General features: G+C 35.9%; 50 protein-coding genes and 1 pseudogene (1 of these 51 running past the window's edge). 19 read left to right on the top strand and 32 right to left on the bottom strand.

The genetic code is table 11. The features are described 5' to 3' along the window. Positions 1-870 carry the 5' portion of a LysR family transcriptional regulator gene (locus V6255_RS05150; protein WP_341627177.1) on the bottom strand. 9 nt of this gene lie to the left of the window's left edge, so the window shows 870 of its 879 coding nt (coding positions 1-870); it begins with the start codon at positions 868-870; its stop codon lies off the left edge, out of view. A gap of 176 nt (positions 871-1046) precedes the next feature. On the opposite strand from V6255_RS05150, the gene V6255_RS05145 reads away from it, so the two are divergent. Then, the gene (locus tag V6255_RS05145; RefSeq protein ID WP_341627176.1) at positions 1047-2249 is read left to right on the top strand and encodes an MFS transporter; all 1203 of its coding nucleotides are present in this window, start codon (positions 1047-1049) and stop codon (positions 2247-2249) included. Between the two features lie 174 nt (positions 2250-2423). Here the strand turns inward: V6255_RS05145 and V6255_RS05140 are convergent, their stop codons facing one another. Next, positions 2424-2852, bottom strand: coding sequence for an organic hydroperoxide resistance protein (locus tag V6255_RS05140; protein ID WP_341627175.1), 429 nt, complete (start codon positions 2850-2852; stop codon positions 2424-2426). A 168-nt stretch (positions 2853-3020) separates the two neighbouring features. On the opposite strand from V6255_RS05140, the gene V6255_RS05135 reads away from it, so the two are divergent. Then, entirely contained in the window at positions 3021-3467 is a 447-nt protein-coding gene (locus V6255_RS05135) for a MarR family winged helix-turn-helix transcriptional regulator (protein ID WP_341627174.1), read from the top strand. A 61-nt stretch (positions 3468-3528) separates the two neighbouring features. Here V6255_RS05135 and V6255_RS05130 read toward each other — a convergent pair whose 3' ends face one another. From V6255_RS05130 to V6255_RS05110, 5 genes are all read right to left on the bottom strand, one after another. Beyond that, complete coding sequence (locus V6255_RS05130) at positions 3529-3864, bottom strand: antibiotic biosynthesis monooxygenase (protein WP_341627173.1); 336 nt, start codon at positions 3862-3864, stop codon at positions 3529-3531. Positions 3865-3908: 44 nt separating this feature from the next. Beyond that, positions 3909-4187, bottom strand: coding sequence for a SelT/SelW/SelH family protein (locus V6255_RS05125; protein ID WP_425355907.1), 279 nt, complete (start codon positions 4185-4187; stop codon positions 3909-3911). 91 nt (positions 4188-4278) lie between these two features. Then, positions 4279-4743: a GNAT family N-acetyltransferase gene (locus V6255_RS05120; protein WP_341627172.1), complete on the bottom strand. Its 465-nt coding sequence runs from the start codon at positions 4741-4743 to the stop codon at positions 4279-4281. Positions 4744-4773: 30 nt separating this feature from the next. Beyond that, complete coding sequence (locus V6255_RS05115; RefSeq protein ID WP_341627171.1) at positions 4774-5418, bottom strand: cold shock and DUF1294 domain-containing protein; 645 nt, start codon at positions 5416-5418, stop codon at positions 4774-4776. A 719-nt stretch (positions 5419-6137) separates the two neighbouring features. Continuing rightward, positions 6138-7706, bottom strand: a complete 1569-nt coding sequence (locus V6255_RS05110; RefSeq protein WP_341627170.1) for a putative bifunctional diguanylate cyclase/phosphodiesterase — start codon at positions 7704-7706, stop codon at positions 6138-6140. Positions 7707-8633: 927 nt separating this feature from the next. On the opposite strand from V6255_RS05110, the gene V6255_RS05105 reads away from it, so the two are divergent. From V6255_RS05105 to V6255_RS05090, 4 genes are all read left to right on the top strand, one after another. Next, on the top strand, positions 8634-10256 hold the full coding sequence (locus V6255_RS05105; RefSeq protein WP_341627169.1) for a methyl-accepting chemotaxis protein: 1623 nt from the start codon (positions 8634-8636) through the stop codon (positions 10254-10256). Between the two features lie 702 nt (positions 10257-10958). Beyond that, on the top strand, positions 10959-12734 hold the full coding sequence (locus tag V6255_RS05100; RefSeq protein ID WP_341627168.1) for a CHASE domain-containing protein: 1776 nt from the start codon (positions 10959-10961) through the stop codon (positions 12732-12734). A gap of 45 nt (positions 12735-12779) precedes the next feature. Then, positions 12780-13202, top strand: coding sequence for a response regulator (locus V6255_RS05095; RefSeq protein ID WP_341627167.1), 423 nt, complete (start codon positions 12780-12782; stop codon positions 13200-13202). Positions 13203-13247: 45 nt separating this feature from the next. Beyond that, on the top strand, positions 13248-14939 hold the full coding sequence (locus tag V6255_RS05090) for a putative bifunctional diguanylate cyclase/phosphodiesterase (protein ID WP_341627166.1): 1692 nt from the start codon (positions 13248-13250) through the stop codon (positions 14937-14939). 327 nt (positions 14940-15266) lie between these two features. On the opposite strand, the gene V6255_RS05085 is transcribed toward V6255_RS05090, so the two are convergent. The 4 genes from V6255_RS05085 to V6255_RS05070 form a co-directional block, all read right to left on the bottom strand. Further along, positions 15267-16214, bottom strand: coding sequence for a metal-dependent hydrolase (locus V6255_RS05085; RefSeq protein ID WP_341627165.1), 948 nt, complete (start codon positions 16212-16214; stop codon positions 15267-15269). 566 nt (positions 16215-16780) lie between these two features. Next, on the bottom strand, positions 16781-17464 hold the full coding sequence (locus V6255_RS05080; protein WP_341627164.1) for an SDR family NAD(P)-dependent oxidoreductase: 684 nt from the start codon (positions 17462-17464) through the stop codon (positions 16781-16783). Between the two features lie 222 nt (positions 17465-17686). Next, complete coding sequence (locus tag V6255_RS05075; RefSeq protein ID WP_341627163.1) at positions 17687-18097, bottom strand: GFA family protein; 411 nt, start codon at positions 18095-18097, stop codon at positions 17687-17689. 99 nt (positions 18098-18196) lie between these two features. Further along, complete coding sequence (locus V6255_RS05070) at positions 18197-19597, bottom strand: SLC13 family permease (protein WP_341627162.1); 1401 nt, start codon at positions 19595-19597, stop codon at positions 18197-18199. A 164-nt stretch (positions 19598-19761) separates the two neighbouring features. Here V6255_RS05070 and V6255_RS05065 point away from each other — a divergent pair, with 164 nt between their 5' ends. Further along, complete coding sequence (locus V6255_RS05065; RefSeq protein WP_341627161.1) at positions 19762-20562, top strand: helix-turn-helix transcriptional regulator; 801 nt, start codon at positions 19762-19764, stop codon at positions 20560-20562. 256 nt (positions 20563-20818) lie between these two features. Here the strand turns inward: V6255_RS05065 and V6255_RS05060 are convergent, their stop codons facing one another. The 4 genes from V6255_RS05060 to V6255_RS05045 all read right to left on the bottom strand — a co-directional run bounded on the left by V6255_RS05060 (position 20819) and on the right by V6255_RS05045 (position 23662). Next, complete coding sequence (locus V6255_RS05060; RefSeq protein WP_341627160.1) at positions 20819-21160, bottom strand: rhodanese-like domain-containing protein; 342 nt, start codon at positions 21158-21160, stop codon at positions 20819-20821. A gap of 241 nt (positions 21161-21401) precedes the next feature. Then, complete coding sequence (locus V6255_RS05055; RefSeq protein ID WP_341627159.1) at positions 21402-21809, bottom strand: ATP-binding protein; 408 nt, start codon at positions 21807-21809, stop codon at positions 21402-21404. A 286-nt stretch (positions 21810-22095) separates the two neighbouring features. Continuing rightward, positions 22096-22818, bottom strand: a complete 723-nt coding sequence (gene nfsA, locus V6255_RS05050) for an oxygen-insensitive NADPH nitroreductase (protein ID WP_341627158.1) — start codon at positions 22816-22818, stop codon at positions 22096-22098. Between the two features lie 301 nt (positions 22819-23119). Continuing rightward, positions 23120-23662, bottom strand: coding sequence for a carboxymuconolactone decarboxylase family protein (locus tag V6255_RS05045; RefSeq protein ID WP_341627157.1), 543 nt, complete (start codon positions 23660-23662; stop codon positions 23120-23122). 634 nt (positions 23663-24296) lie between these two features. Between V6255_RS05045 and mrcB the strand changes: the two genes are divergently transcribed. Continuing rightward, positions 24297-26567: a penicillin-binding protein 1B gene (gene mrcB / locus V6255_RS05040; RefSeq protein ID WP_341627156.1), complete on the top strand. Its 2271-nt coding sequence runs from the start codon at positions 24297-24299 to the stop codon at positions 26565-26567. A 31-nt stretch (positions 26568-26598) separates the two neighbouring features. After that, positions 26599-27027 carry a tetratricopeptide repeat protein gene (locus tag V6255_RS05035; protein WP_341627155.1) on the top strand — a complete coding sequence of 143 codons (429 nt, stop codon included), beginning with the start codon at positions 26599-26601 and terminating at the stop codon, positions 27025-27027. Positions 27028-27729: 702 nt separating this feature from the next. Here the strand turns inward: V6255_RS05035 and dmpI are convergent. The 3 genes from dmpI to V6255_RS05020 form a co-directional block, all read right to left on the bottom strand. Next, entirely contained in the window at positions 27730-27927 is a 198-nt protein-coding gene (gene dmpI, locus V6255_RS05030) for a 4-oxalocrotonate tautomerase DmpI (RefSeq protein WP_341627154.1), read from the bottom strand. Positions 27928-28041: 114 nt separating this feature from the next. Then, positions 28042-28614, bottom strand: a complete 573-nt coding sequence (locus V6255_RS05025; protein ID WP_341627153.1) for an NAD(P)H-dependent oxidoreductase — start codon at positions 28612-28614, stop codon at positions 28042-28044. 46 nt (positions 28615-28660) lie between these two features. Then, positions 28661-29020, bottom strand: coding sequence for a MerR family transcriptional regulator (locus tag V6255_RS05020; RefSeq protein WP_341627152.1), 360 nt, complete (start codon positions 29018-29020; stop codon positions 28661-28663). A 376-nt stretch (positions 29021-29396) separates the two neighbouring features. Between V6255_RS05020 and V6255_RS05015 the strand changes: the two genes are divergently transcribed. The 3 genes from V6255_RS05015 to V6255_RS05005 all read left to right on the top strand — a co-directional run bounded on the left by V6255_RS05015 (position 29397) and on the right by V6255_RS05005 (position 33226). After that, entirely contained in the window at positions 29397-30779 is a 1383-nt protein-coding gene (locus V6255_RS05015) for an NAD-dependent succinate-semialdehyde dehydrogenase (RefSeq protein ID WP_341627151.1), read from the top strand. Positions 30780-32184: 1405 nt separating this feature from the next. Next, positions 32185-32874 carry a DUF2982 domain-containing protein gene (locus V6255_RS05010; protein WP_341627150.1) on the top strand — a complete coding sequence of 230 codons (690 nt, stop codon included), beginning with the start codon at positions 32185-32187 and terminating at the stop codon, positions 32872-32874. Between the two features lie 154 nt (positions 32875-33028). Continuing rightward, entirely contained in the window at positions 33029-33226 is a 198-nt protein-coding gene (locus V6255_RS05005) for a hypothetical protein (protein ID WP_341627149.1), read from the top strand. A 575-nt stretch (positions 33227-33801) separates the two neighbouring features. Here the strand turns inward: V6255_RS05005 and V6255_RS05000 are convergent. Together V6255_RS05000 and V6255_RS19280 are read right to left on the bottom strand one after the other, a co-directional pair. Beyond that, positions 33802-34314, bottom strand: coding sequence for a YbjQ family protein (locus V6255_RS05000; RefSeq protein ID WP_341627148.1), 513 nt, complete (start codon positions 34312-34314; stop codon positions 33802-33804). A 265-nt stretch (positions 34315-34579) separates the two neighbouring features. Beyond that, positions 34580-34950: pseudogene (locus tag V6255_RS19280) on the bottom strand (hypothetical protein); the annotation flags it as partial. 121 nt (positions 34951-35071) lie between these two features. Between V6255_RS19280 and V6255_RS04995 the strand changes: the two are divergent. The 3 genes from V6255_RS04995 to V6255_RS04985 all read left to right on the top strand — a co-directional run bounded on the left by V6255_RS04995 (position 35072) and on the right by V6255_RS04985 (position 37727). Then, on the top strand, positions 35072-36202 hold the full coding sequence (locus tag V6255_RS04995) for a hypothetical protein (protein WP_341627147.1): 1131 nt from the start codon (positions 35072-35074) through the stop codon (positions 36200-36202). 1 nt (position 36203) lies between these two features. Next, positions 36204-36758 carry a hypothetical protein gene (locus V6255_RS04990; RefSeq protein ID WP_341627146.1) on the top strand — a complete coding sequence of 185 codons (555 nt, stop codon included), beginning with the start codon at positions 36204-36206 and terminating at the stop codon, positions 36756-36758. A 600-nt stretch (positions 36759-37358) separates the two neighbouring features. Further along, positions 37359-37727, top strand: coding sequence for a ribosome recycling factor family protein (locus V6255_RS04985; protein WP_341627145.1), 369 nt, complete (start codon positions 37359-37361; stop codon positions 37725-37727). A 144-nt stretch (positions 37728-37871) separates the two neighbouring features. Here the strand turns inward: V6255_RS04985 and V6255_RS04980 are convergent, their stop codons facing one another. The 7 genes from V6255_RS04980 to pnp form a co-directional block, all read right to left on the bottom strand. Then, complete coding sequence (locus tag V6255_RS04980; protein ID WP_341627144.1) at positions 37872-38306, bottom strand: nuclear transport factor 2 family protein; 435 nt, start codon at positions 38304-38306, stop codon at positions 37872-37874. Between the two features lie 266 nt (positions 38307-38572). Continuing rightward, complete coding sequence (locus V6255_RS04975) at positions 38573-38995, bottom strand: hypothetical protein (protein WP_341627143.1); 423 nt, start codon at positions 38993-38995, stop codon at positions 38573-38575. A 344-nt stretch (positions 38996-39339) separates the two neighbouring features. After that, a complete protein-coding gene (locus V6255_RS04970; protein WP_341627142.1) occupies positions 39340-39858 on the bottom strand; it encodes a PEP-CTERM sorting domain-containing protein in 519 nt (172 codons plus the stop codon). Positions 39859-40110: 252 nt separating this feature from the next. Continuing rightward, positions 40111-40500, bottom strand: coding sequence for a TM2 domain-containing protein (locus tag V6255_RS04965; RefSeq protein ID WP_341627141.1), 390 nt, complete (start codon positions 40498-40500; stop codon positions 40111-40113). Next, positions 40500-40817 (bottom strand): membrane protein insertion efficiency factor YidD, encoded by a 318-nt coding sequence (gene yidD / locus V6255_RS04960; protein ID WP_341627140.1) that lies wholly within the window; start codon positions 40815-40817, stop codon positions 40500-40502. The genes V6255_RS04965 and yidD overlap by 1 nt, the downstream gene beginning before the upstream one ends. Next, positions 40717-40932 (bottom strand): DUF4177 domain-containing protein, encoded by a 216-nt coding sequence (locus tag V6255_RS04955; protein ID WP_341627139.1) that lies wholly within the window; start codon positions 40930-40932, stop codon positions 40717-40719. Before V6255_RS04955 ends, yidD begins: the two co-directional genes overlap by 101 nt. Before the next feature lie 1286 nt (positions 40933-42218). Continuing rightward, positions 42219-44327, bottom strand: a complete 2109-nt coding sequence (gene pnp / locus V6255_RS04950) for a polyribonucleotide nucleotidyltransferase (RefSeq protein WP_341627138.1) — start codon at positions 44325-44327, stop codon at positions 42219-42221. 292 nt (positions 44328-44619) lie between these two features. On the opposite strand from pnp, the gene V6255_RS04945 reads away from it, so the two are divergent. Beyond that, the gene (locus V6255_RS04945) at positions 44620-45327 is read left to right on the top strand and encodes a glutathione S-transferase (RefSeq protein WP_341627137.1); all 708 of its coding nucleotides are present in this window, start codon (positions 44620-44622) and stop codon (positions 45325-45327) included. Between the two features lie 132 nt (positions 45328-45459). Here the strand turns inward: V6255_RS04945 and V6255_RS04940 are convergent, their stop codons facing one another. Further along, on the bottom strand, positions 45460-46116 hold the full coding sequence (locus tag V6255_RS04940) for a TenA family protein (RefSeq protein ID WP_341627136.1): 657 nt from the start codon (positions 46114-46116) through the stop codon (positions 45460-45462). Positions 46117-46432: 316 nt separating this feature from the next. Here V6255_RS04940 and V6255_RS04935 point away from each other — a divergent pair, with 316 nt between their 5' ends. The 3 genes from V6255_RS04935 (at position 46433) to secF (ending at position 50108) form a co-directional block, all read left to right on the top strand. Continuing rightward, the gene (locus V6255_RS04935; protein ID WP_341627135.1) at positions 46433-46915 is read left to right on the top strand and encodes a hypothetical protein; all 483 of its coding nucleotides are present in this window, start codon (positions 46433-46435) and stop codon (positions 46913-46915) included. Between the two features lie 272 nt (positions 46916-47187). Continuing rightward, positions 47188-49050 (top strand): protein translocase subunit SecD, encoded by a 1863-nt coding sequence (gene secD, locus V6255_RS04930; RefSeq protein ID WP_341627134.1) that lies wholly within the window; start codon positions 47188-47190, stop codon positions 49048-49050. After that, positions 49047-50108 carry a protein translocase subunit SecF gene (gene secF / locus V6255_RS04925; protein WP_341627133.1) on the top strand — a complete coding sequence of 354 codons (1062 nt, stop codon included), beginning with the start codon at positions 49047-49049 and terminating at the stop codon, positions 50106-50108. Before secD ends, secF begins: the two co-directional genes overlap by 4 nt. Positions 50109-50329: 221 nt before the next feature. On the opposite strand, the gene V6255_RS04920 is transcribed toward secF, so the two are convergent. The 4 genes from V6255_RS04920 to amt form a co-directional block, all read right to left on the bottom strand. Next, complete coding sequence (locus tag V6255_RS04920; protein WP_341627132.1) at positions 50330-51133, bottom strand: ABC transporter ATP-binding protein; 804 nt, start codon at positions 51131-51133, stop codon at positions 50330-50332. Beyond that, complete coding sequence (locus V6255_RS04915; protein WP_160060842.1) at positions 51130-52035, bottom strand: ABC transporter permease; 906 nt, start codon at positions 52033-52035, stop codon at positions 51130-51132. Before V6255_RS04915 ends, V6255_RS04920 begins: the two co-directional genes overlap by 4 nt. Positions 52036-52047: 12 nt before the next feature. After that, complete coding sequence (locus V6255_RS04910) at positions 52048-53007, bottom strand: ABC transporter substrate-binding protein (protein ID WP_341627131.1); 960 nt, start codon at positions 53005-53007, stop codon at positions 52048-52050. 343 nt (positions 53008-53350) lie between these two features. Next, a complete protein-coding gene (gene amt, locus V6255_RS04905; protein WP_341627130.1) occupies positions 53351-56398 on the bottom strand; it encodes an ammonium transporter in 3048 nt (1015 codons plus the stop codon). Positions 56399-57671 lie beyond the last annotated feature (1273 nt).

Here is a 57671-nt window from a genome sequence, read left to right as displayed (position 1 = left end):
TTTAACTTCTTCAAGAACAAAATCTCGAAATACTTGATTAGCACGAGACATATAACTATCTCTGCGCCAAGCTAAACTAAGATCGATACAAAAAGGTTCAACAAAAGGACGTGTAATAATTTCATCGTCGTCTTGAATACTAACTTTCCACATAGGTGAAATAGCATAACCTTTACGAATAATAGATTTAATTAATGGCAATAAATTACTGGTGAAGGCAATCTTTGGACGTTCTTTTTCTTTTTGGCTGATTTTTTCAATCAATGAATGATGGTAATAACCTTTACCAAACAATATCAGTTCATATTTTAAAAAGTCCGCATACTCAATCTGCTCAAACTCAGCAAGAGGATGGTCAGCTGCCATACAAACAACCATCTCTTCTCGGATTAATTTTCCACTATCAAATTCAGGTGGTAAATCATGATCTGCAACGACCCCTAGCTCTAAGTCACCATCCAGTAACTTCTTTCTAATACGTCGAGTACCTGTATCTATAATATTCATCCCCAACGCTGGATATTGATGTTTAAAAGCCATAATCAAAGGGGGAAAGAAGTATGAACCAAGCATAGGAGGAACACCAATCTCAACCTCTCCTTGATCAAGCCCTTCGATAGCCTGCATGGACAGCTTTGCATCCTTAGCTTGTTGCAGTATCTGCTTAGCATGCAGTAAAAATAGATGTCCCGCTTCGGTCAAACTTACCCCTCTTTCACGACGGTGTAATAGCGGCATATTTAATTCACTTTCAAGTTTTTTAATACTGGCACTGATCGCTGGCTGTGCTAAAAACAAATGCCGAGCAGCTGCAGATATACTGCCTGTTTCAACAATCGTCACAAAATGTTGTAGTTGTCTAAATTCCATTTACGTCCCCAAAATTCACTGATACCACTATATAAATTCACTGATACCAATATATAAATTCACTGCAAGCCAACCCATAAATTATATTTATAGGTTGTATAAAAACAACATAATATATTTATTGATGATAGGTGGTTATCATCGCCATATCCAGTACCTTTTATACATCAGAAGAAATGAAAAAATTAACACATTACAACCGTTTAGTACTTTCAGTTTGCCTTTGCTCAGTGGTCACTTTCTCTAACATCTATTGGTTACAACCACTATTACCAACGCTTCAACATGAATTTAATATCAGCTTATTAGCCGCTAATCTGACGATGTCAGCCCCTTTACTAGGTATGGGATTAGGATTGTTAATTTTTGCTAGTCTGTCTGACTCAATAGGTCGACGCCCTATTCTCTTAAAAGGCATGATTGCAGGTTTGTGTGTCTCTTTGTTATTGCCATTAGTTGAGAATTATTCTTTATTCTTATCATTACGCTTTATACAAGGTGCTTTATTATCTGTATGCCCTGCTGTAGCTATTCCTTTATTGGGCGAAGAGTTGAGAAAGAGTTGGTTACCTGCTGCTGTAGGCTTTTATATTGCTTCAAATACCATAGGTGGCATCAGTAGCAGATTAGTTGGTGGTGCTTCTGTTGACCTATTAGGAAGTTGGCAAGCAACTGGATATGCTATTGCAGCATTTACTGCTATTTTATTTATGGCAGTCTACTTTATTATTCCTAAACAACGTCACTTCACAGCACAACAATTTAAACTAAAACCGAGCTTAAATATGTTTTCTAAGCATTTACAACGCCCTCAATTATTATTGTTATATATCGTAATTGGATTAGCATTCGGATGCTTTGTAAACTTATTTAGTTACTTAATGAGTGTACTCGAAGAAGCGCCATACCAATTACCAAGTGCACTGCGTAGTTTAGTTTTCATCACCTTTTTAGGGGGGACCATGAGTGCTTCATTAGCAGGTAAATTCTCTAAAAAGCATGGTCAATTAGCAGGTGTTGCGACAGGTGTATGCATTATGTTGTTAGCTAATTTCCTATTAAGTAATCACCACCTATCAGTAATGATCATTGGCATGATCATGATGGCCTTTGGTTTCTTCTTTTGTCACGCCCAAGCCAGCACCTTAGTCAGCCGTACAGCCAAAAAAGGCAAAGGCAGCGCTCAAGCACTTTATAGTTTATTTTATTATACAGGGGCAAGCTTAGGTGTTTTCTTCATTGCTCCATTCTATGAACGTTGGGGATGGCAAGGTGTACTCACAAGTACCAGTATCGCGTTAATTATTTGTCTAGCATTACTGGCTCTGTACCAAGTTAAATATACCGTACAGCAAAAACAAGTATCTTCTTCTATTTAACCAAATAAATTAGCTTATATTCACTGAATTATCATATTTATTTCAAATAAAAAAAGCCTGTAATAGAGAGCTATTACAGGCCTTAAATTTTGTAACTTTAGTTATTTTAAATGCTAGTAATACTTAGTATTTAACCAGTATATTAAAAACAACCTAGTAATTAGAAACACGTAATTAAAGAATAATAAGTTCTTTAGCAATATTGCCACGTGTTGCATTTGAGTATGGACAAACTAAATCAGCTTTTTCTACTAACGCTTCTGCTTCCGCTTTATCCATATCACCTAGTGAGATAGAAAGCTTAACTTCGATCCCAAAACCACCTTCGATTGGACCAATAGAAACTTCAGAGTTAATGAACAGATCACTTGGAAGTGCGATTTTCTCAACACCTGCAACATGTTTAAGTGCACCAATGAAACATGCAGCATAACCAGCACCAAATAATTGCTCAGGATTTGTGCCCTGTCCATCATCACCACCTAAGTTTTTGGGTGTAGATAGTTTAACATCTAAACGTCCATCATCAGATTTAGCGATACCTTCACGGCCACCAGTTGCTGTTGCTTTAGCTGTGTAAGCGACTTCTTGTAATACATTCATAGTGAACTCCAAAATTTGTATTGAATAACGAATTTATTTTGCATGCAAAATAATAATAACGAAGATAAATAACAATTGCAAATACTTTGCATGCAAATTAAATTTATAGTTATAATAGTTATTGAAATAATAAATATAATAAAAAAGAAACAATTGAAGGAAATTGCTATGTCATTTGAACAGCTAAAACTAAAGCATCAGCTGTGTCATCGTTTATACATGGCATCAAATAGTATTGCCCGCGCCTATCGGGAACCATTAACAGAAATTAACTTAACTTACCCACAATATGTAGTGATGATGGCATTATGGGATCAAGATAAAATAACCATTGCAGAGCTTATTGAAACAACCGCAATTGATGGTAGTGCAATGACTCAAATTTTAAAAAAGATGGCAGACAAAGCACTACTCGCAGTAATTAAAGATGAAAAAGATCAACGAAAACGTCTTATTCAATTAACAACAGCAGGTCAAGATCTGAAATTAAAAGCAGTAGATATACCCGGTAAAATACGCTGTAAATTTAATAGTATCGATTCAAATCAAGCCTTACAATTAATGCAATCTTTAGATTTAGTCATTCATGATTTAAACAAAAAAGAAGATGAGTAAACGAGCAACTCATTAAATAAACATACTTAATGGTATTTCCAACAAAAAGCGTTAACTACCATTAATGAGGCTCATCAATTAACTGGCCGTAATCCCGCTCTACCTTTGAAATACGTATTTTAAAAGTATCATACCAAGATTGTCGTCCCATTTTTTGAGCCTCTATATGCTCAGTATTGGCTTTCCATTGTTTTATTGAATCTAAATCAGCCCAATAAGAAACCGTTATACCAATACTTTCTCTCGCTGATTCAATTCCTAAAAAGCCTGTTTGTTGCTGAGCAAGTTCCACCATTCTATCGGCTGCTTCATTGTAACCATCATCCTCCTCTGTACGAGTAGAAGTAAAAATAACAGCATAATAAGGTGGTTTAGGTGTATTAGCGATAACTGACATAATGACTCCAATAAATTCTATAACTTGATTGTTGAGCTAAGCTTTTATTGAATCAGACTTTTAGCTGTTTTACGATCGATACATCCAAGATCTTTCTCTGGCGCAATAATATTTCTAACTAATTGCTTTAACTCTGTAATTTCTGGAAAGCCGCCCGTCTCTTTACGCGACCAAATAAGCGTACCATTTGCAAACATTTCAAATATTCCTCCTTCACCTGGTAATAATGAAACTTCATCTAATTCATCTTCAAAAGTACTTAATAACTCCTGAGCCATCCATGAAGAACACATTAACCAACGGCATTTTTTGCAATATTTAATTTCTATTTTATTTTATTCATAACATGAATCTCTCTAAGCATTTTTTACGCATTAATAGTCGTTAAGATTGGAAGTAGGAATAGCGATGAGGTTACACCTTAACTAAATCTAATAACATAAATTTACTATTGGGATCTTCTTCATAGTCAGAAAAAGGGGCACAAAAACTAAATCCATGTTTTAAATACAAGCTATGTGCAGGTAAAAAATAATCCATTGATCCTGTTTCAAGGCTTAATCGAGTGATCCCACATAGTTTTGCTTGCTCAATAATATGAATTAACAACTTAGAAGCAACACCTTGTTTTTTGTAAAGGCTTGAGGTTCTCATCGACTTTATTTCAGCATGTTGTTGATCAAGCTTTTTGAAAGCACCACACCCTGCCAATATTTGCCCATCCCAAATGCTCCAAAAATAAACAGAAGGATCTTTTAACGCCTCTAAATTGAGTGCATGTACACTTTCAGGCGGAGAAGTTGCTTTCATATCATCAAGATGCTCTTGAAGAAGAGAGAAGATCTCCTTACTTGTTAAATCATCTAATTTAATTTTCAATACAGTTACTCCAGCTTAATTGAACTCGTCCTAAAACTTTAACAACGGTAGTACAACAATATGTAAGAAATGAGACCCACTTTCAGTGTGTAACCAAAAGAACCCCAATAAATTCAAAAATACAGTTGTTCTAAACCCCATTTGAAATTCTTTCTTTATCGATTTATGGCGTAATCGTTGTTGGGCCCAAAAAGCACCTGGCCATCCCCCCGCTAAAGCAAAAAGATGTAATGTGCTTTCTTTCGTTCTCCAGTTTCCACTTTGAGCAGAAGACTTATCAATAGCATAAGCAATATAAGTGATGATACTCATTACAACATAAAGACCAATAATAATACTAGACAGTTTTCCCATTGCTACAGAGGCTAATAATGCAAAACAAAAAATAATAGTAAATATATGGCGAACAACATTGTTACTGCTAGCTTTGTTATAGTTCTTTTTACGTTTATTTGCTTCTCTCGCATCACTAGCAAATTGAACCTTAACCGCTTTGAACCGATTGTTAGCTTCTTTTACTAATTCATAAATAATCACATCGCCATTAATAGGTCTTTTCGAACCATACTTAAATGATTTAATATGCACAAAAGCTCGCTGTCCACCACCATTAGGCTCAACAAAACCAAAACCTTTATCATCATTCCAATTTAATATTTTACCTTGTAACTTCATATTTCCTCTAATACCAATGGAATTAAATAAGTGATCAGAGATTGCGCAAGAAAAATTAACACTAATAAGGCGTGAGTTGTAGGAGATAGTTGTTCTCACTTCAAAACTCACAACGCAGTTAGGGAGGATTTTAACCAGCAAGAATGCTCACCTTATTAATTCTTTTGGTATAAATAGCTCATGACTAAAAACTTACCAACTTAAATCGTCCAATAAACAATAATTTAAGGCGATAAATCAAACACGCTGATTTGAAATTTTAATTAATTAATTAATGAAATATATGTTATATATATTTCATAGAAAAAGTACTTAATCTCGAGGGTGACGTGACATATTTTAGACAAGATTTTCAAAAAAACCATCATAGTTCACATTTATGTGATATTAAATAAATATCCATATAAATTGTTATAAATTTACTCAATGAAACAGTTAATTAAATAGGTAATATCAATAAAGTTAACCTCTCAATCCAATAACCAATACAACATATTAATGTTGCTATGGAGTGCATTTTTAAGATATTTTTTAGTTGGAATTTGTTAATAGAAATTAATTTAGTAGGAATAATTATAAAAGTATTATAATGAAAGATGGAATAGGTAAGTAACTTACCCATTCAATAAAAATGGCGATGAAAAATATTATTTAAATTGACCATTATGTGTAGTAAGCCATTAATAATATTAAATAGTATTTCGTTTTTAACTTGCTTTCTAGTTTAAATATTTACACTTAATGTCTTCTAACGAGATCGGTTTACTGTAATAATATCCTTGTAAATAATCACAGTCTAAATTTATTAGCTCTTGTTCAGTTTCTCTGTTTTCTATTCCTTCAGCAATAACCTCACACTCTAATTGTTTAGCCAAAAAAATGATTGATTTTACAATCGCATAATCAGCTTTTTGTTTTAGCATACCGTCAACAAAAGAACGGTCAATTTTAATTTGTTTAATAGAAAGCTCTCTTAATAGAGACAGTGAAGAAAATCCGGTACCAAAATCATCTATACTAAATTGAAATCCCATTGCATTTAATGCCATGATCATCTCCTTAGCTCCTTGAATATTCGTCATCATAGCGCTTTCTGTTATCTCAAAAACAATCACATCGCTGATTGACTCGTCTTCTTTAAACAATTCTGCTACATAGTCATAAAACTCATGACTGTTTAAATCTTGTGCAGACAAATTGATATGTAACGCACCTGTAAAACCTGCGGCTTGTAATACTTTTAAATTGTTAACCGCTTCAATCACAACCCATTTAGTCACAGATAGAATCAAACTACTTCGTTCCGCTATCATGATAAAATAATCCGGAGAAAGAAAGCTGCCATCAGGCTGAGGCCAACGAATCAAGACTTCTAAACCATGCTGTTTATTCGTCTTAGTACAGATCATTGGTTGATAAAATAATAAAAATTCATCTTGCTCAATCGCCCCTTTTATTTTATTTGTCATTAACAAAATTTCACCTTCTCTCTGGCTTAATTCTGCATCGTAATAAACTAAGTTTTTATTGGTTCTTTTAGCTTCATACATTGCTAAATCTGCATGTTTGACTAACTCATACATATCTAGACTATCTTGTGGATAATGACTGACTCCAATACTAAAATTTACATTAATCAGTTGTTTATCTATTTTTAGAGGAGCTTGTACCGACTTCCTAATGAGATTAATACACCGCTGTAACCCCTTTTCACTTTGATAAGTAGAAAGTATGGCAAACTCATCACCAGCAAGCCGAAACAACGAATAATGATCACTAAGATTAAATTTTAATGCATGTGCAGTGGCAATTAATAATTGATCTCCACAATAATGACCAAATGAATCGTTAACTTGTTTAAAGTCGTTTAAATCAATAAATAACACTGAACAAGGCGTTGATTCGCTAATTATATGAGAAAGGGATTTAAAGAACATTTTACGATTAGGTAAACCGGTCAAAATATCATGTTCCGCTTGATAACGCTGTACTTCCACTGCTTCTTCAAGACTTAATAGACTGCTATAACTCAGCTTAATTACTAAATAAACAAACCCTCCCCCTCCAAATAGAATACAAGCAACGGTTGAAACAAGGATTGGATCTAATTGAAAATAAAGAAAATAATAAAGAATTCCTAAATAACCAATAATAAATAGAATAATAAAATAAAAAAGAAGGTACCAAGCTGAGCTATCATTCTTTTGGCAGATTTTTAACGTAGTCATTAGACTGGCCAGTAATAGCACAGTACCAACAATAATAATCGCAATAAAAAACTCGTTCACATAGTCCCCTTAAGGTACCACTGCTTAAATTTAAAAAAGGGTAGAGATTCTTTTATCAACACTAAAATATAACTTACTTTGAACTTTAATTTAAATAATCAAAGCTAACTCGGAAATAAAGAGGTTACTGGTAAAATACACTTTCACAAACAAATCATCAATATACACCCTACTATTGGTTACAAATAAAAAATGTGATGCAGATAAGGTTGAGGAAAAAACGTTAACAAGTAATCGCTATGTGACGAATATATTTAGAATAAAGTATTAGTTATAAATGAAAAAAGTGTTAATTCTGTTTCATTTAAATACAAGTAGCATCATAAAAGGTAGGAATATATTTTTCTTCGCCTCGTCATTAAACAATGATAAAAATAAACAACAGTATAATAAAAAGGAAAAAATAAAAATAAAGAATTAAATATCAACCACTTACAGTGCATTAAGTTTCTCTATTATATATACCTATTACGAGTCAAAATGTGCAAAATTCACAAGTAATCAAGTGGGCAGGCTCTAGCCACAAAAAGAAATACCTAACGGGTTAAATCAATACTTCTAACAACAAAGATATTTTTTCACTGCTTACCCTCTGGGTCGTTAGCTTGAAACCAACTCTATCTACAACCTTCGATAAGGACTATCTATTGTCATCATATTGTACGTTGATTTGAAGTTCAAGCTAACAACTGAACAAAGTACCTTGAACAGTAATGGGTATATAAAAGCCCTCTAAAAGATAGAATAACCGTTATTACAGAGTCTAATTATTTAGTAAGTCTTTGGTTATTCATAATATTTATATAAATACCAGGTGTCCCCTACTCACAAAGTAGTCAATATTAAGTATTATTTTCACCTTTAAATGGTAAAATAAGTACTAAACTTGTTTTTTATTACAATTGACTCACTTCAAAAGGATGCTTTATGCTTGATAACATGTCATTAAGGAAACGCTTAGCAGGTGCTTTTTCCATTCTTATAATTATTTTAATCATTATGAGTATTTTTGCAGTAAAACAAATGCATTCTCTGTCAAACTTTACCCAACTACTTTATAAACATCCATTTTCTGTCAGTGTTGCAATCGTTAAGATTGAGGGTGCAGTAACTAGTATGCATCGCTCAATGAAAGATGTTGCGTTAGCCAGTTCAATAGATCAAATTAATAAAGCAGCAGCTAACGTTGATGTAATTGAGAAACAAACATTTAAATATTTCGATGTATTAAATGAACGTTTTTTAGGTAATAAATCTGAAATAAAAATTATTCGAGAAAATTTTATTAACTGGAGGCCCATTCGTAACGAAGTAATTGCCTTAATGAAAGAAGGTAAACGCATTGAAGCAGCTAAAATAACGAAAGAAAAAGGCGCAAATCATATTCAAGATTTAAACCAACGTCTTTTAAAACTTGAAAATTTTGCAGCCAACAAAGCGAGTGAGTTTACTAAAAACTCATTAGCGCAAGGTGAGTCAGCGGTTTTAAACCTTATCATACTGGTATCTATCGGTATTATTTTAGCCATCTTATTAAGTTGGAGAATTACACTTTCTATTTTACGTCCTATTGGTGGCGAACCGAAAGATATCGAAGTATTAACTCATCAAATTGCTGAAGGTGATTTAAGTATAAAATTTAAAAATACAGGTAAAGAAACAGGGATTTATTTAGCCATGCGATTAATGGTTGAAAAACTGAAAGTGATGATGAAACAAATATCGGATTCCGCCGTTTCTCAAACAGCTGCTTCAGAAGGACTCGCATTAATCTCAGTTCAAACTAAAAACAATATTGCAGAACAAAATCATGCAACAGAACAAGTTGCGACAGCAATTAATCAAATGCATGCAACTTCTGAGGAAGTTGCGAGGAATACAAGTGTCGCCGCAGATGCAACTGAAGCAGCTCGTTTACTTGTTGATCAAGGAACATTAAAAGCGGAACAATCTTCTAATGATGTACAAGGCTTAGCCAAAGATCTAGACAAAACGACTATTATCATTACCGAACTTGCAGAAAGTACAGAAGATATTGCAGGTATCCTTGCTGTTATTAAAGGTATTTCAGATCAAACCAATCTACTGGCATTAAACGCAGCTATCGAAGCAGCTCGAGCTGGAGAATTTGGTAGAGGGTTCTCGGTGGTAGCAGATGAAGTAAGAGCGTTAGCTTTAAATACTCAAAAGTCGACTGCTGAAATTGAAGCCAAAATAAGCAAAGTGCAAGGAAGTGCCAAAGCCTCTGTTGAATCGATGAAAATTGGACGTGAACAAGCCGATACTATCGTAACCCAAACCGTAGATGTTCAGCAGGCACTAGCGGATATTAAAAATGTGGTATATCAAATTATTGATATGAATTCACAAATCGCTAGTGCAGCTGAAGAACAAAGCTCTGTTGCTGCCGAGGTTGGAAAACAAGTTATTGAAATAAAAGAATTGTCCTATAAAACAGGAGTGGGTGCGGAGGAGGTTAGAATAGCAACTGAAGAACTAGCTCAATTTGCAGCACAACTTAACGAACACGTTACACTGTTCAAAATGTAAGGTTTAAGCTTCAAATTTATAATGTAATTACTTTTTAGTCTCGATGAAGACTAAAAAGTAATCTTCACTCAACAACACTAACAATAGGACCTCTAATCAAACCAGTCTTCACAGAACAGACAAAACTTTTTTGAAAAGGAAACCGCACCATTACAACTAAAATAGAAGTTAATAATTAAAAAGTAATAAATACTCACTGCTTTCTATGGAAGCTTCTTATTTCAGCTCTCGTCTATGCCTGTTATAAACGGTTATCAAGATAAAAACTTAACTCTCATATAAATTCAATTAATTAGGTCTAACAAAGTAAATTTTAATGAAAAACCAACCGAAGCCACAAAAAGATCAAATCAAAAAATAATTAATCAATAAATAGTGTTAAATAGATCATTATAGGTGGTTATTTTTAATACCTTAAGCTAACATTATTTGTAATGCTCTATACATAGCAAAAGACGGTAATATTTTCATTCTCATTAATAGTATATAAAAAGTAAAATAAAATATAAAAAATAAAATAATTTATACTCAAGGTACGATAAAGAACAATGATAAAAACGTTGATTTTTTAAATTTTTATGTTGTCTTTTTATTAAAAAACACAACATAAAAACCATCAGAAACCTATTTTATTTCATCAAATTAACTAGCATCACGCACTTACATCAATAGCTATTAACAAAATAACTCTAGGGACCCCTTATGGATGATGGGTTACAAAATAACGAAAAAAGAGAAAAGTTAGTTCGTGCAGGGAAAATGCATTCAATTCATTGGCTAATCGTATTGCTTTCTGTGGTATTAACTTTCAGTGCTTGGTACTACTCTCAATTTCAACAATCACAAAAGCTTGAGATTCAATTTGAGCGCGAAGCTGAAAAAGTAGTTAACTTAATCAAACAACGAATGACACTTTATGAAAATATCCTCTGGGGAGGCGTTGCTTATATTGATGCTGTCGATTCAGATATCACTTCTCAACAATGGTCAACCTACTCAAAAAGTTTACAAATAGATATCAACTACCCAGGCATTAACGGCTTTGGGGTTATTCATAATGTGCAACCTGATGAGTTCGATAACTATTTACAAAAACAATATCAACAAAGACCTGATTATAAAGTACACCCAACTCATACCAATCCTGAATATTGGCCAATCACCTTTGTTGAACCACTTGCTTCAAACAAACAAGCCATTGGCCTTGATATTGCTTTTGAAAGCAATCGCTACTCATCAATTAAAAAAGCAAGAGACTCAGGGAAGGCATTGTTAACAGCGCCCATTATTCTGGTACAAGATAATAAACAAACGCCTGGCTTCCTTTTTTACACTCCATTTTATAAAGATGGGCTCAAACCTGACAACATAGCGGAACGTCGTAGATTAATTAAAGGTGTTACTTATGCCCCTTTTATTATGGAAAAATTAATGAAAGGTACTCAGGCTGAAACAAATAGATATGTAAGCATTAAAATATGGGATGGGGCAGATTTACTGTTTGACGATCATTTAAATGATAATGCCATAGAGGTGGATGAGAGCCCACTTTTTTCCAAGAAAATGGAAACCGTATTATATGGACGTACTTGGACATTCTCAATTCAATCAAATATAAGTTTTAGAGAAGATACAACGTTAAATCAGTCTTCAATCATCCTCATTGGTGGTTTGATAATTGACGCATTTTTACTCGTGTTGTTTTTGTTTTTATCAAAAGCAAATAGACAAGCATTAAAATATGCTGATCAAATGACAATTGAATTAAAAAATAAAACTAAACACTTAGAAAAATCAAATATTGATTTAGAGAAATCTAATAACGATTTAGAACAGTTTTCCTACGTCGCTTCACACGATCTTAAATCACCACTGAATGCCATCGAACAATTAGGCAGTTGGATAGAAGAAGATTGCGAAGATATATTGCCCGAGGAATCTAAAGAACATTTAGCCTTATTACGCCAACGAAGCAAGCGCATGCTCAAATTGTTAGATGACCTATTAGATTACTCTCGTTTAAATCTAACGACGGTTGCTAATGATAAAGTCAATTTAGAAGAAAAAGCAAAAGACATACTCTCATTGTTGGAAAGTAACGATAACTTTAGTTGTACAGCTCCAAATATTGACATAAATATTCCACAACTCCCCTTTGAAATAGTGTTAAGAAATTTAATTTCTAATTCGATAAAACATCACGATAAACCAACGGGTCAAATCACTATCCACTATGCAATAAAAAACAATTTTCATGAAGTATCACTAGAAGATGATGGTCCAGGGATTCCAGAAGCATTTCATGATAAAGCCATGGAAATGTTTCAAACATTACAATCGCGGGACAAAGTAGAAGGAAGTGGCATGGGACTTGCTATGATTAAAAGAATCGTTGTTCATTATCATGGAAGTGTCAATATTATATCAGATGGAAAACGAGGCACGAAAATAAACATCTTATGGCCACTGAATCCATAGCAAAAAGAAAAACTGGGAAATCGTAACCAATAAAGGCTAATTAATGTGAAAAATGCAAATGAAATTACTTTGTTACTCGTTGAAGATGACGATATTGATGCAATGACAATCAAACGTAGCTTCAAAAAACAAAATATTACTAACCCTTTAGTGCGTGTTTACGATGGTCTTGAAGCATTAACCTTATTAAAAGAAAATAAAGTTATACAACCCTTAGTCATTATTCTCGATTTACAAATGCCAAGAATGGGTGGCATAGAATTTTTAAACGTATTACGGGCAGATCCAAAGTTATCAGACTTAGTGGTTTTCGTATTGACAACGTCAAAAGCAAAGACAGATATCGCGTTAAGTTACGGAAAACATATTGCTGGGTATTTTGTCAAAGGAGAGACCGGGGATAGATTCTCTGGTCTCGTTAACATGCTAGAAAGCTATTTTGAAATAGTACAATTAAATGAAGAATAAAATGATCAGTACTTCAACGTTAAGATTTAAGGATATGAGCGCTATATGAACATACTCATTGTTGATGACGATAAAATCGATAGAGAAATGATCGTAAGAGCATTAACCCGTAGTAATATTTTATGTAATATTACACAAGTTGATATGGTGGATCGGGCACTTGAAGTATTAGCGCACACAGCATTTGATATCGTATTACTCGATTATAACTTACCTCAACGTAACGGCATCGAACTCTTAATTGAGCTAAAGGACATGCCTGCTAAAGAGAATACCGTTGTTATCATGACAAGCACCTCAAAAGAAGATGACTTAGCCACTAGTAGTATTAACGCAGGAGCACAAGACTTCTTGGTTAAAACTGAGATCAATGCCTTTAGGCTACAAAGAGCAATAGCCAATGCACAAGTACGTGCTTCTTTAGAGCAAGAACTACTTCGTAGCCATCAACGTACTAAAGAGCTTGCAGAACGAGATAACCTAACCGGTTTAGCTAATCGTTATTATTTTGATGAGTCTTTATGTCATGAAATAAAAAAACAACAAAGAGACAAAAGTAAACTTGCTCTATTACTGATCGATTTAGACTATTTTAAATTTGTGAATGATAACTATGGCCATGATATAGGTGATCAATTATTAATTGCTGTCACCAAACGCATTACCAGTTGTTTACGCGGTAGCGAGTTATTTGCGCGTTTAGGCGGTGATGAGTTTGCCATCACACTGACTAATTTAGAATCAGCTTTTGGAGCGAGCACTGTTGCCAAACGCATCATAGAATCATTGCAAAAACCTTTTGAAATTGGACATCATGTCATCACTTCCGGTGCGAGTATTGGCATTTCACTGTGTCCAAGTGATAGCACTGACGTTAAAGAACTATTTAAGTACGCAGATATTGCGATGTATCGCTCTAAAAGTGATGGTCGTAACCAGTTTTGTTTTTTTGAAGCTAAAATGCAAGAAACGTTTTTAGAAAATTTCTTAATCGAAAATCAATTGCGAAGTGCCCTAACAAATAATGAATTTTACTTACTCTATCAACCTGTTATTGGCACATTAAACGGAAAAATAACAGGTGTTGAAGCATTAATACGTTTTGATGTAGAAGGTATTAGTCAACGGCCGGATATATTTATTCCTATTGCAGAAAAATCTAGGTTAATTATAGAAATTGGACGTTGGGTTATAACAGAGGCAGTTAAACAGTTGAGTTATTGGCAGAAAATACAAGGTTCAACATTGACCATGTCGATCAACTTATCCTCAATCCAATTAACCGACGAAGGGTTAATTGAGTCTATAGAATCAACCTTAATAAAACACGGGGTTGATGCCTCACAAATTGAGTTTGAGTTAACTGAAACGGCTTTATTGGTCGAACAAGAAAATACAACGAAGATGATTCAAAGTATTAGTGATTTAGGATGCAAACTTTCACTAGATGATTTTGGTACAGGATTCTCCTCTATTTCACATTTACATCGTTTTCCAATTAACACAGTTAAAGTTGATAAAAGCTTAATGCCAAGTGCCTTACCCAAAGAAAATACCAAACCTTTTTTAGCTGGATTAGTAGTAATGATTCAGTCATTAGAATTAGGCATTATTGCCGAAGGTATTGAAACCGAGATCGATCTCAACTTATGTATTGAATTAGGTGTTAATAAAATGCAAGGTTATTACTTTGATAAACCACTCACAGTACATGAACTAGAAAGTCGCTATTTATAAAAAGACTTAACGAATTTAACTTAATGAATAGAAATACTGCGGAGAGTAATATAATTTACCCTCGCTTTATTATCTTTTATAAATTGTTAAAATCACTTTTTGAGTATTGGTTGTTATACTAATCTGGATAAATAGTCTATTTAGGCGTTAGGGAAAATGGATGATAGCAAGGCGTTGATTGCAGTAACTAGTATTCTCATTACAAAATCAACAACGAAGCTAGGATTCATTTTAACAAGCATAAATGACTAGATAATTACTTAGATTGGTATTACTCAGTTCAAGTTTTATTAACGACTTTATTTATTCTTTTATTAACGAGAATATTCATAGCCGTATTGGCGATATTGCATCCCAACGTTCGCCATCTCTCTCCGCTAATACAAATTTAAAAGCATAATCTAACTGCCCTGTTTTCATTCTCAGGTCTGTTGCAACCAATTGCCCTTCTACCTCTTCTAAGCGAATGAATCCATGAGTAAACCAATCTAAAGACTTTAATGCAGGCGGATAAACATTAAGCTGGCCATAACCTAAATCTTGTTTTACCGATAACGTAGAATCACTTGTAAGTATATTGACCTTTACATTGTAATAAACCCCATTATCTATCACGATAGCACCCCACCAATTAAAATTCGGATAAAGCGGAGAAATGAATATTTTATCCTTCGCAATATTATTTTCTTGCAAGACGATCTCTACTTTTTTTTGTACTTGGTTTTGTAAAAACAACCCCAACAACAAATAACCACTACTCAATATTAGACCGATATGGTTAATGCGTCTCGCTTTACCTTTCTTTTCATTATCACCATTTCGCCATAGGTATACGCAGCCAATTAACAAAGGTAATGTATAAAGAGGGTCAACCGCAAAAATAGAGGCAATTGAAATTGGATGACTGGCTAACGGCCAAAATAACTGAGTACCGTAACTCGTAAATGCATCAAGCATCGGATGAGTCACTAAGGGTAAACAACACAACCAAAATAAACGTTGATTTGAAATAATCACTTTTGTAAATTTTCTTTTAAAGCTGAGTTTTAAAAAGGCAAAGCAAATGAATGCGAAAGGAAATAAAACAAATAAAGAATGAGAAAAACTACGATGCTCAGTAAAACGAGTAACGGCATCGGTTGCTGGTAATAAAATATCTAAGTCAGGTAACGTGGCAAGTACTGCGCCAATAACTAGTGTACTACGTCCCAGTTGTTTATGCCCAATAGCCGCAGCAATACTACTACCTAATACAATTTGACTGACTGAATCCATCAATATCCTTTAAGTACATATATAAATATAAAAGCGAATATAAAAGTAAATATAAAAATAAAGGTTAACTCTACTTTTATTCAAAGTGTCTATTGACCCTCTCTAAAATAGGAAAATACTTATTGTGTATTATTTGCTATTTAACCTCAATTCTGGTTAATGAAAGCGGAATTACATTTAAAATCATAAAGTTATATTTTTCACTAATCAGTGCTGTTAGTTTTGCGTAGTTCAAGGCTAATTATTGATGCAATAACGGATTATTGATAAATAATTTAACGCAGAAATCCTCGGAAATAGCCGTGTTGTATCGCTTTGCTTATCCAGAACTAAGGCTATTTATTCTAGGCAATGAAATAAATGCATAGACCTTTCTACAACAAACAAAAAAGACAAGCGTCCCATCGGCGATTAACTAGTTAGAAGACCGTCTATTAACGATAAAAATTTCAATATAACGATGACCTCTCCTCTTTTGCTTTGCTTTACACACAAAAAAGCAAACCGAAGTTTGCTTTATAAAATGGGCTAACTAACTTTAATTCACACTGCGATTAAGCCTTCTATCAAAAGCTTCCATCAAATGGACGTAAATCACATTCATGTGTCCATGTTGATCTAGGTTGCTCGCAAAGCCCAAAATACACAGCAGCAATATCTTCTGGCTTCATCATTTTATCGGGATCCATACTATGTAAAGAGCGGCTGTTATCGGTATCGATTATGCCATCCAATATACTATGAACAACATGTACACCTTGAGGTTGAAACTCACGCGCGAGTGATTGCGTTAAGCCCCTCAATGCAAACTTAGCTGAAGAGAAAGCAGAAAACTTAGCACTACCACGTAAACTCGCGGTCGCTCCTGAAACAATAAACGTACCACCACCATTATCTACCATTGGTTGCATTAATGACTTCGCTAATACGAAAGCAGATAAAGCCATGCTACGCCAACAAGCTTCAAAATCACCGGCAGTCGTCTCAGCTAAAGGCTTAATAACTAACTGTGCAGTATTATGAATCACCACTTTAGGCGCACCATATTCTTTTATTAGCGATGCAATTACCGCATTCGTTGCTTGCTCATCGGTTAAATCAACCACACGAATATCAAAATCTGTTTTTGAAGGTAACGAACGATTTAAGCCTACAACCTGATAACCACGATCTTTAAAGCGACTTAATAATGTATTCCCTAAACCAGGGCCTGCGCCAGCAACAATTGCAAGAGGAAGAGATTGAGTCATATAAAACCTTATAGATAAATTATGATTCATTCACTTTAACTATCTACTAAAAGATAGTCCAATAAATATTTATAAAATATTAGAAAAGGATATTTTGAATTTGACCACAGTTAAAGCAAGCCAAAGGAATAACCTCCAACCCTTTTCTTCTTTAATATATGCAGTTCAATAAAATAATTAATGCCAAAGCAGAGAAGCCAGAAAATGACTTATTAACTCTATTTACTCAGGAAAACCCGGCACTTTATTACTAACACCTAACCCATTTTTGTGCCATTCAGTTTGTTCTGCACAGAATATTTGAGCATCTAACGTTTTAACTGATTCTTCATTCAAACTGCCTGCAGGGACGATTAAAGACTCGCCTCCTTGCGTTATAAAAGGTAATCCAGAACCACAATTTTCACAGAATGCTTGCGTAAAGGTACGCTCTGGATGGTCGTAGCGCTTTATTTTTTCTATTCCACTCACCCAATTAATATTATCTGCAGATGTAAATAAATTAGCGGCATGCGCGCTGCCGGTTAATTTTCTACATTGTTCGCAATGACAAAAGAAAAAATCACTAAAGTTATCTTCAACAGTAAAAGTAACGTCGCCACAGCAGCAACCACCGGTAATAATTTTGGTCATAATAACCTCCATGTAAAATAAATATTGGTAAACATACCATCATCTCGAATTAATAAAAATGAATATCCCCGTTACCGTTCAAGGAGCTTTATTCAGTCGTTAATTTATCCAACCAAGTGCTAACCACCATAAATAATCTAATGGCATTAAGAACAAAATAGTGATAATCGCCAGCGACAACGTGACCTTCAATAAACTACCTAACGATTCTTTTGAAAGTTGCATCGCAAGAATAAGCGGCGCCACCTGATAAGGAAATATAACCGTAGAAAAACCAATAACCTGTGTCATTAAAACTGCGGGTACTGAAAAACCAGTTAATTGAGAAAAGTCTGTAGCCATCGGTGAAAGTACCGTAGGCACACCCGGTATAGTCGTGACTAGCCCAGTAAAAGTAGAGATAAGAGAAAGCGACATAAAGTTTAAAAAAGTATTATCCGATGATGTAGGTAACAAATGACTAAATACTTGTCCCATATATTCACCTATGCCAGATGTATTCACTAATGCACCCAAACCAAGTGCTGCCGCTACAAAAATGACCGTGCCAAAATCAACCGAGCTATTAAATGCTTTAGGTTCAAGCACTCCCCATTTCGGCAATAATAAAATAATAGCGGTGGTTAACCCAATCCAAGCGGAGTTAATCCCATGTATTGAATCCGTCACCCAAAATAATAAAGTAATCACGAGAAGCAAAGCGACTTTTCTTTGCTGTTTATTATCGAATGTAGGTATTGAACCCGAATAAGCCTCTTTAATATTAGTAGGGGAAACAACTTTATCTGGAAAAATAAACAGCACTAAACCTACCAGTAACATTGATTTAATCACACCAAGAATTGGAAAATGCAAAAGTAGATATTCAATGTAACTAAAGTGAATATTAAACAACGTTTCACTCGCCCCCGCTAAAATCATATTGGGAATATTAGCGGGTAACACTGCAAAACTAGGCATATTACAAGCAATTGCTAACGCTACCGCAATTCCTCGACGGCCATTACTGCCCGATGTGAAACCTACACGTTCAGCTAAAGCCATGCCAACAGGAATCAAAACAATCGCCCGTCCCACTGAAGAAGGCATAATAAAGCCAAGCAACATAGCCGTTAACACCAAACCAAAGATCAAACGAAAATAGCTCAAAGTTAAATGCGGTGCAATGATGGATGCTAATCGTTTATCTAAGCCAGATGATGAAATCGCTCCCCCTATCACAAACCCTGCAACAATTAACCACACCGCGGTAGAAGCAAACCCTGAAAATAAAATAGCGGGCTCAACCAAATGAAAAATCGTTGATAAAGCAAAAAAGATCAGCCCAGCTAGAAAAGGAGGAATAACAGAGGTGCTCCAACAAGCTAAGGTGATCAACACAACAGCAGCGCTATAAGAGAAAGACAGTGATTTGTTTTCAATAGGAAATAAAACAAGCATCAATGCAATACCTAACACACCAATAAAGGAAAATGACCGTACACTGAACTTGATTTGCATAAAACGGCCCTTCCGAAATAACGTTAATATGAATTATATTTAGAACAACAAATGATGCAGTTGCTTATAGTCACCAATATAGTCATTGATATATTGACTGGTATATTAGCTGGTGCATTGGCTGTTATAGTAACCGACATTTAGTGTCGTCTTAAGTAGCAAATATGACAAAACATACCTATAAAACGCCAAATATAGCACCCAGTGATAATGCATTTATTATTGACCATACTCGTCCTGTACTGACGCATAGTAGGAATATGCAAGCGGAAACAGGTATTACCGCTCACTCTCATGCGAGAGGGCAACTACTATGGGCTGCAACAGGTATTTTAAGTGTGACTAGCAATGAGACTATATGGGTTGTCCCTCCCACTCATGCAGTTTGGATTCCAAGTTATATTCCTCATCAAGTAAACAGTGAAACAGATACTCAATTACGCAATATCTACATTGACCCTTCATACCCAGTTAGACAAAATGAAAAGTCTATTTTGATGCTCACAATGAGCCCCCTTTTACGAGAAGTTATCTTAAAGTTAACCGACCATAAAATACCTTTAACTGCTCAAAAAATTAAACACTTAGGCTTGGTTGCTATTGATGAGTTGGGAGTGCTTGAGTCATTTCATAATAATATTCATTCAGGGCAAGATCCCCGCTTACAACGGTTAATTAATTACATTGTACAACACCCAAACCAAGCTCTTTCATTACCCGATTTATCGAAAATAGCAGGCGCGAGCGTCCGCACAATAGAACGCCTTTTTAAAGCAGAAACAGGGATGACATTTCGTCAATGGCGTAGTCAGTTTAAATTAATGAACTCACTTGCATTACTAACGCAGGGGAAAACATCGACCTTCGTCGCTCATGAATTAGGCTATAAAAATGTCAGCAGTTTTATAGCCACGTTTAAAGCACAATTTGGGTACACACCACAGGAATATATAACGCAGATCTAAAGCGTAGTTTAAAAAGAGAGTAATAAAAAGAGGGGCTTCCAATACAACAATATAAACTAAGATTAATTTATTTAACCCCAACTATGGTTAGTGAAAACAAAATTATATTTAAAATCATAAAGTTATAATTTTTGACTGGTCAGTGCTGTTAGTGTTGCGTCGTTCAAGCCGAATTATTGAAGCAATAACGGGTTATTGAGAGATAATTTAATAAGAAATAGAGGTGTTGTATCGCTTTGTTTATACAGAACTGAAGTTATTTAACAGGCTCATTGTTAAACCTTAATTCACGAGCATGCTCAATACTACCGACATTGATAACGTTATTGTATCCTGCTTTATGTAAAGCAGATAAGGCGTTTTCAGCCCTAATGCCACTACGGCAATACAAACGAATATCGGTATTTTTATCAGGGAACAATTCGCTAACTTCATCCACAATATCTGAGTGTGATATACGTTTATCACCTTCAATATTATCAACCTTATTTTCAATATAACTTCTCACATCAATCCAAATGGGATCAGCGAACAAGCTTGTATTGAATAACATGCCCAGTGTAAAAATAAGTGTATATTTAATCGATTTATTAACCATAACCACACTCCTTTGAATAGCTGTTTTAAAAATTTAATTTAAAATAATACCAACATCTCGTTAGCTCTTTTTGAGCCACTATAACCTGCTTTATAACTTCCGCTATAAGATACAACACTATATTAATGACATTTGTGACAAAATTGACATGCCAGTATTCTATCTTTTTACATGGTAGATTCGACCTTAAAGTGCATCACGGCTTCGTAGTGATAGCTAACAGTAAGTTTAAATTTAAACATTATGGCTGCCATTGCTGCCTCATTCTTTTCACTGTTTCGGCAGGTACTTCGTGAATATTCGCGTACTTTTCCTTACACACAATCACTTCAAGCTTGGCGTTATATTGCTTGGCTAACTGTTGATAAGCCTTCATTTCCCAATGCTTAATAAACGTATTTGACACAATGACATTTTGTTGTTGCTGGAGTAAATTTTCACAGGCTTGTTGGCACCACGCATGTGCTTTTTTAATAAATTCAGGCTGAAAACAATACACGCCAGCATCATCAATAAAATACATGTCCGCTTCTAAATGCACTATTGTTTGCCCCGTCGAGTTAGCCGCTTCTTCCACCCGCTTTTTAGCCAATGTACTTTTACCACTGCCGGGTAAACCACGTATTAAGGTAAGCGTTAATGCAGGCATGGTTTAGTGCTTAAGCTTGTATTCAATGCATTGGTTCCTAATGAATTTAATGACCTGTTATCTGATTTCAATATTAACGTAGCCTAACAAAAAATGGACTAACTATGTTTGAAAAGTAGTTAATTATAGACTTAACTGATTATACTCAAATTCATTATTTATACTCAACAAAGGCATCCATGCCTTACTTGATTGCAAATAATCATTGCTGCTCATCATTTCAGAGAATTATTGCTACAAGCAACTATTTTTAAAGATAAACAACGTGTAACAAATATTCTAAAATCTAACGCTTTGTTAACCCTTTTTTATTCAAATACGGCAGAATGTGCGGGCGAGACTCTTTTGATAATTGCCCCGTTACTTCTTCAGACCACGTACTTTGTTTTTGATTACTCGAGCGGCTTGCATAATAGTTATGTATTACTTCATCGTAACCTTTAATATCATCCATATTCAGTGGTTGATATTGGTTTTCATGCATAATCACATGAGCAGGTAAACGCGGTTTAACTTCAGGATCTTGCGCTGGATAACCTAAACACATGCCAAATAATACCGATGTATTTTGTGGAAGCTCAAGTAGCTCATCAACCAACTGTATCTTGTTACGTAGTCCGCCAATATAGACGCCACCTAACCCTAATGACTCAGCGGCTAACAAACAGTTTTGCGCCATAATGCCACAATCAACCGCACCAATAAGCGTGAGCTCTGTAAAGTCAGCTTGCACCTCAGGATTAATGGCAGCATGGCGTTGATAGTCAATACAAAATACCAAAAACTCAGTCGCATTTTCAACATAAGGTTGATTACCCGCATACTCAGCTAACAACTTACGTTTGCTTTTGTCCGTCACTCGAATGATAGAAACAACTTGCAACATACTCGATGAAGAAGCCGCTAACCCAGCTTGAATAATCGTATCAAGCTGGCTTTTCTCTATCGGTTGATCAGTATATTGGCGAATCGATCGGTGATTTAACATTGTCTCAATGGTTTTGTTCATAAATCAGTAACCCTGTGTTGTAGGGTATAACGTAACCCTAATAAGATTGATGAGAGTGGATAGGTGACTATGCCAAACCAAGGGAGACTTGGCAAATAGACACATTGATAGCGACCTGATAGAACTAACGGTAAACAACGTTGAGAAGTCGTTTTTGTGCTTATTATAAAGCAAGCTTGTCGACTATTAGCATCATAAGAAACCTTTTTATAAAGTGATATAAGGTTTCAGTACAGAACTTTATAAAAGAAAAAAGGCAACCTAAGTTACCTTTTTTATATCACACTTTAAAAACTCTAAATTATTTTATGAATTTTTTAAAGGGTGCATCAACTGGCGTATCTGCAAGGTGGTTTGTATAGTTACTCATGACTTTTTGAGATAAACCAACAATAATTTCAAGTAGTTGTTGCTTGCCGTAACCTGCAGCAAAAAATTTCTCAATTTGTTCATCACTAATCACACCACGTTCGCGCGTCATTAAAAGTGTCGTTTCACGTAATACTTCTAACTTAGGGTTAGCCAACGGTGTTTTGTTCACAAGTGCATCAACAACATCTTGGTCAACTTTCATTGAAGCCGCAATTGCACTATGTGCCGGTACACAGTAATGACATTCATGCTCAACGTTAATTGACTGCCATACAACAGTTAACTCTTCAGCGTTAAACGATGTTTTCTGGAAAAGATCATGCAGTACTTGGTAGCCCTTTAGTAATGTTGGTGCTTCAGCCATTACTGCGTGTAAGTTAGGTATCATACCAAATGCAGCTACTGAATCAGCCATTAACGGTTTTGATGCTTCAGGTGCGTTTTCTGCTGTGTATAACGTAAAATCTGTCATGTTTAACTCCAATAAATAATATGTTTTAAGTAACTCAGAGCACATACTATTTTAATTTGAGCGAACGTTCAACCTTATTTTGAACAATCGTTCAAAATAAATTTCACTTAACTAATAAAATAAAGGTTGAATGTAAGAGAGTTATCAAACTTACAAGCCAACTCTTTTGGGAAAAGCTTTCATTAAAACTCAGCACACGGCTCAAGAAGTCATCTGATGTAAACGAACAGCATTTACTTTGCACTTGCCTCTAAATAAAAGCGATGCAGATAATCATTAAAAGATGGCAGTTCTATTTCTAGTTCAATTTGTATGCGAGTGAAAGCAAACGATGAATGCGCCGAAAAGGATACTCATTTATATGCGTTAAGTTTAAATACAACTTAAATTTAACTACAACAGCGCAATGAACCCGACTAATGTTCGAGCACTGAACAGAGAAAACTGCACTTTTAAAAGGAACTTTGATGATAAATACTAGTCAACGTTATGGGTGGTCAGAACTGGCTTAATCAAGTTTTCTACATAAAAATGTTACCTCCCTTTTATGTCCCCCATAATTAACTGTTTCTAGAAGAAGATGATGACCTTGTTATTATCTTCTTTTTATTTTTTGTTCTCATAAGGTCTTACTGTGCTCCATAAATACACGACTATTCATAAATACATAAGTAAACGATGGGCTGCATTATTGATATTAATAATGGTCGCTGTCGGTACGCTCATTTACTTAGATTCCATTGTTAACTCAACGTTTAAAGATAAACAGTGGTCAGTTGCATCAACGGTTTATGCCCGTCCTTTAGAAATATACGAAGGATTACCACTCACGCTGGCTGATTTACGTGAAGAAATGACCCTACTTGGATATCATTTTGTGAGCAACGTTAATAAACCCGGAGAGGCATTAATCGAACGAAATAAAGTGACTATTTTCATCCCTCAATTTCAGTTCAGTGATGAATTGGCGGCAGCACAAAAAATAAAAATCACCTTAACTAATGGCTTTGTATCAGCATTAGAAAGTAAAGGCAATAAAGCCTTAGTACGTTTACAACCGCTTGTTATTGGAGGAATTTACCCTTCACATAACGAAGATCGAATACTCATTCAACTTGACGAGGTCCCTGTTTCTTTACAAGAAATATTGGTTGCCGTTGAAGATAAGGATTTTTATGATCATTATGGTATTTCACTGCGCGGCATTGGGCGAGCTGTGATCGCAAATATTAAACAGGGAGGGTTCTCACAAGGTGCATCAACCCTAACACAACAATTGATTAAAAATTATTACCTCACGCCAGAACAAACATTAATTCGTAAAGCGCAGGAAGCGTTGATGGCGATATTACTAGAGTTACATGCAAGCAAAGCTCAGATTTTAGAAGGATACATGAATGAAGTATACCTTGGACAAGATGGACCGCGCGCCATTCATGGCTTTGGTTTAGCCAGTCAATATTATTTCAAAAAAAATCTGATGGATTTATCCCTTTCACAACAAGCCCTGTTAGTTGCACTTGTACGCGGTGCCAGTTATTACAATCCATGGCGTAATCCTGAACGTGCATTAAAACGCCGTAATTTAGTGTTAGATATTGCAGTGAGAGAAAATCGCCTTGATGCAAATGTGGCTGAATCGGCGAAGCAAACTCCTTTAGGGATTGGCGATCGCAGCACCAGTAAGACTAAACGTTACCCCGCTTATTTAGATCTTGTCCGTAAGCAATTACAGAATGATTACAAGACGGAAGACTTGAGTTCGAATGGCTTGTCTATTTTCACTCATTTTAATCCCTTAATTCAAGAAACGGCTGAGGCTAGCTTGGTTAAAGTGATTGCTAAACAAAAAAAATCTGACGCAAGTGCCAACCTGCAAGGTGCGGTCATTGTTACGCAACCCAATACAGGCGCAGTCACCGCTATTGTTGGCGGTAGCGATACTCAATATGCAGGATTTAACCGCGCCATTGATGCCCGTCGACAAATCGGCTCATTAATGAAACCCGCCGTCTATTTAACCGCGTTGGAAAAAAGTGAACAATATACATTAGCGACCCCAATAAGCGATGCAGCCTACGAGCAAACATTAGAGAACGGTGATAGCTGGTCCCCTAAAAATTACGACTTAAAAGATCATGGCGATGTGCTTTTATATAAAGCATTGGCGCACTCATACAATCAGGCAACAGCGCGTTTAGGTAATGAGCTAGGCTTAGATAATATATTATCAACCATAAAACGACTTGGCGTTGATAGTGATATTCCAGCGGTCCCAGCAATTACATTAGGCGCTGCTGAATTGAGCCCGCTTGACGTTGCTCAAATGTACCAAACGATTTCATCTGGTGGCTTTTATACGCCGTTATTGGCAATCAGCTCCGTTGTTGATGCACGCGGAGAAGTGTTAACCAGCTACCCTATCGATATTCAAAAACGCTTTAATTCAAGTTCAATTTATACTTTACGCCATGCTTTACAAGCGGTGACGCACGAAGGCTCCGCTAAAGCATTACAATGGTTATTACCTGATTTTGCGGTGGCAGGAAAAACCGGGACAACCAATGATTTACGAGACAGTTGGTTTGCAGGTTTTTCAGATGACATGCAAGCGGTTGTTTGGCTTGGTCGTGACGATAATAAAACCACTGGATTAACGGGTTCAAGTGGTGCGCTTCGTGTCTGGACTGATATTTTTAAAGCACGTGCTCAACAACCTTTACAGAACTTTCCACCAAAAAACGTCACGCTAAGTTGGGTGGATGGAGAGTCAGGTGTAGGTAGCGAAGATCGCTGTGATAATGCAATACAATTACCTTTCGTGAGTGGCACTGAGCCAGAAGAAGTAATACGTTGCAGTACAACCGATAAAGTCATGGATTGGTTCCGTAACTTCACCGACTAAACCGACTAAACCAAATGAAGAGATCATCATCATGAATCATTATAAAATTGTTACTGTTGTTTGTTTATCTAGTTTTTTATGGGCCTGTAGTACTAAACCAGTCACTACAACACCAGCTACAGCACCCGTGACAGAGGCCACAACGCCAAGTTCAACCAGCAATTCAACGGGCGGTATTGATAATACGGTTAAAGGAAGAGCAGCATTAAACTCATTATTAACCCTTGCAGAGCAGCAAGAAAGCAATGGCAACTTACGAGGTGCGAGAGGAACGTTAGGACGTGCAATCAGGATTTCTCCACGTAACCCTGAAATCTATTTGCGCCTAGCAGAATTAAGCTACCGCGAAGCTAAAAATGCGCAAGCCCAATCATTCGCTGAAAAAGCACTTAGCTTAAACCCGAATAAAACATTAACCAGACAAGCTGAAATATTGTTAGAAAAGCTTGGTCTCGAATAGAGAGTTAACCTCCCTTATCTGTAATGTTACTGTTAAGGGAACCTTCCCTTTGGTGAAGTTAGGTAACCAATAAAGTTTATGGTGTCAGGATTCTTTTGATCCAGGTTCTTTTGTTCGCTCTTTACTTATTGTTTTATAATTCACCTGCACTCATCGTGACAGGTTAATTTTTCTTATCAGTTTTTGACCCTGTCGACGACTCTACTTTTTCTTGCCAGAAGATACTTTCACCCACAACACGCAAAAAGACTGAAAAGGATACGCAAAGCTTAATCCGTTCGTAAAACTATGCTGATACATAAATCACTCCTTAGCTTGCTAAAGGTAATTATACCAATCACACTAATTAAGTTATCTATTTTACTTGTTAAAACAACTTATTTCTTCGTTGTAAATTTCGTAAAGGGAACAACCATTTAGCTCAATTTTCGCCTTGAACTAACTCATTTTTCCTGCGCAAAATTTAGATCACTTATTTAATGTAATCGGTATTATTAATTCAGAAAACTCAACGGGATGATCAAAGTAACCATATTTAGCATCGACTTTAACGTTAACTAAATGATATTTATAAGATCAATGTTTCGGCGTCCACTACCTTTTCCACAGCTTTTTATTTCTCCACAAAACGCATTCCCATCGATTACCTATAATATTAGTAACTGATTGATAAGATTAATTTTAAAATTTATATCTAACTCTTTAACACAAACTTTGTTTTATTTTCTTTATCGATTTACCACCGATAGCAAGATTATCATCTGGCTGCTCTCGGATTGAAACTAAAAATAATTCTTTTGGTATACCTGTCACCTCAACAGAAACTTCTGTTAATCTATCTATTAATTGCTCTTTAACTTCTGATGACAATTGAGCTGATTCAAATGCAATAAATGGCAAAACTTACTCCTTAACATTAATTCTACAACCCTAATTCTGAGTTGAAAATGATACTAATATAATGCCAATATTAAGTAGGCGAAAATAATTAGTGACAAAAAACACCGTTAATAGCTATATATTACTCGCTAATTTTTGTACTTTTTTCATCCATTTCCCCCGCGTATTTTCAGTCGAATGTAATACTGGTCCAAAATACGTTGAAGATGTATTTTTTATACCCGTGAACCCTAAAATAGAGTTTTTTAGTTGTCTGTATATTAGGTTTCCTTGAATATATTTATACCAAAATGGAGGTGTATCTAGAGTAAAAATCAATTCTGAAGTACGCCCTGTTAATAGTTTTTTCAATCCTCTTTTTCCATCTACGTATTTAAATGCAAAGCCTGGTAAAAAAGTTCTATCGATAACCCCTTTAAATTTTGCAGGAATATTTCCCCACCACACAGGACTAACAATAACAATATGATCACACCATTGGATCATCTGTTGAAAACTCAATAGGTCTGGTTCTAAAGGAAGTACTTTCTCGTAACCCTCTGATAGATTTAATTCAAAATTCATATCCGATATTTCTATGCGCTTCAGTTCATGTTTAAGACCTGCAACATGTGCATAATATTCAGCGATAGATTTACACATGCTATGTGATTTTGGATTAGCATTAATAACAAGAATTTTTTTCATAATTTACACCGTACTAAGTAGTAATGGATACAGTATAAACTTTCACCTATGGGTTAGAGTCAAGCTCTTTTAAGCAAGTTATTATTGAACGCTGAGTCTTTTTGATATTCTTTTTTTGGTTTTCTAATTTCTGTATTTCATTTTCTATCATGCTATATTTCTGATTAAGAAAATCATGTATTAAGCCCCAATCAAATTCTTCTTGTTGACCCAAAATAGCGACTATCTCTGAAAGGTTGAGCCCCAAGCTTTGTGCGTCTTTAATTATCTTAATGAGCTCAATATTTTTATAAGTGTAAATACGATACTTGCCTTCTCTAGATATTTTCAACAACCCCATCGATTCATATAATCGTATCGCTCTTTGCGTGGCTCCTGATAATTTAGACGCTTCACCAATGAACATAAAAATAATCCTTATTTCGTTTAACTGTTAACTTACTAAAGTCTGACATTGATTCAGAAAAACTCAACTGGAGCGTTATCGCTGTCACTCTTAGTTTTGTATTATATTGTTAACTGTTTGATAATATTTAGTTTATAAAGTGACCCAATACTTTCTTTTTATTACAATACGGTTATTGAATGCTCAACTACCCTTTCTCTGTATGTAAATTTAACATTCTATATTGAAAATATTTCATCATTACCTAACCACATATCATCCATCTTTATTTGAAAAACAAAAAACAATTTACAATTCAAAGGCTTAAAGAAAATTAAAAAATGGCATCATCTTTGCTGCAATCTAATAACTAATGCAATAAAGAGGTAACAGTTTAATGAGTAATTCAATAGTAACAATCAATCCTTTTACTGAGAAAAAGCTAAAAGAATATACATTGATGACACATAAAGAAGCTAAAAATGCAGTAGTCAATTCAAATCGATGTTTCGATGAATGGAAACTTATCCCTATTTCAGAACGCGCAAAACTTGCCAAAGCACTCGCAAAGGTAATTGAAAAAAATAGCGATGAATTAGTCCAGTTGATGGTTGATGAAATGGGTAAAGTGCAATCCCAAGGCGAACAAGAGGTCGCCCTTTGCGCTAATATTTGTAACTACACGGCAGATATTGCAGAAAAAGAATTAGCGAATGAAAACCGTGATTATAACGGTGGTAAAGCAATAATAACGTATCAGCCAATAGGTGTAATACTAGGCATTCAACCTTGGAACTTTCCACTGTATCAAGTAATAAGATACAGCATCAGTAATTTAGTGGCTGGTAATACGACGGTAATGAAGCACGCTTCAAATGTATTCGGTATGGCAAAGAAAATACAATCATTATTCGAACAAGCAGGCTTTCCAAAATATGCTTACCAATCATTATTAATTGATGGTAAAACTGCCAGTAAACTAATTAGTCATGATGGCATCAAAGGCGTTACTTTTACAGGCAGTGATGCAATAGGTAAAAAAGTAGCAGAAAATGCGGCTAAACGTAGCAAAAAGACAGTATTGGAACTGGGCAGTAATGATGCTTATATTGTTTTAGATGACGCAGATATCCCACTAGCGATTGAAACATGTATCAAAGGTCGTATTGTTAATAACGGTCAAACCTGTGTTGCAGCAAAACGCTTTATCATCACCGAAAAAAATTATGATAAATTTAAAGATGGGTTTAAAAAAGCCATGATGCAGTTGAAAATGGGCGATCCGAACGCAAAAGACACTGACCTAGGCCCTATGGCAAGAAAAGACTTACAAGAAAAACTACACGAACAGGTCACTGAATCCATTGCAGCAGGTGCAACGGTTGTTTGTGGCTGTGAAATGCCTGATAGAGAAGGTTTCTTTTACCCAGCCTCTATTTTAGAGAATGTGACACCCAATATGCCAGCTTACGATGACGAATTGTTTGGCCCTGTCGCAGCGCTTATCAAAGCAAAAGATAATGATGATGCAATGCGTATTGCAAACGATTCACGCTATGGCTTAGGTGGCGGCATTTTCTCTAAGGATGAAGCTAGCGCAACAGAACTAGCGATGAAACACTTTGATACAGGGATGGTTAATATTAATGGCTTTGCTTCATCTCAACCAAACTTACCGTTTGGGGGAGTTAAAAGTAGTGGTTATGGGCGTGAACATGGCGGTTTTGGTTTAAAAGAATTCATGAATATAAAATCAGTGATGGTTGCTCAGACTAAGTAATCGTTAAATTGTACTGAGTAATATTAAATTGTAATCAATACTTAGTAATAGTTAAATTGTAAATTTGTGCTCAACATGCGTTGAGCACTTTTTAACAAGTTGAGCACTTAGTAAAAATCAATCTTCTAGGGAATACTCCCCTTTCTGCCCATGCTCAATTACCCTTAATTTATACCGATTACATTAAATAGGTTATCTACATTTTGCGCTGGAAAAACAGTTTAATTCAAGGCGTAAATTGAGACTTTCGAAGATTAACTTCGTTAATCGTCTATCGGAGAATTAACCAAAAGAGGTTAATTCTTTAATGGCTGCTCCCTTTACTAAATTTACAACGAGGAAGTGGGCTGTTTTAACCAATAAAATAGATAAGCTATTTATTGTGATTGGTATGACATGTCTACCCGACCTAAAATTTCAAGTACAACCAAGATAAAAATACGCAAACACAATCATGCTCTAAAAAGCACTCTGCTTAAATACAATAAAGTATTAATAGACAGGCTAAGTTATTATTAGAAGGTTGTTGTTAGAAAGTTATTGCTAAGAAGCTTGCATTAGAAAGCCGTTTATTAGAGACCTTGCTTCGGAGATGCAGGTTACCTTTATCAGGTGATGTGCTTATTGAGGAGTACTTAAAAAGTATTGAGGGCCTTGCAGTGCATTATCAATGAAATTTATAGGGACTACGCTCACTCATATTGATTAATAATGCTAATTAACATGAATTAACGCTCGACACTTTAAAAGGTCATCTGAAAATGGATGACCTTTCATTTAATATTTATTTAGCTAAAAATCCAACTTTTGATTTTTTTACTATTTTTGCTGCTCTTTTTTCTTTTGCTGTCAAAAGCGGTTTTTTCTTACCGTCTTTTTTACTGTCTTGGCCTTTACTCACGATGCTTTCCTTTATTAAGATAAACAACTAATAACCCTATAAAAAACGTTACACAGTGACATTAAGCGACCTGGTAACAGCGAGATTATGTGCCTAAGCATTAACAATAGATAGCGATATTTATCATAAAATCAAAAATAATTTAGCCTGCATTTAACGCATAAATTCAGGTGATAAAAACGAGGAAAAAAGGATGGGCAGCAAAGAATTAGCACCTAAATTACCTAGGTTAAGTCATAGTAATCCAACGCTTAACAGTACAAACAGCATTACTCAAAAGAGTTGAATGACCCGCTTTTTTTAATAAACTTAAACCAAGTAAGGTAACCTGTTTCGAAACAGAATTTACAATCGTTGGCAATGACTCAAACATCCACTTTGTTTATGATAGTTTTTTATATTTATGATTTAATTTGTAAAAGTTCATATTTACTCTCAAAATTTATTTATCGTTGCTAATGCAAAATATTTGTTCAACCGACAATGTTTTCAAGGAAGGTTAAATTGGATAATACAACCGATAGAGTAATTAACACTCATCCCAATTCAAAACGTCATACGCACACATTTATATGGCTTGGATGCATAGCATTATTTATTTTTTGGCTTATGAGCTTATTCCTTTGGCAAACTTTTAAAATTCAATTAATTTTCCTTATCTCAGCGACACTAGTGGTTATCTTAATAGGGATACTGAAATGTCTAGAGCCGAGAGTCAGCTTTTTTATCACTCCAAAAATGATTATATATTGTCATCGTAATGGTCAATGGACACTACCATGGCAAGATATTATCCGTTTTGGTGAACCTAAAGCATATGTCCAAGGAGAGCATATACAATTGCCTTATGTCGGCATCAAGCTCAATAATTTAGAGCATATAGCTAGCAACATATCACCAAGATTAGCGAACAAGTTAATTCACGAACAACAAGAATTGCTCATTTTAGCGATCGCTAATAAAGAGATTGATTTTGATGGTGATGATAGTGTAATTAATTTTGAACCCTATACGTTAAATGACATTATATACAAAGGCCCAATCGCAGCATGGTTACATCGTAGTGAACAACTCGCCAAGGCATATGGTTATCACCTCTATTTACCCGAGAGCAGTCTGGATCGAAATTTAAAGCACTTTTTAACATTATTAAAAAAATGCCATCATTACACCATTGTAAATGGGCCTTATTAGCCTAATGCCAGTCAGTTAATAACAACTGGCATTTTTATCGAGAGCCTTTATTAGTGCGAGTTTCTCCCGCCAAAAATCAATCCATTAACACGGCATTAGTACTGTAATACAGAAAAAATAACCATTGAAGCTGAATGGGTAAGGGTTAAAATGATTGAATGGAAAGTATATTGTCATTCTTACTCACTATAATTTATCCAATGAGGGCGCTGCATTGACTGCATCAATACTCGACTTTTTAGACAAAAAAATACCGTCTAAAAAGGTTTCTATTAAAGAAAATACCATAGTGTGCCGTTTGGGTGACCATTGCGATAATTTAGTGGTGTTAACGAAAGGCGATGGGCAATAACAACATGTAAAAGGCTGAATTAATTCGGCATCTTATTATTTATAAAGGTCAGATCTTGTTTTAGTACCTTAAAGATCAACACAAGATCTGCCATTGCGCATTGTCACCATATTGAGCATTGAACGGCATATTACTAATATCAACAATCGTGTTTTTATCCTTCCCCCCTAACACGTAAAGTTTAATTCACTCCTACAACGACATACATCATTGCTTGACTCAGAAAACTCAACGAACAGTTTAATGAAGCCACATTGAATATCGACATTGTTTATTAACTAATTGATATTTCTAAGTTCAGCGTTTGGATGTCCACAACTTAACTAGAAAAACTCAACGGGAGGTGCAAAGTAACCATATTTAATATCGATTTTAACGTTAATTAAATGATATTTATAAGATCAATGTTTGGGTGCCCACTACCTTATATGATAGCCGCATTGAGTATCGACTTAGCTCATTAAACAAGTGATATTTATAAGTTGATATTTTAAATCCACAACTTATTTGATTATAAAAAGGCAAGACTTACCCCCATTTTTCTTTGATGATTAATTTAGTTTTAGCACGAAATATTACACTTGAACTTTTACCGCAGTACCAGTCGCAGTGATCATCAACATCCCTTTGCCTTGGGCTGAAATTTCTTCTGTATCAATAGACACGCTAATAATTGCATTACAATCGAGTCTTATAGCTTTCTTTTTGAGTTCATTCATTGCTTGGTCTTTCAAGTCTTCAAGCTTATTCATGTATGTTTGGGAGTTCCCGCCCACAATATCTCGCACCCCAGCAAGCATGTCTCGAAAAATGTTTGTTCCACTAACGATCGTTGATGTGATGATGCCATAGTTAGCTACAACCTTTGTGTCATCAGTAAGAAATGATGAAGTTGACATCATCACACTACTTGAATTGCTATTAAAAAATAAATCCATAGCCTCTTTCTCTGACATCGCATTAATTGTCTGAACTCCTTCAAATCCTTGTTCAAGTAGCAGCATTGCTTCATCACTTGATTTTGTAACATTTACTGCGAACACATTCGATGCATTGCTCGTATCCTTCATAATTTGATAAACGTTCATTTATTTAATTTTCCTTATTTAGTTACCCATAAAAGGTACGTATAAACTATTAGCGGCAACTAATAATTTCAAATTTTACTCACTGCAATATGGAGCGAAATATAACGAGGCTGTAGAATTTCTCATTCTCAGCCCGAATTTTAATTATAAAAGCACAGTATTTTATATTTACTTGAGATTCAAATAGATTATTGAGTTTTCAATAAATGATTGATTAAATTGAGTTGTAAAGGAATTTATGAGGCTAAAGGGCTTTACCTTTGGCTTAATGTAAACTATTCCTTAACTTCTCGCAGCTCAGGAAGAAATAAACAAAACAGTACATTTAACATTGACGATTTATTAGGAATAGGCTTTATCTTGCCGCGCAGCGTGAATTTATTCATCCCTTTATTCACCGTAATATTATCGGTTTTTACTTTAAAGAAAGTAGGCTCAATCGTGTTTAGTCTTTTGCCCCCTTTACTGAATTAGTTCTCGTCTGCCAGGGCTGCTGTCTATTTTGACTCACATTTTATCGGTATATGAGATAATTTCACCTTTTATATTTGTTTCAAACTGAGCCTACGGACCTTGTTTTGTAGGTTTCTTTCTCATAAATTGAATTTGCAATGGGCAAACGCGACAACCTTTTAAACAAAGCTTATGCCTCACCAACGATTTTATGATCTAATTTTGAAATTTATTTGAGGTTTTTATTGCATCTATTAACTAGCTACTCCAAAATAAGTAACACTTAAAAATCTTAGGGATAATAATGGATAGCGGATTAGTAACTTTCTTTAATGTTAATAAATGTGGCTTTTATAAAATCACACAAACTAGCAAAGATAATGGCGAATCAAAAAAAGACGTAAAGGCTAAAGGCTCACTATCTGAAACCATTACCCTAGTTTCTGATTGGGTAGACGGTCGAGAGTTTTCACAAACCATTCCTTGGGATGTAAATGCCAACCCTCTCAAGAAAAAAATCTACTGTAAAGACATATATAAAGATGATAATTCGAATGAGATGCTATTTGTTTTTTGCCGGGCGGTAAACAATGACAAAGGATCTTTAAATGGCTTTATCGAAGACGCTAAAGTTGGTTCGGATGATAAAGATGTAATTAAAGTAAGTAATAAAGCTAAAGGAAAAAAACTAATTTACGGAGAACCGATGTATTATTGGTTCATTCCTGATTCTGATTTAATTATTAGTATCAATTTCCCACACTCAGTAGCCTCAACTAATGAAGTTTGTGATTATTTTAAAAAGTGCATTGATAACTTTATACCCACAGAAAATCGCAGTGTCTCAAATAGAATGCAATATAACGGCAAAGCAGGAAGAGATATAAGTATAAAATCTGTTAGCTATCGCTCTGATTGCAAAAAATATTCCATGACTTATCAGTTACAATCAGTATTAAAAGAGCTATCGATAGACGATGTAAATTTGGATGCCCTTGCAAAAGAAATCACGCACATAGTCGTACGAGATACAATTTCAGGAAGCAAGCAGAATGAAGTGTCGTCTTCGTTTGGGTTTTATAACAAAGTAATGCGTAAACAGGATGCATCGTTAAGAAAGCACCAAGTTGAAATCATTAGTGAAGTGCATCTTACCAAAGATGAACTAGCCGGAATGATTGAAGTTTACAAGCAGGAACAAGGTGTTAGTGCACTTTGGAATGATGTAGGCTTCCGCAGTAATGGAGAAGATACAAAATGGTTTGCTAGCTACATAGACCGAAAGCACATCCATTTAGACGAAAGCCAAAAGAAAGATGATAGCTATTATCCCGCAAAAGTCATATTTGATTGTTTGAATGACCAACGCGAAAGCTTATTGAACTTCAAATGTTCGAAATTAGAAAAAGCCCTTAAACTGGAAGCGACAGCTTAAAATGATTGATTTGTTGTTCAAAACAAAAGAAATTATCTTAGATAACAAAAAAAGTATGCTATTGCACTTGCTGTACTTATCGGCAGGTTTTTTTATTGCATATCATAGTTATCCGACCATCAACCTTTCACTATTTGAACCAGTTCTTGGAACTCTTCAAAATGTGTCAGCTGCAGTTTTTACTTTAGCAGGTATTTGGATAGCTTATAGCTATAAAGAGGCTATTGGAGCTTTTACAGACTCAAAGAATATCAGTCTAATTAAAGGAACTGAGAGCTATGAAAGCATAAAAATGTTGGTGCTTACTATTTTTTCTTCAGCGTTTGTGTTGGTTTGGATTTTAATTATTAATTTATCAAAGCCAATAATTATAAGTAACCCTATTTTCCACCCGTACATAACAGAATTAAAGGTCGGTTTTATAACCCTTGTTTTTTACTTAACCATCATTCAGTTAAAAGCAATATTGAATATTATGGTTAATAATTTTAATTTTGTGTTTTCACTTGCATCCAAAAAAGCAGAACGCGAAGTAACGGATGATTTGAGCAAGTAATTAAATATCTGCATTACGTAAATTTTTAATGGTATGAGAGTCAAATTCTTCTATACCATTAGCTCTTTCTACTGATGTTCGTTCATCACACAAGAAAGTTGTGGACACCCACTTATTGAAATTATAAGTATCAATAAATTACGATAAAAAATTACACAATGCGGTTACGTCAATTCTCCCCCTTTCTCGTTTTTCTGAATTAATAACAGTCTTTAGCAAGGTAAGGTAGCGAATGATACGAGAGTATTGTGTTTTATGAGCAGACGTTGCTAGTTCAGAGCGCTACAGGCGCCTAGTGTATGAACGATGCGTTAGGAGGCTGTTATTAATTTAGGTTAAAAACAATATGGGCGATTTTCTGTTACATATTCACAGACATAATTTTTCTTTGTTCCTATAAATAAACTTACTTTTCCAGACTGCGAAACTATGTTTCGTTTCTTCGACAGCTACTCGCCGACAGAGCTAAAATATTGTTAAGAAGATTGAAAATGACTCGATGAGCACAGACGAAGTTTTCCCCAAATGCTTCAATTATTCGTCAAATGCTTCTACAAAAGTTATTATTCATAGCTAATCAAAACCTTGCTGGAACAATCTGTGCCAAATAAAATGCTGCCTCTCCTCTCCATTAAGTTAAACAACTTCCTGCATCGTATTGATTGTAAGGCAACGATAATAGCGTTGGTTAATCAGCATGGTTGTAGTTTAAAGCGAATTCGTCGTTCTAAAAATTGGTTGTTAACAGGCAAACAAAGCCAACTTGTTGAAGTAAGTGAACAGTTGCAAGTAGGAAAGACAATGTGGATTGCTGAAGCGATTGGCAAAGCATTACCGAAACCAAGCTTTGATTTAACAGCGATCGTCCTAGCAAACGCTGACATGACTATTAATCGATTAATAGTAGAAACAGGCTGTACGTTAATTGAAGCGCGAGTCGCTATCGATAAAGCAGAAGATTTGGCTTAATAAGAAATAAAGTATTCACTTCCTTCATGCATAAAAAAAGCAAGCCGAAGCTTGCTATAAAGTGTTACAAGAAATTCTCTTCTATTAGCGATAACTATTAGCAGTAACTAGAAGTAGAACTTCAAAAAGTGCTTACAGTAATCGTTATTGAAGTACGTAAGATTTACCGATTATTTTCCATTCATTATTAATTTTAGTCAGTGTTAATGCATCATAAAAACGGTTCGTAGAGCGGAAAAGTACCACTGCTAAACGATCATCTACAATATCAAGACTTAAGATTTCACCGTCGCGATCTCCGCCTACTGGGTTTTCATTGGCAGCCCATTTATTTAATACGCTGTTCATGTCTTTCCAAGATTTAATGATCTCTTTGCCATTATCATCTTTTACTACACCGACCATCGTCGCGTGATCTGCTGCGAAGGCACGGAATAAACGTGTTTGGCTAGCTTCGCCCTGCCCTTGAAAGTAGTCATTTACAGCAGCTTCAATGGCAACTTTGTCTGTCGCTTTATCTGCCTGTACATTTAATGAAAAAAAGGTAATACCAACGATGATTAAAAATGATTTCAACATAATATGCTCTCTACTTTGTATTTTTTATGGATTCAGGATTTAATAAGTAATAAGGGTGTTTACTTGGTTGATAATATAGTGGTTTCTATGAGTCGTAAGGAATGGGATAGTCCTGACTTTGAACCCAATCGTCCAAAGATTGCTTCTATTTTTAATATGGTTGTTTAAGAAGAAAAAGGTACTAATGATCAGTAACATTAAGCAATGAGCTTAAAAACGATGATGTTCCTAACAAGCAGCATCTTTAAATAGGCAAACGGATAACGCTAGAAAGATTCAAACGAAGGGTGACCGAGCGTTGCAGACTCACATATGCTGTAGTCAAAGCTCTCAGGTTCATTGGGCATACTATCAACTTGAAAACTCCCCCATATAGCAACTGCAACAAAGAGTAATGCACCAAAGGTATAACCTAATGATTTCACTTTTGCACGCCAACTGGTAACAATTTTGGTTGGCTTATAGACTTTGAATCCTTTCGGGGGAAACTGCTTATCTCTTAACCCTTTAATCCCAACAGGCACAGAAGAAATAGCAAATAACACACCACAAAATAACGGCATCCCAACACATAAAGAATACCAAAGTACCATGATGCCTGAGTAACCGAAGGGAGTATGGCAATAGGCAGTCTCTGCATACCAACCGATATAAGGGAACACCCACTTCAAATGAGTAATGACAATCAATCCACCGAACAATGTATATAAGATGACGCGTTGTATTTTCTCTTTTTTTGTAAATTCTTCTGCAAATTCGATAACTAAATCCTTTTAGTAACATCTATGAATGTAAAATTCACATTTAAAATGAGTCGTTTAACAACTTAATTATTTGGTACTTTTAATTCTATTCTCTCTTTGCTTATTTATTTAAATATGGGCATGCTAATACCCGTTGCTTCATCAATAAAGTCCATATGCTAAGTAGCTGTAAATCGAGTCTCGATGACTCATATTATACAGACAGAAACAAAAAAACCTCGATGAATATCAAGGCTTTCAGGAAGGTCTTTAGTTAAGTAATATTAGACTTATTTTTTCCCTCTTGAAAAAGCAAAGCCTATAGCAGCCATTGAAAATATTAAAATAGACGATGGAGCAGGTACACTAGCGGTTGTTAAATTCCAATTATTAGCATTAAAATTTTCAAATGTATCATCACCTAAACCAGCCCCGACACCGACTGTAGCAGTGCCCAAAAAGAAGCCACTATCAAACGAAAAGCCACAATTACCAGCAATGAAACCATTAGGACAAACAAATATGTCCATAGCATCACCAGAAAAGCTCACTAAAGGCTGTAAATCGCCAGAAGGAAAATCTGATACAGACGCAAAGTCGCTAAGCTCAATTGAAGAAAACTCAAAAAGATCATACTGAACAATATTAAACGAATTAATAAATACAGTATCCGAGTCTGTTTGTATGGTTCCATCAAAAGAACCAGAAAGAACAGAACCATCGGTGTATGTATAATCAAAATTCATTAACGCTGCGTTAACTGAGCCAACAAACAATAAACTTATTAATAAAGAAATTACCTTTTTCATATTTACTCCCTGTAAATGATTAAAACCACAAACCTAAAGGAGCATAATTCAAGCCAAAATGTAACATGCTAATATATAACAATTAATAATTTTCTAAAAATGATGCTGTAAAAATAACCGACTAAATTAGTCAAAAATAATTTATCTTTACGCATAAAAAAGTAAGCCGAAGCTTACTTTTTTATTTAGATAGACGTAGTACTTTATCAAAAGTGCTTTACCAGTATTGATAACTCTACTTAACTATATTCGCTAACTTTTTCGTACTTCATTAAAAATATGACAGGACAAATTATAATTATACTGTCTTGCTATTTTTTGCGAGAAAAACAGTTGCGGTAATTCATATACAGCGAGTAAGATAATAATGTATATCGAACTTGCATGACCTAAGAAAAAGCCAATAATACTCACCGTCAGGAGCGTCAGTTCTATTGCAAACAGCGCATATTTTCTTAAATAGAAATGATGAACGCCGCCAAGAAATAACCAATTAAGCGCAGCATAGGTATCTGGGTCTTTCAATTTTTTAGATTGGGCTTCGTAGAAGGCTTTCTTTTGTTCTTTTGATAATCCGTTTAATTGTTGCCTAAACAGTTCTTCATTTTTTTCTAGTGTTTGCAACGGTTCAAATATCGACATTAAGGCACCTCATCGTGTATTTTCTCTACTAAATCAGGTTGATTACATCGTTTAATTCTAGACAATCCTAATCGCCATCCTTTGAATGCTCCGTACTTCTGAATACATTGTTTTGTATATTCAGAGCATGTTGGCTCAAAGTTACATTCGATATTTAATAACTTTTTTGATCCACCATTAGATTGATAAAGGTGGATCAATTTCAGCGATATATATTTAACGGCCAAGTGTAATAATAACAGCTTCACGTTTCCAAAATAATAAGAAACGTTTTTGTTCAACAACTTGGAAAACGACTTGCCATCCGTCTTGTGCATACATATTTAAGTCTGCTTCCATTTTTTGGACTGGTAAACCACTAGCGCCTAAAAAGATAGTGCCGCAACCGCCTTCAACAACGTGAACGACTTTGTATTCTGTAAATGCTGTCATATTATTAATTACTTATTTTTGATTAAAAAAATATATTAGCTCACAGGCGTCAATGCATCAAGATAAATGTGAAGTATTCAGCACATAACCGCATGTTATACAGAACAATTTTAGTTAAAGCCCTAAAAAATAATCAATAACATATAGTCAATAATATTTAAGTTTACTGCTTATATTTACTATATAACGGTATCGGATAGTTAATAGGCAGTTAATAAGGTAATAACGTTTTTATTATTAAAACCTCTCACTTAACAATAGCTTTTCAATAACGGCAGATAAACTCTATACATTCTCGTTATTAAGCACACAGATAGCGGTATAAAGCTATGCATTAAGAAAGTTTAATCTAAAAGTTTGGATATATTGATTAGATAACAAAACACCTAAGTGCCACTCTATTTACGCATTATAGTTAAAGGTTTACCTTATTAACCCACTGCCCACACTAAATAATCCAAACAACACAGCAAGCAAAAAAAGTAGGCTAAAGCCAACGCCCCAAACTCAAAACCAACCATTGAATAAAAATAAATTCACCCAGCCAGTACGGATTAAGACAAAGTAAAACCCAACGCAGCTACAACGACTCCACCGTTGAGCTTTCCCAAACAATGAATAACTTTCAGCAACAGCAAACAGGATATTTCTTGTAAGTTTTTTTAGTACATAGATTTACATATGAACAGATGCGTTAAGAAAGCTTATTTTAAAGGTATAGGCATTGTTTGGATTAGAAAGTGATTCGGTGGCCAGTTTCTTTGGATTCTTTGTAGGTATAGGTTCTCTGCTGACAAAGAGAAAGTAAAGCCGCCGATACAACAAAAACACTGTGAATAAAAATCCACCAGCTACAACGAGCTGAGACGAACCAACTTCTGAGCATCTGAGCAATTATGCATTCCCACGCAGAGCATGGGAACGAGTTATAATTTAAAGGATATATGTGACGGTATTAGTTTATTGAGTATTTTTTTCATAGGCTACAAATAATAATTAGACATTAATCGAGTGTAGCTATAAAAAATAAAAGTATTACTTTTTTACTTTAAAAGTATATGAATTCTCTCACTTTTATCATTCACATAGGTAAATTAGGCATTCTAATGATCTGCTGAGTGGTTATGCTTATTATTTAAATAGGGAAGTAACACTTTATTAGGGTAGCAAGCATAATCCACTAAACTCAAAAAAACAAATCATCATTATTTGTTCTTACCGTTTTACAGGCAAAAAAAAGCAAGCCGAAGCTTGCTTAATAATATCTAGATAGAGCTTAGAAAAATTTATTCAGCTGCTGGAGCTGCTTCAACTTTATCTGCTGCTTCTTTCATAGAAAGACGTACGCGACCTTGGCGATCTACTTCTAGTACTTTAACTTTAACTTCTTGACCTTCTTTCAGGTAATCAGATACTTTTTGAACACGCTCTTCACAGATTTGTGAGATGTGAACAAGACCGTCTTTACCAGGAAGGATGTTAACGAATGCGCCGAAGTCAGCTAAACGAACAACTTTACCAGTGTAGATAGTACCGACTTCAACTTCAGCTGTCAGTGCTTTAATGCGGTTGATTGCATCGTCAGCTTGCTCACCAGATGTTGCAGCAATTTTAACTGTACCATCATCTTCGATTTCGATAGTTGTACCTGTTTCTTCACATAAAGAACGGATAACTGCGCCGCCTTTACCGATAACATCACGGATTTTATCTGTGTTGATTTTCAGTGTGTGAATACGTGGAGCGAATTGAGAAATGTCATCACGACCTTCAGAAAGTGCTTCATCCATTACAGATAGAATGTGTAAACGTGCCGCTTTTGCTTGGTTTAACGCAATTTGCATGATTTCACGTGTGATACCTTCAATTTTGATATCCATTTGTAATGCTGTGATACCGTTAGTTGTACCTGCTACTTTAAAGTCCATATCACCAAGATGATCTTCATCACCTAAGATATCAGAAAGAACAACGAACTCTTCGCCTTCTTTAACTAGACCCATCGCGATACCCGCAACAGATGCTTTAAGTGGAACACCAGCATCCATAAGTGCTAGAGAAGAACCACAAACAGAAGCCATTGAAGATGAACCGTTAGATTCAGTGATTTCCGATACAACACGTACTGTGTATGGGAATTCTTCAACAGTAGGCATTACTGCTAATACACCACGTTTCGCTAGACGACCGTGACCAATTTCACGACGCTTAGGAGAACCAACAAAACCAGTTTCACCTACACAGTATGGAGGGAAGTTGTAATGTAATAAGAAGTGATCTTTCTTCTCACCCATTAGGCTGTCGATGATTTGTGCATCACGTTGTGTACCCAATGTTGCTGTTACTAACGCTTGAGTTTCACCACGTGTAAATAATGAAGAACCGTGAGTACGTGGTAGAACACCAGTACGAACGTCAAGTGCACGAACACTCTCAGGATCACGACCATCGATACGTGGCTCACCTTTGATGATGCGAGTACGTACAACAGTTTTCTCTAAATCATGTAGGTATTCGCCTACTTGTTTAGCCACTAATGCTTCGTCTTCAGCTAGTAATTTAGCTTTAACTTCAGTTGTGATAGCTTTGATTGCGTCGTAACGCTCGCCTTTATCACTGATTTGGTAAGCTTGTTCAAAACGCGCTTGTGCTTCAGTTGCAATCGCAGCATCTAATGCTTCGTTACGTGCTGGAGCAGTCCAATCCCATTTAGGACGTGCAACTTCAGCTGCAAATTCTTTGATTGCTTCAACAACAACTTGTTGCTCATCGTGACCGTATACTACAGCGCCTAACATTACGTCTTCGCTTAGGATAGCAGCTTCAGATTCAACCATTAATACTGCGTTGTCTGTACCAGATACAACAAGGTTAAGATCACTTGTTTCTAATTCTGTTTTAGTTGGGTTAAGTAGGTATTGACCTTCTTTGTAACCAACACGAGCACAACCGATAGGACCGTTAAAAGGCATACCTGAGATAGAAAGTGCCGCAGATGTTGCGATCATTGCAACGATATCTGGGTTAACTTCTGGGTTGATTGAAACAACAGTAGCAATCACTTGTACTTCGTTTTTGAAACCAGCTGGGAAAAGAGGACGAACTGGACGGTCAATAAGACGTGCAATTAGTGTTTCTTCTTCAGATGGACGGCCTTCACGTTTGAAGAAACCACCTGGGATTTTACCTGCAGCGTATGTTTTTTCTTGGTAGTTAACAGTCAGAGGGAAGAAATCACGCTCTTGATCATCAGCATTTTTACCAACAACAGAAACGAATACACACGTATCGTCCATGCTACACATTACAGCGGCAGTTGCTTGACGTGCAATCACGCCAGTTTCTAGTGTTACCGTATGTTCGCCATACTGGAAACTTTTTACAATAGGAGTCATTTTTTTTCCTTTAATAGTATTATTTTCATTTTGCTTTTTATCGCGCCGACAGTATACGCCAAGCAACGCTCTTTTAAAATTTTTTAGAGAAATTTTTTGATATTAATAACAATCCTCAATTGGAAATGAACAGAGCCTAAATAAATCACTTATTACAAATGGATGATAAGCTTATTTATTAAGCTAAATCATCAAGTTAAATTATTAATAAGCAATACTGGCTGAGCTTAAGGCTTATAGGTAATATGTTGTTAACACACTCTATTTGCAGTATTTATTGACGGGATCTCTTATGCAGACGACTATCGCGAATCAAACTTCTACTCACCTGCCAATCCTGTATTCTTTGCGTCATTGCCCTTATGCAATGCGGGCGCGTATTGCTATTTTTAAATCCAAACAGCCCGTCTATTTACGCGATTTAAAATTAAATAATAAACCAACTGAAATGTTAGCGCTGAGTAAAAATAAAACGGTACCAATGTTAGTCTCATCAAGCGACTCTGGCGTAGAGGTTATTGAAGAAAGTCTCGACATAATGTTAAAGGTATTAGCCGACAACGATCCAACACAATTGTTAGCACCGCCTAATACAACATTAGATAACATGCTATCGTTGATTAACTATTACGAAACGGGGTTAATTCCAGCCAATGAAAACTATAAATGTGCTAAACGTTATCAAGAAACCAATATTGTTGAGTGTCGACAAATCTGTGAAACTTACCTGCAACAACTAGAGTCTCGATTAACACAACATCAATTTTTATTAGCAGACACTGAAAGCTTAATGGACATTGCACTAATGCCATTTATCCGTCAGTTTTCAAAAGTAGAACGCCAGTGGTATCAACAATCCCCCTACCCTCATCTTCGAGCTTGGTTAAATCGTTATTTGCAAAGCCCGATGTTTACTAAAATAATGGCAAAGCATGAATTATGGGTAGATTGCCATACAGATATTATTTTTGGCGATGTGAAGCGAACAATAAGCACTTAAATAGGTGGACTAATTCCTGAGCGAAGGGCTTCTACAATAATCACTCATAAAACTAAGTTTGCGGCTATTGATAAAAATTATCGATAGCCTTTTATTGGTGTTGGATTAATAGATATTGATAGTAGTTAATCGTTATTGATAACAAGCATCAAAGAATTGCTTTTCTAACAATACCGCTTGATTAAAGTAGTCTTGCATGACTTTCTGCTTTGCAGGCTCTGCATTATTAAATACAGTATCGAGCTGAGTACGTAAATGCTCTATTACTGATTCAAAGTACTCGCCAGAATGTAAGGTGATCCACTCACCAAAATAAAATGGTAGCCCTTCAACAGACTCGACTGATTCAGAAAAGGGTTGTGCCCAACTTAAGTAAACCCATTCAGCAACACACAAGACAGCAATCATATTCCCATACTCACCACTGTTCGCCGCTTTCAACATTAATGCTTGGAAATCATTGGTGGGTTTTAATAGTTGAGGCGCTGTTCGCTCTGATTCAGGTACAGATAACATATCAAATGAACGTTGGAAGTAAGTATTCTCAGGACCAGCAATAATACCTAAAAAATGCGCTAATGGTAAACGATCCGGTAAAGCTGGAGCATGGTGAATAGCAGAAGCCGCTAGACGTACAAAGTTATCAATAAAGGTATAATCTTGAGCCAAATACACTCGCATTTTATCTAATGGTAAACTTCCATCTGCTAGCTCAATGCAAAAAGGATGGTTGGTTGCTTTTAACCAATCTTCAATACAACTTTGTTTTAATTGTTCACTTGGGCGCATTACTTTTCCTGTTTTGGTTATGATGTGTAAGCAAACAATACTACTGTTTTAAATAACTTATCGCCTTATTTTTGTTAATTAAGCATGAAGTTATAGTCTTATTTAAACTTTCATTCCTAACTGCTGATATTCATTTTAATTAGACTTAACATCAAGAATATTAATGAAACTGAACAGGCCACCAGCAGAAAATGAGCATCGAAATACTAAGTAATAATTAACTTAGGAATACATTCAAAAAGCTTGTTGATGGATATTGAAATGGCTATACTGCGATTTCTGTCATGCGGTAAATCGTCGCTAGGAATAACTCACTTTGTTAAGACTGTTTTTTTTATTAATCACTCTTTTTGCCTCGACCTCAGCGTTTTCTCATACTGAGCAAACAAGCTCATCCTTCGATTTTAATAATACGATTGAGTTGAATGGCAATCTTGATTTCATTAAGAGTGTGGATTTAATTAACAATGACTCAATCAATCAGTCTGTTATTCCTCCGCTAACACATGCAACCCAACAACCAGCAACACCTTCTACAAAGCACCGTAGCCAAGCCTCTGAATTTGTACAACCAATTCGCGCTAATTTATTAATTGAGCATGGAGAACAATCTCCAGATTATGTATTGGTTGAAGAACTCCTTAAAAGCCAATTAGATGTATTTGCTGATAATGAAAGCCAATTAGCACAAACCCCACCCTATTGGTTTATGCATTTCTCAGATAATTCCGCTCGCCTTTCAGGCTGGAAAGACAGCAATACTTTGTATTCTTCAAAAATAGACCCACTGCTTAGTTAATCTCAGCTTATTGAATAGTTAAAAAATGACTCGAAACGTTAAGTTATCTTGATCTTATTTATCTATTCACCGTCAATTTATAAATTTATTGAATACCATTCGTAGAATCGTTATCTGCACTAGTTCGTCTGCTGCTGATGACTTTTACGCTATAGTTTTCTTACAATTTAAGGCATTGCCTTTGTAAGTCTTCGCACGTGGTATAGACACTTATATTTTACTGCACACGTGAATGAACTCATCAATAAGTCATTGCGTGTGTTGAGGTTATTATGAAAAAAACCCATAAAATGATTAACCATTATTCTAAATGGCAATACCTAGTGATCCTCTTCACTGTGGTTATACTCGGCTTAAACGCCCTACCAAACTGGTTCGGTGAAAAAGCTGCATTACATATCCAAGCGACATCAAATCAACCATTAATACTGGATAGTGCAAAAGTATATAACACCCTATCTCAACAAGGCATCAACGTTGATTTAATTGAGCAACAAAACGATAAAAATATTGTGCTGTTACACGATAAAATGCAGCAACAACAAGCACGTAACCTCCTTGAAAGTACATTAGGAGAAGGTTACAGCGTGGCGATGGCGATGGAATCGGCAAGCCCAAGTTGGTTAAAAAAATTAGGCGTTAGTCCGATGCAACTCGGTTTGGATTTACGTGGCGGTGTGCAATTTGTAATGAATGTCGATACACAGGCGGCATTAGTTGAGCGAGAAGTGAAAATACAACAAGATCTCACTGAATTATTAAAAGAGTTTAAAGTGTACGGCGCAAAAGTCACTACCACAAAAGACGCTGCTATGACGTTACATTTTGCTTCGCAAACAGCCCCTCAAGTAACCCAAGTTGTTAAGCAATTAACCGAGCTTTATCCAGAGCTTTCGACCAATAAAAGTGGCGTTCAATCAATCTCTATCACTACCAACCAACAGTTTGCTGAAACTTATCACCAGTCTTTGATGCGTCAAAATATCAAAACCATGCGAGATAGGATTGAAGCATTGGGCATCACTGAAGCGGTAGTACAACGCCAAGGCACACATTTTATTCGTATTGAATTACCAGGTGTGCAAGATCCTTCCCAAGCAAGGCGCATCATAGGTGCAACTGCTTCATTAGATTTTTACCCTTTACAATCTCAAGGCGGAAAATTATATAAAGATAAAAATGGGGAAGCTATTCGTTTAGCTTCCACGCCGATTATGTCAGGTAGCCATATTACTGATGCCCGTTCTCAATATGGTGAAATGGGCATGCCGGAAGTGTTTATTACGCTGGACAGCGCTGGTGGGAAATTGATGTCTGACTTCACTCAGCATAATATCGGTAAACCAATGGCCACGTTATTTTCTGAATACCAACAAAATGCTCAAGGTACGTTACAAAAAGAAAGTAAAATTATTAGCGTAGCTACCATACAAGCTCATCTCGGCGCACGCTTCACTATTACTGGCATGGAGAATGTTAAAGCAACACAAGAACTCGCCATGTTACTTAAAGCAGGCAGTTTAACTGCCCCCGTTAGCATTGTTGAAGAACGTACTTTAGGCCCTTCTCTAGGTGAACAAAATATTAATAACGGTATGGCAGCCATTGCATTAGGGTTAGCCATGATGTTGGTATTTATGGCGCTTTGGTATAGAAAACTCGGGTTAATTGCCAATGTTGCACTGTTACTTAACTTAGTCTGTTTAGTAGGCTTATTATCCTTGGTGCCAGGTGCTGTTTTAACCTTACCGGGCATTGCAGGATTAGTGCTAACTATAGGGATGGCCGTCGATACTAATGTGCTTATTTTTGAACGAATTAAAGAAGAATTAAGCCGTGGGAAAAGTGTTGCCCTAGCCATCCACCATGGTTATAAAAATGCCTTAAGCACGATTATAGATGCCAATATCACGTCATTGATCATTGCCATTATATTATTTTCAGTGGGTTACGGGTCAATAAAAGGTTTTGCCATCACCCTTGGGCTTGGCATTTTAACTAGTATGTTTACAGGTATTTATGTTTCTCGTGCTTTGGTTAATGCATTTATTCGTCAACTTCCTATACCAACTAAAGCTAATAAGTCGATTACATCAATGACTCCCGCTGAATCAACTTTGCAGGTAACCCAATGAAACTAATCAATACAAGCCAATTAAATAATCAACACTCCCATCATCAGGAAGATAAATTTAACGACGAACAAGGTTTAAATAAGATGAAACAAGTTGATTCAAAAACTAATAGAGCACCGAGAAAAGGACTAACGCTAGTGCGTTATATTGGATTGTATAGCTCAATCATACTGATTCTATTGTCACTGTTAGTCATTCAAATTAAAGGTTTTAATTTAGCCGTGGATTTTACGGGTGGCGTGATTACAGAAATACAAACGACTCTCCCTGTGGACCAAGTGCAATTACATGCGGCTTTAGAGAAAGTGATCACCTCCTCTTTTTCACTCACTCATGGTAATACGAATTTACAATGGTCTATCCATCAAGCTATTACTGGCAATGACATCCCTGACTCCTCGTCATTAATGAACGAAATCATTCATTACACCGAAAACGGGCATGAAAACGGCACTATCGACAATATTTCGATTAGCGTGCTGAGCTCAAGTGTGATTGGGCCGCAAGTCGGTGATGAATTAGTGGAGTCAGGTGGTATTGCGATGATTGCATCTTTAGTGTCAATGCTACTTTATTTGTCACTTCGATTTGAATGGCGTTTAGCCAGTGGCGCTGTCTTGGCTTTATTCCATGACATTATATTAGTGTTAGGTGTTTTCTCTTTGTTTCAGCTTGAATTTGACTTAACGGTACTGGCCGCTATCTTGGCGGTGATAGGCTACTCGCTCAACGACTCAATTGTTATCTCCGATAGGATACGCGAGATGTTAAGAGATAAAAAAGCTACTGGGACATTGGGGCAAATGATTGATAGCGCGATTATCTCAACATTAACACGTACTTTGATAACCTCAGGCACGACGTTAAGTACCGTTTCTGCTATTTGGTTATTAGCAGGACAACCACTTCAAGGCTTCTCGATTGCGCTTTTTGTCGGCATTATGGTGGGCACTTATTCCTCTATTTTTTTATCCGCAACGATTCCAGAGTTATTAAACTTAAATCGAGATCATTATCAGATGAAAGAGAGTCCTGTGGAAATTGAAAACTATGCATGAAGAACGTGATGTTTACACTTAATGGTATTTGACATTGATTAATGGGAATTAATTCACCGTTATAGTGAGATTATAACGGTGAATATTATCGCCAATCCCAGCAACAAAAAAAGAGCCCTTAGGCTCTTTTTATTTAATCATAATTTACGATAATGTTATTAATAACCACTGGCATCTTGTTTGCGAGTTAAGCGAATCAATAACTAAGCACTAGGCAATAACTATGCGCCTAACAGTAACTTATCATCATCTAATTCTTCACCATCAGTACGTGCTTGTGCAAATAGGTTTAATAAATCTTTAACTTCATAACCAGCGCGTTCTTCGCCTGATAAATCAAAGATAATCTTACCTTCATGCAACATGATAGTACGAGAGCCATGGTCTAAGGCTTGGCGCATAGAGTGCGTTACCATCATCACGGTTAATTGTTTTTCAGCAATAATTTGCGAAGTAATGTCCAGAATTAATGCCGCTGTTTTGGGATCCAATGCAGCCGTATGTTCATCTAACAATAGAATAGAGCTTGGCTGTAATGCTGACATCAACAAACTAACCGATTGACGTTGACCACCTGACAACAAGCCCATTTCACTTTCAAGACGGTTTTCAAGACCTAAGTTTAAACGGCTTAGTTGCTCACGAAATACGTTACGCATTTTGCTATTAAGTGCTGAAGACAAGCGTCCTCTTTGACCACGACCATAAGCTAGTGCCATATTTTCTTCAACGGTCAAATCGCCACAGGTTCCTGCTAAGGGATCTTGGAATACACGAGCAATATCTGCCGTGCGCCCCGTTGCCGGTAACTTAGTCACATCTCGGTCACCAAAAAGAATTTGCCCTTTAGTACTCTTGATATCACCTGCGATAGTATTCAACAGTGTTGATTTACCAGCACCGTTTGAACCAATAACTGTCACAAATTCGCCTTGCGGTATGGTTAAGTCGATACCGCGCAGTGCTAGCTTTTCAGTCGGTAAACCACGGTTAAAGGTAACGTGTAAATCTTTACAACTAATCATGCTTCATTCCTCGCTGCTTGTTTTGCTTTCCATTCATTACGTAACTTAGGAAAGATCAATGCCAAGGCAACCAGTACTGCCGTGATCAAGTTTAAATCTGATGCGCTAAAGCCTAAGAAATCAGCATTAAGCGCCATCGACACAGCCAATCGATACAGTACCGAACCGACAATACAGCTTAATACAATTACATACATTGAACGGCTAGCAAACAATGATTGACCAATAATAACCGCGGCTAAACCGACTACGATTGTACCGATACCCATCGTTGAATCAGCAAAACCATTAGTTTGAGCAAACAAAGCGCCTGCCAGTCCAACTAAACCATTAGACAGTGCTAAACCAGCGTAGACTTTCTGTTTAACGACAATACCATTGGCTTGTGCCATACGTTTATTAGAACCCACTGCACGCATTGCTAAACCGTATTGTGTTTTTAAGAACCAAGCCACTAACAATCCACCTATCACAGCGCACACAGCAACAAAGATGACGCGCATGTACATATCTGGCAAGCCAAATAAGCCTTCGAAAGGCGTTAAAATAGTGGGTTCCATAATTAACGCAACATTCGGTTTCCCCATCACACGTAGATTAATGGTATATAACGCGGTCATGGTTAAAATACTGGCTAATAAATGCAAAATATCAAAGCGTAAGTTTAACCAAGCGGTAACTAAGCCCGCACATGCAGCGGCAATGGTACCTGCGAGTGTTGCTAAAAAGACATTAACGCCCATTACAATAAGAGTTGCCGTAACAGCAGCGCCAAGTGTAAAGCTGCCGTCAACGGTCAGATCTGGAAAATCCAAGATACGAAAAGTAAGGTATACCCCAATGGCAACTAAGCCATAAATGAGACCAATTTCTAACGTACCTAAAAATGAAAAAAGAGACATATTTATCGATTCTTATTTAATAACTTTAGTGGCACGAGCTAAAACAGCTGCAGGAACTTCGATGCCCATTTTAGCGGCCATTTTAGGGTTAACGTACAGGTCTGTGCCTTCTGCCATTTTGACATCGATTGAACCTGCTTTTTCACCTTTTAGGATACGTACAACAATATCACCGGTTTGACGACCTAAATCGAAGTAGTTGTAACCAACAGCGGCAACAGCACCACGAGAAACGGTATCGGTATCACCAGCAAACACAGGAATTTGCGCGTCAATGCCTACTTTAATAACAGACTCAACAGCACTAATAATAGTGTTATCAATTGGACAATAGATAGCATCTACTTTGCCGACCAATTGTTTTGTTGCAATCATTACGTCAGCAGATTTTGGTGCTGCAGATTCAATAATTTTAATACCCATTTCAGCGGCTGCCACTTTTAACGCAGCAACACTTGAAACAGAGTTTGCTTCACCTGGATTGTAAGGTACGCCTAGCGTTTTTAAATTAGGAACAAATTCTTTGATTAATGCTAAATGTTGTCTCACATTCACCATGTCAGATAAACCAGTCACATTACTACCAGGTTGCTTTAACGACTGTACTAATTTAGCGCCAATGGGATCGGTAACGGCAGAAAAAACCACTGGGATATTTCGGCTTACACTAACGGCAGCTTGCGCAGATGGCGTTGCAATGGCAACAATCACATCAGGTTCATCACCGACCATTTTACGCGCAATTTGTGCTGCGATTGCAGGTTGGCCTTGTGCACTTTCATAAGTGAATTTTAATTCATCGCCTGTATAGCCACTTTCTTCTAATACTGATTTAACACCATCTCGCACAGCATCTAATGCAGGATGTTCAACGATTGCGGTTGTTGCGACATAAACTGGTTTAGCTTGTAAACCAGTTGAGATAACCGCAGCAGCAAGGAGAGTACTTTTAACAATTGAATGTAGCTTCATAATTTAATCCCTTAGGTAAGCTTTATTTATAGAAGAATTAGTGTAAAAACCAAGCATAAAATGGACATAAAATCACACATTTTACCCCTGTTTATTTTTGCTTAACCGTACCAGTTAACGTTAATAATACCAAGCACCTATTGATAAAATGATGAGTAAAATTATTGTTTGATCACTGTTATACGGCGGTTGAGGTTATCAAGGCAATAAGTTAGAGAATGAGTGAATATAAAAATCACAATCTAAAAAGTATGCTGCAGTTTAAAAAATAGCAAAGTATCGAATATAATATCTAGCATGGTATCTAACATGGTATCGGTTTATTGATAACCGATACCATTTATCAGGAGCACTTTTTAAAATATTGAGATTCAATATCGCTCGGATAAAGAGGCTTAGAAAAGAAATAACCTTGGAAGACATGGCAGCCATGTTCAGTTAAGAAGTCTAATTGTTCTTTATTTTCCACTCCTTCAGCAACAGTTATTATTCTTAAATTATTCGCTAGGTTAATAATCGTTCCACATATTTCGCCATCTTCCACTACTGTAGCGCAATCATCTATAAACGATTTATCGATTTTTAACACGTCGATTGGTAAACGCTTTAAATAATTTAAAGAAGAATATCCTGTACCAAAATCATCAATTGATATTTTAATGTTCAATCCTTTTAATTGTGATAGTACATCAATACAACGGTCGATATCAGTCAGTAACACCCCTTCTGTAATTTCAATTTCTAATAAATTGGCATCGATTGGATGGTCTATCAATAAACGTTGAATATAAGGAATTAATCGTTCTGACACTAAATGCCTACCAGAAATATTGATTGAAATGGGCACATTTTTATATCCTATCCCTTGCCACAGAACTAATTGTTTAGCTGCCTGTGTAAGTGCATATTCACCAATGTTGATGATTAAGTCTGACTCCTCTGCGATAGGAATAAACTCAATAGGAGAGATGAGTCCTTCTTTAGGGTGATGCCAACGCATTAAGGCTTCAAAGCCTAATAAATCACCTTGATGAGTCACTTTTGGTTGGTACACTAAACTAAATTGATGCTCTGAATTAATCCCGAGCAACATTTCTTGCTCGTAATTAAAGTCTCTTTGTACTTTATCCGCCATATCAATTTCGAATAATTGATAGTTATCTCGACCACGTTGTTTAGCATGATACATCGCAATATCAGCATGTTGAATCAGCTGTTCTGCTTTGTACTCTTTTCCTTTTTCTGTGATAACAACACCTAAACTAGTCGGAATGGTTATTTTTCTACCCGCCAATAATAAAGGACTGCGCATTAAGGCAAGTACTTCATTGGCTTTAGAATGCGCAATTTCAATACTAAAATTACCTGTAAATAAAACAACAAATTCATCTCCGCCCCAACGAGCGATCGTATCATTAGGCCCTGTTACTTCAATTAATCGTTTGGCCACTTCGCACAGCAAGTCGTCTCCTGCTTGATGTCCTAATGTATCGTTTATTTTTTTAAACTTATCTAAATCCATGAAAAATAAAAGTACGTTTCCATTCCTATAATGGTTTGGGTCAATGGCCTTAGTTAATGAGTCCATCAGATAGGTTCGATTATATAATCCGGTAAGAGGATCACTATAAGCGAGCTGACGTAAATTGCTTTGTAGTTTTAGTTGACGAGTTACATCGCGAATATGCAAAGTAAATTCATTATTATTTGAAAGGCCGAAGTTAGCACTGGTCACGGTTATTTCTGCTGAAAAGGAGGCATTACCATGACGTATTAAAGTAATACTGTTACGAATATTACGCAATATCCCTTCTGATCCTGAGAACTTACACGCTAGACTATTTCTAATAATATCTTGGTCTGACGTTTGTATAAAAAGATCAATAAAACTCTTACCTATCACCTGTTGTTTAGTACAACCAAAATTACGCTCTGCTGATGGGTTAAATTCAATAATAATACCTTCCAAGTTAATAATTAAAATACTATCCATGGAGGATTGCAGAATGGCACTTTTACGTTTTTCACTGGCACGAAAATCATTAATAGCGTCATCGCGTTTAGTCATTTCATGTTTAACGCGCGCCAGAACCTCATTATACTGACTAGCAATTTGCCCTACTTCAGTGAATGGTTCTACGGGCACAGGATTGTTAAAAGCTCCCGCCTCTTGTTGTTTATGCATAACGCTCAACAAATCAATTAACTCTGTCGAAGCATGATGTTCTGAAACATTGGTCCCTTTAAGCTCGTCTTCAGCACTGACACGTAATGGAACAAATCGGTTAAGAATTGATAATAGTAAGTAACTCAATATAAAACTATAACAGCCAATGCTGACTACCCCAATTAATTGCGCTTCAAATTGCTGCAAGCGAGTTAGCCCAGTATCAAGCAGGGATAGATCTGCAAATAATGCAACCGCAAGTGTGCCCCAAATACCTGTTACAAGGTGCGATGGAACAACTCCCAACGCATCATCAATTTTTAATTTCTCAATCCAAAAAGTAGAAAAGTATAAGAGTACTCCTCCAACGATACCAATGATCATTGCTTCTGCAGGTGAGACCACATGGGCATTCGCAGTGATCGAGACAAGACCTGCAATAACGCCATTAAGCAAGAAACCGACATCAAAAAAACGCTTATAGTAGTAATGTAAAAGAGAGGCGATAATTCCCCCCCAAGAAGCGGCAAGGCAAGTATTGAGAATAATAAGAGGAACTTGTTCGGTTAATTGTAAAGTACTTCCCCCATTAAAACCAAACCAACCAAACCAAATTAATAACACCCCTAATACAGACATCGGTACATTATTACCCGTCGGTAAACGGCTATTAACATCAAAGCGTCCAATTCTTGGCCCAATGATGATGATTGCAGCCAAAGCAACATAACCACCGACAGAATGCACAACGCTCGCTCCAGCAAAATCAACAAAACCAAGCGACTCTAACCAACCACTATTACCGGCTTGGTAAGATGATGCCCAAACCCAATGTCCAACCACTGGATAGATAACGGCAGAGAGAATACAAGCAATACATAAATAACCAATAAAAGTCATGCGTTCAGCGACAGCACCAGAAACTAAGGTCGCAGCAGTGCCACAGAACATCATTTGAAATAAGAAAAAGCTTATTTGATAAGCAGATTGAGTTTCACCGAAAAAGAAGAGGCTACTACCAATGAAACCGTCCAGAGAGTCTCCGAACATAAAAGAAAAACCAAACATCCAAAAGATAACAGCGGCGAGAACAAAATCGGAAAGATTTTTTGCAGCAACATTAATGCTATTTTTACTACGTATTTTACCGCTCTCTAGACATAAAAAACCTGCCTGCATACAAAATACTAATAGCGCACAAACAAGCAGCCAAGAAAAATCCATTTTCCATAATCCTTTTAAACAAGAGATAAACTAATGTAGGTCTTAGTCGTTAGTGAATATCAATATTACTTAACGACACTTTTTCAAATTTATATATTTAAGCAAAGGTAAAATTAGATGACACATAATCTGATTTATAGATAAAGATGATATTTAACAAATATAAATAAACATCATCATAATACTCAATCTGAATTATAAATATATAGTTTTCAATGATTTATTAATATAAGTAATTTATCAATAGATATAAAGTAGAGTCCTCTGCTACCTTAGGAGCAAGGTTTAAATCGCGTTCATATTTATATTGGCGATCTAGATTTGATTAAGCAACCGTGGAGTTAATTACGAACAAGGGCCTTTTAAAGGTACCGATATTAAATACGCGCTATAAAAGGAGGGAAGATGCCTTTTAGTTTATTTGCTTTACACAAACTACTGCAAGCTAAAAACAGGACTCGCAGAGCTTCTTTGATCATTAAACATAGGCAGCGCCTAATTCGATAACCTCTTAGTTCAGAGGCTTCTGCCTTTGTAAGTTGGTAAAATATGCATTTGACCTCGGGGCGCTGACTTTAGTCTGCAGGGATTTTGGTGTTAAGGTTTATGCTTTTGATTATGTATTAACTGTTATTAACTGTTATTAACTGAAATATCTCTCTTAGTAATCAACACAAAAAAGATCTGCAAGCTGAAGCGTGAGCCCCCAAATAAAACTCGCAGAACTTCTCCATTCATAACACTAGGCAGAGCCTAATTCGCCATGCGTCGCGAGGTCAAAAGATAACTCCTTTATGCTTCGAGGCTTGTATTTGTTATGGGGCGCTGGCTTTAGCCTACAAGGTTTCTGGTGTTAAGATTAAGGTTTCTGGTGTTAAGATTAAGGTTTATGCTTTTGATTGTTAGCAATAAGACTTTTCACGTTGATAGCTAGATAAACCTTCAGAATCATAAATTTCAGACACAAAAAAAGAGCCCTAAGGCTCTTTTTGGAATTAAGATTTAAGTCGCATCATTTTATATAGACGACGTAGACCTAATTCTGCGATTAATGCTGTTGACTGGTAGCCGTCATGTTCTGCATATTCCTAACAATATCAAGCTCCCTATAATCTCAAATTATAGACACAAAAAAAGAGCCTTTAGGCTCTTTTTGGAATTAATATTTAAGTCGCATCATTTTATATAGACGGCGTAGACCTAATTCTGCGATTAATACTGTTGACTGGTAGCCGTCATGTTCTGCATATTCCTAACAATATCAAGCTCCCTA

Origin of the sequence: Psychromonas arctica, assembly GCF_038155225.1 — a bacterium.
In the GTDB taxonomy this organism is placed as follows: domain Bacteria; phylum Pseudomonadota; class Gammaproteobacteria; order Enterobacterales; family Psychromonadaceae; genus Psychromonas; species Psychromonas arctica_B.
This window is presented reverse-complemented; position numbering and strand designations above follow the sequence as displayed.

What these genes read in the sequence shown, in the direction of transcription:
- V6255_RS05145 (WP_341627176.1), top strand. Translation starts at nt 1,047, where the DNA reads ATGAAAAAATTAACACATTACAACCGTTTAGTACTTTCAGTTTGCCTT.
- V6255_RS05140 (WP_341627175.1), bottom strand. Translation starts at nt 2,852, where the DNA reads ATGAATGTATTACAAGAAGTCGCTTACACAGCTAAAGCAACAGCAACT.
- V6255_RS05135 (WP_341627174.1), top strand. Translation starts at nt 3,021, where the DNA reads ATGTCATTTGAACAGCTAAAACTAAAGCATCAGCTGTGTCATCGTTTA.
- V6255_RS05130 (WP_341627173.1), bottom strand. Translation starts at nt 3,864, where the DNA reads ATGTCAGTTATCGCTAATACACCTAAACCACCTTATTATGCTGTTATT.
- V6255_RS05115 (WP_341627171.1), bottom strand. Translation starts at nt 5,418, where the DNA reads ATGAAGTTACAAGGTAAAATATTAAATTGGAATGATGATAAAGGTTTT.
- V6255_RS05105 (WP_341627169.1), top strand. Translation starts at nt 8,634, where the DNA reads ATGCTTGATAACATGTCATTAAGGAAACGCTTAGCAGGTGCTTTTTCC.
- V6255_RS05100 (WP_341627168.1), top strand. Translation starts at nt 10,959, where the DNA reads ATGGATGATGGGTTACAAAATAACGAAAAAAGAGAAAAGTTAGTTCGT.
- V6255_RS05090 (WP_341627166.1), top strand. Translation starts at nt 13,248, where the DNA reads ATGAACATACTCATTGTTGATGACGATAAAATCGATAGAGAAATGATC.
- V6255_RS05085 (WP_341627165.1), bottom strand. Translation starts at nt 16,214, where the DNA reads ATGGATTCAGTCAGTCAAATTGTATTAGGTAGTAGTATTGCTGCGGCT.
- V6255_RS05080 (WP_341627164.1), bottom strand. Translation starts at nt 17,464, where the DNA reads ATGACTCAATCTCTTCCTCTTGCAATTGTTGCTGGCGCAGGCCCTGGT.
- V6255_RS05075 (WP_341627163.1), bottom strand. Translation starts at nt 18,097, where the DNA reads ATGACCAAAATTATTACCGGTGGTTGCTGCTGTGGCGACGTTACTTTT.
- V6255_RS05070 (WP_341627162.1), bottom strand. Translation starts at nt 19,597, where the DNA reads ATGCAAATCAAGTTCAGTGTACGGTCATTTTCCTTTATTGGTGTGTTA.
- V6255_RS05065 (WP_341627161.1), top strand. Translation starts at nt 19,762, where the DNA reads ATGACAAAACATACCTATAAAACGCCAAATATAGCACCCAGTGATAAT.
- V6255_RS05060 (WP_341627160.1), bottom strand. Translation starts at nt 21,160, where the DNA reads ATGGTTAATAAATCGATTAAATATACACTTATTTTTACACTGGGCATG.
- V6255_RS05055 (WP_341627159.1), bottom strand. Translation starts at nt 21,809, where the DNA reads ATGCCTGCATTAACGCTTACCTTAATACGTGGTTTACCCGGCAGTGGT.
- nfsA (WP_341627158.1), bottom strand. Translation starts at nt 22,818, where the DNA reads ATGAACAAAACCATTGAGACAATGTTAAATCACCGATCGATTCGCCAA.
- V6255_RS05045 (WP_341627157.1), bottom strand. Translation starts at nt 23,662, where the DNA reads ATGACAGATTTTACGTTATACACAGCAGAAAACGCACCTGAAGCATCA.
- V6255_RS05035 (WP_341627155.1), top strand. Translation starts at nt 26,599, where the DNA reads ATGAATCATTATAAAATTGTTACTGTTGTTTGTTTATCTAGTTTTTTA.
- V6255_RS05025 (WP_341627153.1), bottom strand. Translation starts at nt 28,614, where the DNA reads ATGAAAAAAATTCTTGTTATTAATGCTAATCCAAAATCACATAGCATG.
- V6255_RS05020 (WP_341627152.1), bottom strand. Translation starts at nt 29,020, where the DNA reads ATGTTCATTGGTGAAGCGTCTAAATTATCAGGAGCCACGCAAAGAGCG.
- V6255_RS05015 (WP_341627151.1), top strand. Translation starts at nt 29,397, where the DNA reads ATGAGTAATTCAATAGTAACAATCAATCCTTTTACTGAGAAAAAGCTA.
- V6255_RS05000 (WP_341627148.1), bottom strand. Translation starts at nt 34,314, where the DNA reads ATGAACGTTTATCAAATTATGAAGGATACGAGCAATGCATCGAATGTG.
- V6255_RS04995 (WP_341627147.1), top strand. Translation starts at nt 35,072, where the DNA reads ATGGATAGCGGATTAGTAACTTTCTTTAATGTTAATAAATGTGGCTTT.
- V6255_RS04990 (WP_341627146.1), top strand. Translation starts at nt 36,204, where the DNA reads ATGATTGATTTGTTGTTCAAAACAAAAGAAATTATCTTAGATAACAAA.
- V6255_RS04980 (WP_341627144.1), bottom strand. Translation starts at nt 38,306, where the DNA reads ATGTTGAAATCATTTTTAATCATCGTTGGTATTACCTTTTTTTCATTA.
- V6255_RS04970 (WP_341627142.1), bottom strand. Translation starts at nt 39,858, where the DNA reads ATGAAAAAGGTAATTTCTTTATTAATAAGTTTATTGTTTGTTGGCTCA.
- V6255_RS04965 (WP_341627141.1), bottom strand. Translation starts at nt 40,500, where the DNA reads ATGTCGATATTTGAACCGTTGCAAACACTAGAAAAAAATGAAGAACTG.
- yidD (WP_341627140.1), bottom strand. Translation starts at nt 40,817, where the DNA reads ATGCACAAGACGGATGGCAAGTCGTTTTCCAAGTTGTTGAACAAAAAC.
- V6255_RS04955 (WP_341627139.1), bottom strand. Translation starts at nt 40,932, where the DNA reads ATGACAGCATTTACAGAATACAAAGTCGTTCACGTTGTTGAAGGCGGT.
- pnp (WP_341627138.1), bottom strand. Translation starts at nt 44,327, where the DNA reads ATGACTCCTATTGTAAAAAGTTTCCAGTATGGCGAACATACGGTAACA.
- V6255_RS04945 (WP_341627137.1), top strand. Translation starts at nt 44,620, where the DNA reads ATGCAGACGACTATCGCGAATCAAACTTCTACTCACCTGCCAATCCTG.
- V6255_RS04940 (WP_341627136.1), bottom strand. Translation starts at nt 46,116, where the DNA reads ATGCGCCCAAGTGAACAATTAAAACAAAGTTGTATTGAAGATTGGTTA.
- secD (WP_341627134.1), top strand. Translation starts at nt 47,188, where the DNA reads ATGAAAAAAACCCATAAAATGATTAACCATTATTCTAAATGGCAATAC.
- secF (WP_341627133.1), top strand. Translation starts at nt 49,047, where the DNA reads ATGAAACTAATCAATACAAGCCAATTAAATAATCAACACTCCCATCAT.
- V6255_RS04920 (WP_341627132.1), bottom strand. Translation starts at nt 51,133, where the DNA reads ATGATTAGTTGTAAAGATTTACACGTTACCTTTAACCGTGGTTTACCG.
- V6255_RS04915 (WP_160060842.1), bottom strand. Translation starts at nt 52,035, where the DNA reads ATGTCTCTTTTTTCATTTTTAGGTACGTTAGAAATTGGTCTCATTTAT.
- V6255_RS04910 (WP_341627131.1), bottom strand. Translation starts at nt 53,007, where the DNA reads ATGAAGCTACATTCAATTGTTAAAAGTACTCTCCTTGCTGCTGCGGTT.
- amt (WP_341627130.1), bottom strand. Translation starts at nt 56,398, where the DNA reads ATGGATTTTTCTTGGCTGCTTGTTTGTGCGCTATTAGTATTTTGTATG.